Annotated in this window: 67 protein-coding genes and 2 pseudogenes (2 of these 69 running past the window's edge); 20 read left to right on the forward strand and 49 right to left on the reverse strand. The window is 63.0% G+C overall.

The features are described 5' to 3' along the window. Positions 1 to 869, reverse strand: partial view of an aromatic ring-hydroxylating oxygenase subunit alpha gene (locus tag HNW77_RS01240; protein ID WP_241694234.1) — the 5' portion only. It extends 133 nt beyond the left edge of the window; only the first 869 of its 1,002 coding nucleotides appear in the window; the start codon lies at positions 867 to 869; its stop codon lies beyond the left edge, outside the window. A 140-nt stretch (positions 870 to 1,009) separates the two neighbouring features. On the opposite strand from HNW77_RS01240, the gene HNW77_RS01245 reads away from it, so the two are divergent. Continuing rightward, positions 1,010 to 1,942, forward strand: a complete 933-nt coding sequence (locus HNW77_RS01245; RefSeq protein ID WP_172154623.1) for a LysR family transcriptional regulator — start codon at positions 1,010 to 1,012, stop codon at positions 1,940 to 1,942. Between the two features lie 116 nt (positions 1,943 to 2,058). Here the strand turns inward: HNW77_RS01245 and HNW77_RS01250 are convergent, their stop codons facing one another. Together HNW77_RS01250 and HNW77_RS01255 are read right to left on the reverse strand one after the other, a co-directional pair. Beyond that, positions 2,059 to 2,928: a sulfurtransferase gene (locus HNW77_RS01250; RefSeq protein ID WP_172154625.1), complete on the reverse strand. Its 870-nt coding sequence runs from the start codon at positions 2,926 to 2,928 to the stop codon at positions 2,059 to 2,061. A 124-nt stretch (positions 2,929 to 3,052) separates the two neighbouring features. After that, positions 3,053 to 3,841 carry an SDR family NAD(P)-dependent oxidoreductase gene (locus HNW77_RS01255; protein ID WP_172154627.1) on the reverse strand — a complete coding sequence of 263 codons (789 nt, stop codon included), beginning with the start codon at positions 3,839 to 3,841 and terminating at the stop codon, positions 3,053 to 3,055. 368 nt (positions 3,842 to 4,209) lie between these two features. Between HNW77_RS01255 and HNW77_RS01260 the strand changes: the two genes are divergently transcribed. Continuing rightward, the gene (locus HNW77_RS01260; protein WP_172154629.1) at positions 4,210 to 4,371 is read left to right on the forward strand and encodes a hypothetical protein; all 162 of its coding nucleotides are present in this window, start codon (positions 4,210 to 4,212) and stop codon (positions 4,369 to 4,371) included. A gap of 140 nt (positions 4,372 to 4,511) precedes the next feature. Here the strand turns inward: HNW77_RS01260 and HNW77_RS01265 are convergent, their stop codons facing one another. Beyond that, entirely contained in the window at positions 4,512 to 4,796 is a 285-nt protein-coding gene (locus HNW77_RS01265; RefSeq protein WP_172154631.1) for a hypothetical protein, read from the reverse strand. A 138-nt stretch (positions 4,797 to 4,934) separates the two neighbouring features. Further along, positions 4,935 to 5,339 carry a hypothetical protein gene (locus HNW77_RS01270; RefSeq protein WP_172154633.1) on the reverse strand — a complete coding sequence of 135 codons (405 nt, stop codon included), beginning with the start codon at positions 5,337 to 5,339 and terminating at the stop codon, positions 4,935 to 4,937. Positions 5,340 to 5,542: 203 nt separating this feature from the next. On the opposite strand from HNW77_RS01270, the gene HNW77_RS01275 reads away from it, so the two are divergent. Together HNW77_RS01275 and HNW77_RS01280 are read left to right on the forward strand one after the other, a co-directional pair. Beyond that, complete coding sequence (locus HNW77_RS01275) at positions 5,543 to 6,667, forward strand: MFS transporter (RefSeq protein WP_172154635.1); 1,125 nt, start codon at positions 5,543 to 5,545, stop codon at positions 6,665 to 6,667. Positions 6,668 to 6,730: 63 nt separating this feature from the next. Then, positions 6,731 to 7,075, forward strand: coding sequence for a DUF952 domain-containing protein (locus HNW77_RS01280; protein ID WP_172154637.1), 345 nt, complete (start codon positions 6,731 to 6,733; stop codon positions 7,073 to 7,075). A 19-nt stretch (positions 7,076 to 7,094) separates the two neighbouring features. Here the strand turns inward: HNW77_RS01280 and HNW77_RS01285 are convergent. Beyond that, positions 7,095 to 7,878: pseudogene (locus tag HNW77_RS01285) on the reverse strand (MgtC/SapB family protein). A 171-nt stretch (positions 7,879 to 8,049) separates the two neighbouring features. Between HNW77_RS01285 and HNW77_RS01290 the strand changes: the two are divergent. Next, on the forward strand, positions 8,050 to 8,940 hold the full coding sequence (locus HNW77_RS01290) for a DMT family transporter (protein ID WP_196781807.1): 891 nt from the start codon (positions 8,050 to 8,052) through the stop codon (positions 8,938 to 8,940). Between the two features lie 22 nt (positions 8,941 to 8,962). On the opposite strand, the gene HNW77_RS01295 is transcribed toward HNW77_RS01290, so the two are convergent. The 15 genes from HNW77_RS01295 to HNW77_RS01365 all read right to left on the reverse strand — a co-directional run bounded on the left by HNW77_RS01295 (position 8,963) and on the right by HNW77_RS01365 (position 18,078). Continuing rightward, positions 8,963 to 9,109: a hypothetical protein gene (locus HNW77_RS01295; RefSeq protein WP_172154639.1), complete on the reverse strand. Its 147-nt coding sequence runs from the start codon at positions 9,107 to 9,109 to the stop codon at positions 8,963 to 8,965. Positions 9,110 to 9,133: 24 nt separating this feature from the next. Continuing rightward, positions 9,134 to 9,715 carry a hypothetical protein gene (locus HNW77_RS01300; RefSeq protein ID WP_172154641.1) on the reverse strand — a complete coding sequence of 194 codons (582 nt, stop codon included), beginning with the start codon at positions 9,713 to 9,715 and terminating at the stop codon, positions 9,134 to 9,136. Positions 9,716 to 9,848: 133 nt separating this feature from the next. After that, positions 9,849 to 10,190, reverse strand: a complete 342-nt coding sequence (locus HNW77_RS01305; protein ID WP_172154643.1) for a hypothetical protein — start codon at positions 10,188 to 10,190, stop codon at positions 9,849 to 9,851. A gap of 1 nt (position 10,191) precedes the next feature. Then, complete coding sequence (locus HNW77_RS01310) at positions 10,192 to 10,674, reverse strand: hypothetical protein (RefSeq protein WP_172154645.1); 483 nt, start codon at positions 10,672 to 10,674, stop codon at positions 10,192 to 10,194. Then, positions 10,671 to 11,102: a hypothetical protein gene (locus HNW77_RS01315; RefSeq protein WP_172154647.1), complete on the reverse strand. Its 432-nt coding sequence runs from the start codon at positions 11,100 to 11,102 to the stop codon at positions 10,671 to 10,673. Before HNW77_RS01315 ends, HNW77_RS01310 begins: the two co-directional genes overlap by 4 nt. Positions 11,103 to 11,164: 62 nt before the next feature. Further along, positions 11,165 to 11,614 carry a hypothetical protein gene (locus tag HNW77_RS01320; protein ID WP_172154649.1) on the reverse strand — a complete coding sequence of 150 codons (450 nt, stop codon included), beginning with the start codon at positions 11,612 to 11,614 and terminating at the stop codon, positions 11,165 to 11,167. After that, positions 11,614 to 12,657, reverse strand: coding sequence for a hypothetical protein (locus HNW77_RS17595; protein ID WP_241694220.1), 1,044 nt, complete (start codon positions 12,655 to 12,657; stop codon positions 11,614 to 11,616). The genes HNW77_RS01320 and HNW77_RS17595 overlap by 1 nt, the downstream gene beginning before the upstream one ends. Beyond that, positions 12,657 to 13,283, reverse strand: coding sequence for a hypothetical protein (locus HNW77_RS01330; RefSeq protein WP_172154651.1), 627 nt, complete (start codon positions 13,281 to 13,283; stop codon positions 12,657 to 12,659). Before HNW77_RS01330 ends, HNW77_RS17595 begins: the two co-directional genes overlap by 1 nt. Then, positions 13,276 to 14,400, reverse strand: a complete 1,125-nt coding sequence (locus HNW77_RS01335; RefSeq protein ID WP_172154653.1) for a baseplate J/gp47 family protein — start codon at positions 14,398 to 14,400, stop codon at positions 13,276 to 13,278. Before HNW77_RS01335 ends, HNW77_RS01330 begins: the two co-directional genes overlap by 8 nt. A gap of 40 nt (positions 14,401 to 14,440) precedes the next feature. Then, positions 14,441 to 14,803, reverse strand: coding sequence for a phage tail protein (locus HNW77_RS01340; protein WP_172154655.1), 363 nt, complete (start codon positions 14,801 to 14,803; stop codon positions 14,441 to 14,443). Continuing rightward, positions 14,800 to 15,480 carry a phage baseplate assembly protein V gene (locus tag HNW77_RS01345; protein ID WP_172154657.1) on the reverse strand — a complete coding sequence of 227 codons (681 nt, stop codon included), beginning with the start codon at positions 15,478 to 15,480 and terminating at the stop codon, positions 14,800 to 14,802. The genes HNW77_RS01340 and HNW77_RS01345 overlap by 4 nt, the downstream gene beginning before the upstream one ends. Next, on the reverse strand, positions 15,473 to 16,630 hold the full coding sequence (locus HNW77_RS01350; RefSeq protein WP_172154659.1) for a hypothetical protein: 1,158 nt from the start codon (positions 16,628 to 16,630) through the stop codon (positions 15,473 to 15,475). The genes HNW77_RS01345 and HNW77_RS01350 overlap by 8 nt, the downstream gene beginning before the upstream one ends. Further along, positions 16,627 to 16,836, reverse strand: coding sequence for a hypothetical protein (locus HNW77_RS01355; protein ID WP_172154661.1), 210 nt, complete (start codon positions 16,834 to 16,836; stop codon positions 16,627 to 16,629). The genes HNW77_RS01350 and HNW77_RS01355 overlap by 4 nt, the downstream gene beginning before the upstream one ends. Positions 16,837 to 16,854: 18 nt before the next feature. Continuing rightward, entirely contained in the window at positions 16,855 to 17,772 is a 918-nt protein-coding gene (locus HNW77_RS01360) for a hypothetical protein (RefSeq protein ID WP_172154663.1), read from the reverse strand. Between the two features lie 60 nt (positions 17,773 to 17,832). Beyond that, entirely contained in the window at positions 17,833 to 18,078 is a 246-nt protein-coding gene (locus HNW77_RS01365; RefSeq protein ID WP_172154665.1) for a hypothetical protein, read from the reverse strand. A 184-nt stretch (positions 18,079 to 18,262) separates the two neighbouring features. On the opposite strand from HNW77_RS01365, the gene HNW77_RS01370 reads away from it, so the two are divergent. Continuing rightward, a complete protein-coding gene (locus HNW77_RS01370; protein WP_172154667.1) occupies positions 18,263 to 18,430 on the forward strand; it encodes a hypothetical protein in 168 nt (55 codons plus the stop codon). Positions 18,431 to 18,853: 423 nt separating this feature from the next. Here HNW77_RS01370 and HNW77_RS01375 read toward each other — a convergent pair whose 3' ends face one another. From HNW77_RS01375 to HNW77_RS01445, 15 genes are all read right to left on the reverse strand, one after another. Further along, positions 18,854 to 19,015, reverse strand: coding sequence for a hypothetical protein (locus HNW77_RS01375; RefSeq protein WP_172154669.1), 162 nt, complete (start codon positions 19,013 to 19,015; stop codon positions 18,854 to 18,856). An 11-nt stretch (positions 19,016 to 19,026) separates the two neighbouring features. Further along, complete coding sequence (locus HNW77_RS01380) at positions 19,027 to 19,338, reverse strand: hypothetical protein (protein WP_172154671.1); 312 nt, start codon at positions 19,336 to 19,338, stop codon at positions 19,027 to 19,029. A 23-nt stretch (positions 19,339 to 19,361) separates the two neighbouring features. After that, positions 19,362 to 19,793, reverse strand: coding sequence for a hypothetical protein (locus HNW77_RS01385; protein ID WP_172154673.1), 432 nt, complete (start codon positions 19,791 to 19,793; stop codon positions 19,362 to 19,364). 160 nt (positions 19,794 to 19,953) lie between these two features. Further along, complete coding sequence (locus HNW77_RS01390) at positions 19,954 to 21,441, reverse strand: phage tail sheath protein (RefSeq protein ID WP_172154675.1); 1,488 nt, start codon at positions 21,439 to 21,441, stop codon at positions 19,954 to 19,956. A 66-nt stretch (positions 21,442 to 21,507) separates the two neighbouring features. Then, positions 21,508 to 22,380: a hypothetical protein gene (locus tag HNW77_RS01395; RefSeq protein WP_172154677.1), complete on the reverse strand. Its 873-nt coding sequence runs from the start codon at positions 22,378 to 22,380 to the stop codon at positions 21,508 to 21,510. A 34-nt stretch (positions 22,381 to 22,414) separates the two neighbouring features. After that, the gene (locus HNW77_RS01400; RefSeq protein ID WP_172154679.1) at positions 22,415 to 23,065 is read right to left on the reverse strand and encodes a hypothetical protein; all 651 of its coding nucleotides are present in this window, start codon (positions 23,063 to 23,065) and stop codon (positions 22,415 to 22,417) included. Beyond that, positions 23,065 to 23,598, reverse strand: a complete 534-nt coding sequence (locus HNW77_RS01405) for a hypothetical protein (RefSeq protein ID WP_241694221.1) — start codon at positions 23,596 to 23,598, stop codon at positions 23,065 to 23,067. Before HNW77_RS01405 ends, HNW77_RS01400 begins: the two co-directional genes overlap by 1 nt. A gap of 93 nt (positions 23,599 to 23,691) precedes the next feature. Then, positions 23,692 to 25,044: a DUF4043 domain-containing protein gene (locus tag HNW77_RS01410; protein WP_172154683.1), complete on the reverse strand. Its 1,353-nt coding sequence runs from the start codon at positions 25,042 to 25,044 to the stop codon at positions 23,692 to 23,694. A 597-nt stretch (positions 25,045 to 25,641) separates the two neighbouring features. After that, the gene (locus tag HNW77_RS01415) at positions 25,642 to 25,839 is read right to left on the reverse strand and encodes a hypothetical protein (RefSeq protein ID WP_172154685.1); all 198 of its coding nucleotides are present in this window, start codon (positions 25,837 to 25,839) and stop codon (positions 25,642 to 25,644) included. 178 nt (positions 25,840 to 26,017) lie between these two features. Then, positions 26,018 to 26,521: a phage scaffolding protein gene (locus HNW77_RS01420; protein WP_241694222.1), complete on the reverse strand. Its 504-nt coding sequence runs from the start codon at positions 26,519 to 26,521 to the stop codon at positions 26,018 to 26,020. Between the two features lie 24 nt (positions 26,522 to 26,545). After that, positions 26,546 to 27,958, reverse strand: coding sequence for a portal protein (locus HNW77_RS01425; protein ID WP_172154687.1), 1,413 nt, complete (start codon positions 27,956 to 27,958; stop codon positions 26,546 to 26,548). Positions 27,959 to 28,134: 176 nt separating this feature from the next. Beyond that, positions 28,135 to 29,451 (reverse strand): phage terminase large subunit, encoded by a 1,317-nt coding sequence (locus HNW77_RS01430; protein WP_172154689.1) that lies wholly within the window; start codon positions 29,449 to 29,451, stop codon positions 28,135 to 28,137. Beyond that, a complete protein-coding gene (locus HNW77_RS01435; RefSeq protein ID WP_241694223.1) occupies positions 29,435 to 29,833 on the reverse strand; it encodes a terminase small subunit-like protein in 399 nt (132 codons plus the stop codon). Before HNW77_RS01435 ends, HNW77_RS01430 begins: the two co-directional genes overlap by 17 nt. Positions 29,834 to 30,171: 338 nt before the next feature. Then, complete coding sequence (locus tag HNW77_RS01440; protein ID WP_172154693.1) at positions 30,172 to 31,263, reverse strand: hypothetical protein; 1,092 nt, start codon at positions 31,261 to 31,263, stop codon at positions 30,172 to 30,174. Between the two features lie 181 nt (positions 31,264 to 31,444). Beyond that, on the reverse strand, positions 31,445 to 32,524 hold the full coding sequence (locus HNW77_RS01445) for a DMT family transporter (protein WP_172154695.1): 1,080 nt from the start codon (positions 32,522 to 32,524) through the stop codon (positions 31,445 to 31,447). 175 nt (positions 32,525 to 32,699) lie between these two features. Here HNW77_RS01445 and HNW77_RS01450 point away from each other — a divergent pair, with 175 nt between their 5' ends. Next, complete coding sequence (locus tag HNW77_RS01450; RefSeq protein ID WP_172154696.1) at positions 32,700 to 33,440, forward strand: suppressor of fused domain protein; 741 nt, start codon at positions 32,700 to 32,702, stop codon at positions 33,438 to 33,440. A gap of 40 nt (positions 33,441 to 33,480) precedes the next feature. Here HNW77_RS01450 and HNW77_RS01455 read toward each other — a convergent pair whose 3' ends face one another. Further along, a complete protein-coding gene (locus HNW77_RS01455; protein ID WP_172154697.1) occupies positions 33,481 to 34,035 on the reverse strand; it encodes a hypothetical protein in 555 nt (184 codons plus the stop codon). A gap of 649 nt (positions 34,036 to 34,684) precedes the next feature. On the opposite strand from HNW77_RS01455, the gene HNW77_RS01460 reads away from it, so the two are divergent. From HNW77_RS01460 to HNW77_RS01480, 5 genes are all read left to right on the forward strand, one after another. Then, positions 34,685 to 35,653, forward strand: coding sequence for an XRE family transcriptional regulator (locus HNW77_RS01460; protein ID WP_172154698.1), 969 nt, complete (start codon positions 34,685 to 34,687; stop codon positions 35,651 to 35,653). Then, entirely contained in the window at positions 35,631 to 36,116 is a 486-nt protein-coding gene (locus tag HNW77_RS01465; RefSeq protein WP_172154699.1) for an SMI1/KNR4 family protein, read from the forward strand. Before HNW77_RS01460 ends, HNW77_RS01465 begins: the two co-directional genes overlap by 23 nt. 171 nt (positions 36,117 to 36,287) lie before the next feature. Beyond that, complete coding sequence (locus tag HNW77_RS01470; protein WP_172154700.1) at positions 36,288 to 36,890, forward strand: YceI family protein; 603 nt, start codon at positions 36,288 to 36,290, stop codon at positions 36,888 to 36,890. A 26-nt stretch (positions 36,891 to 36,916) separates the two neighbouring features. Next, the gene (locus tag HNW77_RS01475) at positions 36,917 to 37,345 is read left to right on the forward strand and encodes a DOPA 4,5-dioxygenase family protein (protein ID WP_172154701.1); all 429 of its coding nucleotides are present in this window, start codon (positions 36,917 to 36,919) and stop codon (positions 37,343 to 37,345) included. A 334-nt stretch (positions 37,346 to 37,679) separates the two neighbouring features. After that, positions 37,680 to 38,339 carry a sulfotransferase family 2 domain-containing protein gene (locus tag HNW77_RS01480; RefSeq protein ID WP_241694224.1) on the forward strand — a complete coding sequence of 220 codons (660 nt, stop codon included), beginning with the start codon at positions 37,680 to 37,682 and terminating at the stop codon, positions 38,337 to 38,339. An 83-nt stretch (positions 38,340 to 38,422) separates the two neighbouring features. Here HNW77_RS01480 and HNW77_RS01485 read toward each other — a convergent pair whose 3' ends face one another. From HNW77_RS01485 to HNW77_RS01510, 6 genes are all read right to left on the reverse strand, one after another. Beyond that, entirely contained in the window at positions 38,423 to 39,487 is a 1,065-nt protein-coding gene (locus HNW77_RS01485) for an alkene reductase (protein ID WP_172154703.1), read from the reverse strand. A 516-nt stretch (positions 39,488 to 40,003) separates the two neighbouring features. Then, the gene (bamE, locus tag HNW77_RS01490) at positions 40,004 to 40,465 is read right to left on the reverse strand and encodes an outer membrane protein assembly factor BamE domain-containing protein (RefSeq protein ID WP_338033764.1); all 462 of its coding nucleotides are present in this window, start codon (positions 40,463 to 40,465) and stop codon (positions 40,004 to 40,006) included. 187 nt (positions 40,466 to 40,652) lie between these two features. Continuing rightward, positions 40,653 to 41,675 (reverse strand): Lnb N-terminal periplasmic domain-containing protein, encoded by a 1,023-nt coding sequence (locus tag HNW77_RS01495; protein WP_408886747.1) that lies wholly within the window; start codon positions 41,673 to 41,675, stop codon positions 40,653 to 40,655. Then, positions 41,675 to 43,726, reverse strand: a complete 2,052-nt coding sequence (locus HNW77_RS01500; RefSeq protein WP_241694225.1) for an esterase/lipase family protein — start codon at positions 43,724 to 43,726, stop codon at positions 41,675 to 41,677. The genes HNW77_RS01495 and HNW77_RS01500 overlap by 1 nt, the downstream gene beginning before the upstream one ends. Before the next feature lie 204 nt (positions 43,727 to 43,930). Continuing rightward, a complete protein-coding gene (locus HNW77_RS01505; protein WP_172154708.1) occupies positions 43,931 to 44,281 on the reverse strand; it encodes a hypothetical protein in 351 nt (116 codons plus the stop codon). 32 nt (positions 44,282 to 44,313) lie between these two features. Next, positions 44,314 to 45,600 (reverse strand): Hsp70 family protein, encoded by a 1,287-nt coding sequence (locus tag HNW77_RS01510; protein WP_172154710.1) that lies wholly within the window; start codon positions 45,598 to 45,600, stop codon positions 44,314 to 44,316. 81 nt (positions 45,601 to 45,681) lie between these two features. Here HNW77_RS01510 and HNW77_RS01515 point away from each other — a divergent pair, with 81 nt between their 5' ends. From HNW77_RS01515 to HNW77_RS18125, 7 genes are all read left to right on the forward strand, one after another. Beyond that, the gene (locus HNW77_RS01515; protein WP_172154712.1) at positions 45,682 to 46,014 is read left to right on the forward strand and encodes a hypothetical protein; all 333 of its coding nucleotides are present in this window, start codon (positions 45,682 to 45,684) and stop codon (positions 46,012 to 46,014) included. Positions 46,015 to 46,090: 76 nt separating this feature from the next. Further along, entirely contained in the window at positions 46,091 to 46,372 is a 282-nt protein-coding gene (locus HNW77_RS01520; RefSeq protein WP_241694226.1) for a putative hemolysin, read from the forward strand. Further along, entirely contained in the window at positions 46,369 to 46,599 is a 231-nt protein-coding gene (locus HNW77_RS01525) for a hypothetical protein (RefSeq protein ID WP_172154714.1), read from the forward strand. The genes HNW77_RS01520 and HNW77_RS01525 overlap by 4 nt, the downstream gene beginning before the upstream one ends. Before the next feature lie 342 nt (positions 46,600 to 46,941). Then, on the forward strand, positions 46,942 to 47,247 hold the full coding sequence (locus HNW77_RS01530) for a hypothetical protein (RefSeq protein WP_172154715.1): 306 nt from the start codon (positions 46,942 to 46,944) through the stop codon (positions 47,245 to 47,247). A 129-nt stretch (positions 47,248 to 47,376) separates the two neighbouring features. Beyond that, on the forward strand, positions 47,377 to 47,610 hold the full coding sequence (locus HNW77_RS01535; protein ID WP_172154716.1) for a hypothetical protein: 234 nt from the start codon (positions 47,377 to 47,379) through the stop codon (positions 47,608 to 47,610). Between the two features lie 67 nt (positions 47,611 to 47,677). After that, positions 47,678 to 48,085, forward strand: a complete 408-nt coding sequence (locus HNW77_RS01540) for a YidB family protein (RefSeq protein ID WP_172154717.1) — start codon at positions 47,678 to 47,680, stop codon at positions 48,083 to 48,085. A 218-nt stretch (positions 48,086 to 48,303) separates the two neighbouring features. Then, entirely contained in the window at positions 48,304 to 48,489 is a 186-nt protein-coding gene (locus tag HNW77_RS18125; protein ID WP_408886748.1) for a hypothetical protein, read from the forward strand. Between the two features lie 44 nt (positions 48,490 to 48,533). Here the strand turns inward: HNW77_RS18125 and HNW77_RS18130 are convergent. After that, positions 48,534 to 48,659 (reverse strand): annotated as a pseudogene (locus HNW77_RS18130) (IS1595 family transposase); the annotation flags it as partial. 39 nt (positions 48,660 to 48,698) lie between these two features. Further along, positions 48,699 to 48,872, reverse strand: coding sequence for a hypothetical protein (locus HNW77_RS18135; protein WP_172154719.1), 174 nt, complete (start codon positions 48,870 to 48,872; stop codon positions 48,699 to 48,701). Positions 48,873 to 48,982: 110 nt separating this feature from the next. Here HNW77_RS18135 and HNW77_RS01555 point away from each other — a divergent pair, with 110 nt between their 5' ends. Then, a complete protein-coding gene (locus tag HNW77_RS01555) occupies positions 48,983 to 50,089 on the forward strand; it encodes a glycosyltransferase (RefSeq protein WP_172154720.1) in 1,107 nt (368 codons plus the stop codon). Between the two features lie 52 nt (positions 50,090 to 50,141). On the opposite strand, the gene HNW77_RS01560 is transcribed toward HNW77_RS01555, so the two are convergent. From HNW77_RS01560 to dgt, 4 genes are all read right to left on the reverse strand, one after another. Next, on the reverse strand, positions 50,142 to 50,744 hold the full coding sequence (locus tag HNW77_RS01560) for a class I SAM-dependent DNA methyltransferase (RefSeq protein WP_172154721.1): 603 nt from the start codon (positions 50,742 to 50,744) through the stop codon (positions 50,142 to 50,144). Next, positions 50,741 to 51,469 (reverse strand): PIG-L deacetylase family protein, encoded by a 729-nt coding sequence (locus HNW77_RS01565; RefSeq protein WP_172154722.1) that lies wholly within the window; start codon positions 51,467 to 51,469, stop codon positions 50,741 to 50,743. The genes HNW77_RS01560 and HNW77_RS01565 overlap by 4 nt, the downstream gene beginning before the upstream one ends. Next, positions 51,466 to 52,581, reverse strand: coding sequence for an acyl-CoA dehydrogenase family protein (locus HNW77_RS01570; protein ID WP_172154723.1), 1,116 nt, complete (start codon positions 52,579 to 52,581; stop codon positions 51,466 to 51,468). The genes HNW77_RS01565 and HNW77_RS01570 overlap by 4 nt, the downstream gene beginning before the upstream one ends. Before the next feature lie 139 nt (positions 52,582 to 52,720). Next, positions 52,721 to 52,903, reverse strand: the 3' end of a protein-coding gene (dgt, locus tag HNW77_RS01575; protein ID WP_172154725.1) for a dGTP triphosphohydrolase. It continues 1,191 nt past the right edge of the window; the window shows 183 of its 1,374 coding nt (coding positions 1,192-1,374); its start codon lies beyond the right edge, outside the window — the gene reads right to left on this strand; the stop codon is at positions 52,721 to 52,723.

The following is a 52,903-nucleotide window of genomic DNA, read 5'->3' on the forward strand; positions in this document are numbered from 1 at the left end:
AGGGCGCGGTCTTCCTCGAATACGCGCAGGTTGAAGTCATAGACATCCTGCAGCGGCAGGTCCTTGTCGAAGTTGCGGCACATCGGCGCGAACATGCGTGTCTGCCGCGCCGATACGGGCGAGGCCGCGTTCATGATGACCAGCCGCCCGTTATCGGGAAAATGAATTTCCAGCGTGGCCGTAAAGGGCACATGTACCCGAAAATGACGCAGCCATTCAAAGCCGGGGCGCCCCCGATCCGTCCTGCCAATGGGATAGTTGCCTACGGTGCTGCGATATTCGGCCTCGAACCCGTCGGGTGTCAGGCGCGTCCTGTAAGGCGGCACGACCGGATTTTCAGGGTCGGCGAAGGTATCGGTATGCACGAAGGCGAAATGGGCCACGTCAATGAAGCCTTCCACCTGCCGCCCGGCAAAACCGGCGATGTCGATAAAGGGGCAGTTGATCTGCTGGTAGGCCGGGTCATTCCAGTGCGGCATGGGCGCAATGACCGGCGGCGCCTCATCGGGGCGCAGGCAGGTCCAGATCAGGCCGTAACGCTCCACCGCCGGATAGGTGCGCAGGTTCAGCTTGCCGGGAATGGCGTTGTCGGGGTGGGCTGGCACTTTGACGCACCGCCCCTGCTGGCCAAAGCGGAAGCCATGATAGGCACAGGCAACGGTCTGTCCGTCCCCCTTGCCCATGCTCAGCGGCACGCCACGATGCGGGCACAGGTCATCGGCCACCACAATCGTGTCACCCGCGCGGTAGAGCACCAGCGGGGCATCAAGCAGGGTCACGCCCATCGGCTTCGTGCCCAGGTCGCGCACCAGGGCGACGGGGTGCCAGCAACGGGCCAGGATCAGCCAGTCATCGGCATCGAATGTCATGTTGCGGGGCAAGGAGGGGGTAGTGGCGGCAAGGGTCACGGTGTGGTCTCCTGAACGGGCTTTCAGGAAGATCATTTCACACGTGGCATGATCTCATATATATCATAATTGAGACTTTTTCATTCTCAAAATGAGAACGCATGCATCCCTTTTCACGCTTTCTGGTCTATTTCCTGGCGGTTGCGCGCCATAAATCCATCCGCCGCGCAGCGGAGGCGCTGCACATCGCGGGTTCGGCCATCAACCGCCATATCCTGCTGGGTGAAAAGGAATTGCAGACACCGCTGTTCGAGCGCCTGCCCACCGGCATGCGCCTGACAGCGGCGGGCGAACTGCTTTATGCCTGCGCCCGGCGCTGGGTTAAGGATCTTGATGACCTGAGCCGCCAGATTGATGACCTCAAGGGCATCCGTCGTGGTCAGGTTGACCTGCTGGCGCCCGAGGCCCTGTCACGCGCTTTCGTGCCGCAGCTTGTGGCGGGCATGAAGGCCAGCCATCCGGGCGTGGTGCTGAATGTGAACATCCGTGACAATAAACGGATCGGCCAGGCCCTCCTGTCGGGTGAAGGAGATCTGGCCCTTGTGCTCGACCCTGATGACATGCGCGACATCGTGGTGCTGCACCGCATGACGTTCCCGCTTGGCTTCGTCTGCCCGCCCGGCCACCCGCTGGCGCGGGAAAGCACGGTCAGGCTGGCGCAGTGCATGGATTATCCCGTCATCATGCCCGAGCAGCCGCTTGCCATTGCCACCGTGTTCGACAGGCTGCTGCGGGGCGGGCGCGTCAGCCCGCCAGTGGCCGCGCGGGCGAACAATGTGCAGATGATGCTTTCACTCGTGGCGGCGGGGATCGGGATCTGCTTTCTCAGTTCGCTTGATGTCATGGCCGAGGTCCTGCGCGGGGAACTCGCCTTCGTGCCGCTTGCAGGCGCACAGGTGCCCCACCTTACGCTGGCCCTGGTGCATGACCGCACCCGCCAGCTTTCGCGCCTGACGCGACAGGTCGAGGCCATGACCCGGGACATCATGGCCAGCCATGCCCGGCAGGGTGAAACCGATAACATACTGGGATGATGAAAGTTTTTTGTGGATATTTGTTTTAAAGTTCCGAAGAACGCCGCCTTTTTTCAAAAAGGCGGCGCCCAAAAACGCTTATCATTTCTATCAATATTTTGTTTTCAGGCAGTTTCTTAGCCGCCGTTATAAGGTGCGGCGGCTTTTGGCAGTCCGCCTTCAATCGGGAGTTCCGGGTTGCGCGACCATTCGTTCCACGATCCCATGTAGATGCGCAGTCTGCTGAACCCGGCCGAGGCCAGCGCCACATAGGTATTGGCGGCACGCGCGCCCTTGAAGCAGTAAATGATGATGTCATCATCAGGATGCAGGTTGCGTGTGGCGGCCAGCGCGCGGATTTCATCAGGCGTGCGGAAGGCGGCGTGGTTGTCGGTCACCTTCATGAAGTCATACCACTCGATCCATACGGCACCGGGAATACGGCCCTTGCGCGGCGCGAAATCGACCCCGTAGGGCGATGAACTTTCCGCCAGCCATTCCACCCTGTCGCGGTTGTCGAGCAGCTTGATGGTGGAAGAACCCAGTGCGGCCCGGACTTCGGCCTGTGTGGCCATGAGGCTGGCCTCGGGCCGCAGGGGGAAGTCCGTGCGGGCAGGACGGGTGACCTCGGTGGTCAGCGTGCCCCCTTCCCCGCGCCACGCGCTCAGCCCGCCATCAAGAATGCCCACCTTGGGGTAACCCAGGTAGCGCAGGATCCAGTAGCCCCGGCATGACGCGCCATAGCGGGTATGCAGGGCATCTTCATACACGATGGCGGTTCTGGTGCCATCCAGCCCGTAATCGGCAAACAGGGTGGCAAAGGTCTGCTGCAGCTTGTGCAGTCCGTCCTGCGTGGTTTCGGCCAGGTAGGTAAAGATGTCGGGCATGTTGACCGCGCCGGGAATGTGGCCTGCCGCGAAATCCTTCGGGTCGCGCACGTCAATCAGGAGCACGTTGCTGCCAGCGGCACGCACGCCGTCTGGTGAATAAAGAACGGTGGTGGACATAAAATTCCCTGCGGCATGAAGGTGGACAGACCCCGTTCTCCTACCAGCAATCCGCCCCGTCATGGAGGGGGTGCGGCACGCCCCGGCCATGACCGACGCGGGACGCACGGGCGCAGGGCAAGGGTCAGATCGTGCTGAGCACCCCGCCGTCCACCCGCACGGCCGCGCCCGTGGTGGCCGATGCCTGCGGTGAGGACAGGTAAACCACCATGTTCGCCACCTCATCCACGCTGGCGGCGCGGCGGATGATGGAGGACGGACGGTGTTGCATCACGAATTGCGCCGCGACTTCCTCCATCGTCTTGCCGGTCTTTTCCTGCTCGGGCCGGAGCATGTCGGCCAGGCCTTCCGACAGGGTCGGCCCGGGCAGCACGGAATTGACGGTTACGTTGGTGCCCGCCATCCGCTCCGCCAGGCCACGGGCGATGGTGACCTGCGCGGTCTTGCTGAAACCATAATGAATCATCTCGACCGGGATATTGAACGCCGATTCCGATGAGATGAACACCACGCGCCCCCAGTCACGCGCCTGCATGCCCGGCAGGTAGGCCCGTGCAAGCCGCACGCCAGACATGACATTGACCTCGAAAAAACGGGTCCAGTCAGCATCCGGGGTTTCAAAAAAATCTTTCTGCTCGAAAATGCCCAGATTGTTGATCAGGATATCGCATTGCGGGTGGGCTGCTACCAGCGCCGTACACCCTTCCGCCGTGCCCAGATCACCCGTAAAGCCGGTCACGCTGCCCTTGCCCAATGCGCCAAGGGCCTCGACCACCTGTGCCACGGCTGCCGGGCGCCGACCGTTGATGATGACATGCGCCCCGCTTGCAGCCAGGCCCCTGGCAATGGCCAGGCCGATCCCGCCGGTCGATCCCGTTACGATGGCCGTGCGGCCTGTCAGATCAATCTGCATAACCGGTCTTCCTTTCCCTGCAGGCGGGACATGTCCGTGCCCCTGATTTCTCGCTCCCAGAAGACCATGAATGACCCCGGTGGACCAGAGGGATGCACAGGCCAAGGCCGCAAAACCATGTCTGTTGGCCCGGTCTGGGTAATTTCTCTGTAATTGTGATGCATGCAACGCAGCAGACGTGCATCTGGCGTGCGAAAAGAATAGATTCCTAACAATACCACCGACAGGATGATCTGAACCAGGTACGCAAGAAAAAAAGCCGCAGCCCTGCAAAACAGGATTCATACAATCGTCACACTCGTTGTGTTCCTTATTTGTTATGTATCCCTGCCTGCGCTTTGGCGGGCTTTTTCAGAGGTTTCCGGAGCATGAACGCACAGTCCGATTCCACCCCCAAACCCCGCAAAGAGCCGCATGAAGAATGGCGCGAAGCCCTGCTGCGCGCCTGGCGGAGCAGAAAAGGCTATGCCCGCCCGCACGATGCCGTGCATACAGCATCCGATGAAGGTTTTCTGTATGATGATGCCTGAGATGCATGGCAGCATCGCGCAAAATTCAGGTATTGACCTTTAGAGATATAAGTGATGCATTCGGTTACAAATGAAATAGCGCTATGCCCTTTATATCATCGGGCCGTTATTTTATAAGGCAATATCTGATTTGAAAAAAATCAGTTCGTTAGGAAGGAATAGATTACATGAAAAAAGCACTGCTTTTTGCTGCGGCTCTTGGCCTGGCCCTGCCCGTCGCCGCTCATGCGGATGACAACAACGAGCAGCACCACGGCGAGCACCGTGGCCACCACGGCGGCCGTCATGGCGGTCATGAAGGTCACGACCAGAACGGTGGCGAGCATGGTGACCGTGACCACGGTGGCGATGAGCACGGTGGCGAGCATGGCGATCGTGACCATGGTGGTGAGCACGGCGACCACGACCACGAGCATGGCGATCACGGCCAGCAGTAATCTGCTTGTCTGACACCATGTGTCAAAGAAGGGGGTTCCGTATGGAGCCCCTTTTTTTGTGCCCAGCCTTGTTGCGCCCCACCAGCAGGGCGCAGGCAGGCCGTTACGGCTGGCGCTCCGCCCTGCTCAGAACAGAATCAGGTCGATGCCAATTCCCACCGCCATCATGCCCCACAGCCCGACCAGGGTTGCCTTGCGGCGAATGACATGGCGCGACAGGAGCACGATCAGCGGATCACACGCGCTGGCCTGGGTCCGCTCGCCCGCTCTGAGTTCGCGGTAAAGCCCTCCGTTTTCCGTAACGCCCACCATATTGAGCAACCCCTGGCGGAAGTTGCGCAGGTCTTCTTCGGTATAGAGCGTTTCGCGGTTGATGGTGATGGTTTTCGGCCCGCAGCGCAGCAGGCGCATGGCGTGCAGGTGGCGGGGGCGGATGCCCAGGTAATCCGATGCTTCCCCTGCCGGGAGGATGGTCCGGCGCGGAAAATGCAGCACGGCGGGTCCCGTATCGGTATCAGGGAGGGGCATCATGATGCGAACCTTTCCGTCTGTTCATGCGTCGTGGCGGTTGATTGGCCCACGGTGCCCCCTTGGCGCGGCAATGACCAGACCGATTTTGCATCATGCCCGCAATTGTGCGCATCACGCCCCTTTTCGCCCTGCGGATATGGCGTTAAAGCGGCCCGGTTCCGCTGTGCTTGAAAGCACGCGGCGTGCCGGGGGTAAATGGGCTTATGATGCGTATCGTCATGCTCTCGATGGGGGCATTCGTCTGGCTTGTGACCGAGGTGCTGCCCATCGGGCTGCTGACGGACATGGCAGCTGGCCTGCATGTCTCGCCTGGCCGTATCGGGCTGCTGGTCACGGGCTATGCCTGGCTGGTGGCGTTGACGGCCATCCCGCTCACGTTGCTGACATCGGGGCTGGACCGGCGTACGCTCATGGCCGTGCTGCTGGGGCTGGCGGGGGTGATGGATGTAGCCTGCGCCTTTGTCAGTCATTACGCGCTGATGGCGGTGATGCGGGTGGCGCTGGCGCTCGGGCATGGTATTTTCTGGTCGACCATAGCGGGGGTTGCCGTGCGCCTTGCCCCTCACATGCCGGTGGCGCGTGCCACGGCATGGGCTTTTACGGGGGTTGCCGTCGGGTTCGCTGGTGGCATTCCCATGGCCTCGGCCATCGGGCAGTGGCTGGGCTGGCGGGCTGCGTTCGTGGTGTGCGGCATTGCGGCACTGGCCGTGATGGGGGGCGTTCTGGCGTTGCTGCCCGCGCTCCCTTCGCAGCGCAGGCACCTTGATATTCCTGCCCTGCTGCGCCAGCCGGTTCTGCGTTACATCGCGGTGCTGACCACGGTAGTGGTGAGCGCCCATTTCACGGCCTATACCTATATCATTCCACTCCTGTCAGCCATACCCCACGCGCCAGAGCAACTGGTGCCACTGCTGCTGCTGGTCTATGGCGTGGTGGGGATCGGGGGCAACTGGCTGGGCGGTCGCCTGCCGTGGTCGGCGGGGCGCACGATTGGCATGGCCCTGGTTGCCCTGATGTTCAGCCATGTGCTGCTGGTCGGTTCCGGCTGGGTGCCGTGGCTGGCGTGGGTTGATATGGCGGCATGGGGTATTATTGCCGCCCTGATCAATCTTGGCCCGCAAAGCTATGCGATCGCATTGGCCCCCCATCAGCGTGAAGCGGCCTGTTCGTTCTGTGTCACCGGGTTCAATAGCGGCATCGGCGTCGGAGCGTTGTGTGGCGGGGTGGTTCTGTCCGGCGCTGGCCCCTATGCGGTTCTGGCGTGCAGTGCCGGGCTGGCCGGGGTGGCTCTGCTCGTGTTACGCGCGGGCCGGCATTACGGCAGCTAACGTATTTCCCATGGCGGCGTGCTGCCCTATGCTGCGCCCTTCTCCTGACCGGACCACAACACCATGACAGAACATATCGTCTATAAAATCCTGACTGCCCCCGAGCATGAAGATTTTGCCCGCGCGGGCCTGTTCAAAGGGTCGCCTGCCGATGTGGCGGATGGCTTCATCCACTTCTCCACCGGGCCGCAGGTGCATGGCACGCTTGAAAAGCATTTCGCAGGGCAGACCGGTCTCGTGCTGCTTGCCGTTGACCTGAGCCTGCTCGATCCGGCCGCGGTGCGCTGGGAGCCATCACGCGGGGGGCAGCTTTTTCCGCACCTGTATGCCGCCCTGCCGATTGGCGCGGTCGTGGCGACCATGGCCGTAACCCGTGATGCACAGGGGCGCGTGCAACTTCCGGCCTGACCCGCATGGTGCAGGCAGCCTATTCGGGGTCATGATCGCCCTCATCCGTTTCTACGCTGATCATGCCGTCAATATCCGATAATGCAGCAACAAGATGCGAGACAGGCCGCCTGCCGCGCACCCTGATGAACAGCGTGACCGTGCCATGGCCCGGCCTTTCACCCGGCAGTGGCAGTTCCGCATCATGCTGCCGGTCGCGCCAGTCCTGCATGGCCTCGGGGTCCTGCAGGGCTCTATCGGGGGGCTCGAGCTTGACGCGGGTAATGGTGAAACGCAGTCTGGTGCAGCGGATCAGGATCACGCGCAGCAATCCACGCCCGTCGGGATAGGACAGGAACAGCCCGACCGAACGGGCGGTATGATCGCGTGGTATAAGGTGGCTGATGCGTGGAAAGCCAAGCATGATGATGAAATGGCCAATGGTTGTCGCCACCGCCAGCGTAATCAGCCCCCCCCCCGCAGGCCATGCCCAGTGCCGCCGTCAGCCACACTGATGCTGCGGTGGTCAGCCCGCGCACGATGTCACGCCGCATGAAGATGACGCCACCGCCAATAAACCCGATGCCCGATACCACCTGTGCCGCGATGCGTGAGGGGTCAAGTACCACACGTTCCGTATCAAGAATGTTGTTGAACCCGTATTTTGACACGAGCATGAACAGCGCGGACGCGACCCCGACCAGCGTATAAGTGCGCAGCCCGGCGCTTTTCTGCCTGAACTCGCGTTCCATCCCCACCAGTGCTGACAAAATGAAGGCAAGCACGAGTTCACCAAGCTGGAGCCAGCCTTCCCCCGATGACATATTGGCAAAAAGTGACAAGGCCGCCCTCCCCTGCGTCAAACCACGGGCCTGGCTGTTAAACAGCGCGGGGGAAGGTGCGGTTTCCTGCCAGCCCACGGGGCGGGCCCGCTTTATTCCTGGTTATCTGGAGGGAAGGATGCAGATTGAAATAAAACAGCGGACGGTGCACGCATGCCGATCATGAACCTGCCCTCACGGCAGGAACTGGCCCTGATGGCCATAACACTGTTCTGGGGTGGCACGTTCCTGATCGTGCATGTCACGCTACGGCATTGCGGGCCGCTGTTTTTCGTGGGGTTGCGTTTCATGACGGCAGGGCTGATCGGCAGCGTGGTTTTTCATCGCGCCCTGCGGCGGATAAACCTGGCCGAGATGGGCGCGGGCGTGGCGATCGGCATTACGATATGGGCCGGTTACACCCTGCAGACCTACGGACTTCAGACCATCAGCAGCAGCCGTTCCGCTTTTTTGACCGCACTCTACGTGCCGATCGTGCCCCTTTTGCAATGGATCGTGCTGCGCAGGCCGCCACGCCTCATGAACTGGGTGGGGATCGGGCTGGCTTTTGGTGGCCTGATGCTGCTGGCGGGCACGGGGGCCACGCAGGGTGGATTTGGCCGGGGTGAATGGGCCACCGTGCTGTGCGCCGTATCGGTAGCAGCCGAGATCATGCTGATCAGTCGTTGCGCAATGTTGGGCGACAGCAGGCGCATCACCGTGGTGCAGTTGCTGGTGGCCGGGCTTCTTGCCCTGCTGGCCATGCCGGTTGCGGGCGAGCGGCTGCCTGCCTTTTCATGGATCTGGGTTGCCGGAGGCATAGGCCTTGGCGCGGGCAGCATGCTTGTGCAACTGGCCATGAACTGGGCGCAGAAAGCCGTCTCGCCCACGCGGGCCACCATTATCTACGCGGGTGAGCCCGTGTGGGGTGGCATTGTCGGGCGCATGGCCGGTGACCCGCTGCCTGTCACCTCGGTTCTGGGCGCGGGCTGTATCGTGGCTGGCGTGCTGGCAAGTGAAATCAGGCTGCCCGCACGTTCAAAGCCGGGAAGTGATGAAGAATAAAATTGTCGGTTACCGGCTTGTCTCACGCTGTTGGTGGCCCGAGACGTTCGCGCAGCATCCGCTGCCTGTGCCAATGCCGTAAAATGAACAGCCCCCCCGCCAGCAGGCTGATGGCATTGCCTACCACAATGCCGTACAGGAAGGGAATAACTGCTGCGGCATGCTCCATATTGCTTCCTCCGGTCATGGCCGTTCATGCGCCATGCGTTGCCACGAAAACCGTAATCCGCCCGATCGCTTCCCGCGCAGGCAGGGCCGCGCCAACCGTCAGGCGCGGTGTCGCCATGTCCACCATGGCCTTCAGGAGCGAGATCAGCGTCGACGCGGCATTTGCTGCCGTTTTCGCCTCCGAGACCACAGAGTCCGACAGATCGGCCGCCATGCCGGTAATGACCGCGATGACAAGCGTATTGATCTGCTCGATATCGGATACAATACTATCAAACGCCGTGCCGATGCTGGTGCTGTCGTAGTTCACGGATGCGCTTGACCCGGCGGCAGTCTTAAACGCGGTGAGCGCTTCCCTCAGTGCGCCGATCACCGTATTGGCCAGCGCAACATTTGCGGGGCCCATGGCTGCCGCGACACATGCAAGACTGGTGGCGGTACTGGCAAATGATACGATGGCATTCCCGTAATCCGTTACTTCAGCCACGTTCAGGGTGATGGTGGTGACCTTTCCGGAGCGGGTGAGCGTGCAGCCAGCGAGCACGCTGGCCAGCAGCGTTCCAGCCCCCATGTGCAGCACGCACCGGCGGGAGAGCAGAAGATTCATGTGCCTGTTCCTGTAAAAAAACCGCCCTGGCGGCGGCAGCCATACGTGACTTATTTTTGCCGTAATGAAGGGTAGAATAACGAGCGCAGCTTCGGCTCACATCGGCCATCCACCTAGCGCCGGAGCTGCACCTTTATTTTTTCAGTATTTCGGCCCTGCCCTTCCTGTTCAGAACCGGGATGCCGGCTGCGGCCACGGCCTGCTTGGCGGCAGGTTTTTCGGCCAGCGGCACCCGCACACCCGACTGCCCTGGCTTGAAGTGGTTTTCCGCCCAGCCGATGTTCAGCCCGATGGTGGTCATGATCTGGTAGGCCATAACCCACCGGCTGCCCGCATGGGGCGGCGGCACAAGCGCTGATATGGCCGAACACACAAGAACGAACAGCGCCGCATAGAGCGTGTATTGCGCCGGCACGCTATTGAGCAGAAAAAGTATAACAGCCGTAAGGCCGCCCAGTTTTGTGGGAATGTTCATGTCATGCCTCGATGGCCTGCTGGAACAGGGCAACATGTTGCGGGTCTGGCGTCCCTGCTCCGAGCGACGTGTTGTAGATCTGCTTCCACACTCGCGCCTGGGCCCGCGCGTCATCCGCTGCGGGGAGTTGCTCGGGCGCGCGGTAGTATTTCAGCCGGGCCATGGCGCAGGCATATCGCAGGTTTGCGATCAGTTGGTCAGAACCGCCGGATGCATCGCGCGCCAGCATGGCCAGCATCATGGTCTTAAGGCCGGACTGGCGCGGGGCTGACAGAAAGGTGGCCCAGATGTCATCATGGGTGAAGGGTTCCATCTGCCACAGGCCCAGCGCCGGGCCGTTACGCTGGCGCAGGGCATACAGGCCACTTTCGGCCAGTGCCGTGCCTGTCAGCAGATTCACCGCCGCAGCGCCACCCAGACCAATCGAGGCCAGCACAGGAACAACGATTTCTGACTTGAACTGACCCAGGTCCAGACCGCTCATGGTGCATATCCAAACATGTGCCTGCACAATGCCCATGCGGCATCACCAATCTGGCCCCATCCCAGCAGGCCGGTGGCCAGCACGATGAAGGTCATGGTCACCCATGATGTGAGTTTCAGGCCACCCTCGATGCGGGCCAGCCTGCCCGATATCTCGTTGTCACGCGTGGTGGCGGTATCGGTCATGTCGTCCACCCGCTCCATGATTTCATGCCGCGTCCGGGCGGCGTTGTCGGAAACGGCTTTTGTCAGGTCGCGCCGTAATTCCGCGAACTGGACAGACAGGGTGTTCAGCCCGTCGCGCAGGTTGTCGTGGCCGCCCTCGACCCTGGCCAGCCGCTCACGCACGTGGGCCAGATCCTCCACCGTGGCGCAACGCATTGTTGCCATGGCGTTGCCCTGCGTCAGGGGTGCTGTTGTTTCGCTCATTTATTTTCTCATAAAAAAACCGCCTCAGGGGCGGCATGGCAGGCGCAGGTCAGGCAGGCGTTTCAGGTTGCAGCCGCCGTGCTGCTGGCCGTCATCACATCCGTGGGCTGGGCAGGCAGCGCGGTGCTGGTGGTGTCCGTGCCACCGGCAATCGCGTTGATGGCCATCGCATAGGCTTTCATGTCAGCAGTAAAAACCTCACCCATGGCTGTCGCCAGATTGGCCTGCTGCATGATCCACGATTGCGCGCTGGCTGCCTGCGTTTTCAGGGGAACGGGAACGACGGGAGGCGTGTAATCGACCAACTGGCCGTTAACAACCGCCATGCTTTTGGTTCCAACATTGCCGCCCTTAGCTGCCCATTGTTCTGAAGTCATAGGGAAAAGCTGGGATACGGGCGGCAACCCATCAACAGATGAATAAACCCACATATCGTACCACGCGCATGGGGTATCGAGCGTTGCATAGTACCGTGCTGGATACGTGGCCTGTAAAGTTTCCAGAACACTCATCAAATTTCTCCTATCGCTACGACATGAATTACACTTGTGTCATTGGATTGGCCGATAGGTGGATTTATCCTACTAGTTAGATAAGTTGCATCAATTACTATGGACTCGTTCGTGATAGCGGGGGTATAAGGATCTGAAGATAGGTTATTAAAGCAATAACTTACTGCGTATGCGTCCCATGTTGCGTCATACGCCATATTGCCTGTGACCACTACAACGGGGATGGTCCCGGGTTTGAAGGCTACAGGAAAGGTAATAGTCCTACTGGAGCCAGACACAGTAAAAGCCTGAATCTTTTGTGTTGTGTCAGAAAACGGCAGGTCGGCCAGATTTGCCAGAACCGTATCAGTATTACGGTCACCAAAAACCGCCCGGCCATCGGCGTTTTCCACCAGTTCCTCAATGCGGGTCTGGCCCGTTGACGGCACCGATTTGACGAACTGCCCCTGCAATTCAGGGATGGTCAGATAGAACGGCGCACCAGTGGCCTGCGCGATTATGTCCGCCGTAATGGACGTGGCTGCGGCGGGCACCGTGATGCTCCATAGCGGATAGGCCCCATCCGGCACGGTGGCGGCGATGCCCAACTGCGCCAGGTCCTGCCGCACGGTGGGCGCGGCCTTGCCGCTGTTATCGGCCCCGGCATAGGTCACCGCCGGGTCGGCAGCGTTGTAGAAGGGCAGCACGGTGGCATCGGCATCGACCGTGGCGGGCGTGGCGTAGACCGTGTATGTGGCCCCTGCCCCCGGTACGGTAAGCGTGACCGGATCGCGGCTGACATACTGGCGCGCCAGCACGCTGCCATTGGCGGCCAGCGTGCCGTAGGCGGTGCCGTCCACCACGCCAGCGGCGAGCAGCGAGCCTGGCGCGATGGTCACGGCAAGCCCCGTGCCCGGCGTGCAGGCAAAGCCGCCAGCGGCCACGGTATTGTCGCCATAAGCCATGCCCGCAAGGTGGCCGAGGCCCACGAAGGCATTGCGCTGGGCATTGAGCAGGTCGCTGTCGAGCGGGATCTGCGCGGGGTAGACGATCTGTCTGTCCATCAGTCAAGTGTCTCCACGTCCTGCACCCATGCAATCGTGCCTGCGGGCATGACGTTGGCAATGCGGGTCAGGGTCTGGGTTGCGGGCAGGTTGGTGTCGCCGGTCGGCAACTGGGCAAAAAGCTGGAACGGCACGCCGCGTGAGCCGTAGCGCAGGGCGGCCACGCCATAGCCGTAGCCACCGCCAATGGCCGGGCTGGCCAGCGTGCTCAGCCCCTTGCAGTCGGTGGCATTACGCGGCTCGATCACGCGGCCTGCCTGCCCTACTTCATCGGTGATCACGTTCACCACGTCCGGCCGGGTGCCGAGCGAGGGGAACAGGGCTTCCTCGATGCGGGTGCGGAAGGCGTCGTCGCTTTCGCCCGGGTTGCGGGTCAGCGTGGTGCCGAAGAAGTCGGCAGCGAACATGTCGAGAAACGCGCCGGTCATGGTGGCAAGCCGGGTCTGGTCATTGGTGCTGGCCAGCAGGCCCCACACCCAAGCGAATACGCTGCCAAAGCCCTGCAGCAGGGCGTTAAGCACTGGAGCCTGTTCGCTCTCGCCCGTACCAGGCGCTGCGGGGAACCAGCCGGTGGGCAGCAGCGCGCGGATGCGCCGTGCGAAGCCGTTCTGCGTTACATCAGCCAAAGCTCACCGTCCCCGCCCGATAGGCCGTGCCGGTGGTTGCGGGCAGGTCCACCGTGCCGCCTGCCAGCGTCACGTCCGTCACGTTGGTCACGGACGTGCTGGCGGCATAGGCGATCTGGATCAGGCGCGAGTAGCTGGCCGAGGCCCCGATGGCGAGGCTGTTGAGGTAGGTTGCGATATTGGTGCTGATGGTCGCCTGCACGGTAGCGAGGTCGCCGGTGCGGCCCACGGTTACCGTCATGGTCACGGGCGGTCGCACCACGGTGGGCCGCACGACCTGAATGGACACGGCGGCAGGCCGTACGTCATCCACGGCCGCATAGACCGCGTCGATCACGCTGTCGGACACATCGCCCGAGCCATCATCGACAAACACCACCACGTTACCGGGCAAGGCCGCGCCAGACGTGTCCACGTTTTCAAGCACCTGATAGATCAGGTCGGCGGATACATCGGTCACCGCGTTCTCGATGGCCGAGACCGTCGCCTTGGAGCGGCTGTTGATGTAGGAGACAAACCGCGTGCGCAGCGCCGCATCCGTCTCGCCATCGCTGCCATTGGTGAGCGCTGCGGTATTGGTGACCGTATCAATGCCCGATATGGCCGTGCCCAGCAGGCAGATGGCGCCTGCCGCGACGTTGCCGGTCGCCCCCGTCGAGGCGCACTGCACCGGCACCGTGATCGAGGCCGTGCCTGCGGGCCGGACGTAAGCCCCGGCAGTGGTGGACCAGGCAGGATTGCTTTCGTCCTGCACCACGCTGAACACGAGGCTGGACGCCGTGCGCACCGATGCCCCTACCGCGACCGTGGCCGACTGGCTGGCGGGCGAGAACGAGGTGAAAGTGACCGTGCCGGTGGCTGCCGTGCCCGGCAGGCGGGTCAGGCCAAAATCCTGCACGAAACTGTCGGCATCCGTGCCAATGGACGTGGCCAGCCGCGTGCGCGAGAGGATCTGGAGCGCGATAAACTGGAACCACAGCCCCAGCCCCGCCACGGCCTCGAGCATGGCGCGACCGGGCGAGCCGACATTGAGGTCGAGCAGCGAGGGGCATGCACCCTGTGCCGAGGCCACCATGTTGCCCAGCGTGGTCCTGAAAGACTGGAAGGTTAGGGCCAAGACGGACCTCCAATAAAAAAGGCGCCCCGTGAGGCGCCCGTCATGTGCTCAGTGTCAGTTCCTGCACCGTGCCGGTATCGGCATCGGTGTAGGCAATGGCCAGCAGGTAGGCCCCTACCCTTGGGTTGGAGATCGTGACCGTGATGGGCTGCGTCTGGTCCACGCCACCTTCGGCCTGCATCTGCTCGAGCACCAGAGCGCGGATGCTGGCTTCATCCATCACGCTGCCTACCCTTGCGGGCAGTCCAGCCCCGTAATCGGGCTGCCAGATATAGGCGCCTGCATTGGTGCACAGCCTGCGCATCAGCGCCTGCCTTGTCTGGTCCGCGCCCGTGACCACGGCCACGCTGCCGGTGCCCGACAGGTCAAGGTCGCCGCCCATGGTGTGCGACAGCGCGCTCATTGCGGCGCCCCCGTCGAGCCGCTGCCCGGCTGCACGCCGCTGTGGGTGTGGCCCTTTCCGGAAATGCCTGCCGCAAGCACATCCGTCTTGCCGGTGACGGTGCCCTGGGCAGTCATGTCCTTGTCAGTCGTGATCGGGCCGCCGGTCACGGCAAGGCCGTTGGCATCAAACGTCATGCCCACGCTGCCCACCTTCCATGCCTTGCCGGTGGCGGTCAGGGTCTCGGTGGCGTTCCCTGCCCCGCTGTAGATCGTGTTCTTTGTGATGTGCCACCACGGGGCGTTCTGCGTGGCCTCGCCCTGCGTGGCGGCACTATTGGCAGGCGGCGTGGGGCAGCCTGCCACGATCAGCATCTCGCCGGGCTGGGCGGGCTTGCCCGTTGCGGGCGATGTGGGGGGCATGACCACGGCATCAAATACCGGGCAGGCCATGACCATGTGTTCGGCATCACCTTCGACCGGCAGGGTCATGACATGCGTGCCGATATCGGGCAGGCAGGCCATACGCAGGCTGCCTGCCTGGAGCGCGCCACAGGGCACCCAGCCACTCTCCACCCCGGCAGGCTGGAGCATGATCTTGACGGCATGGTTGACCGGGTCCACGGCGCTGACCAGCCCGAAGCCGGGCTGGGCCTGCGCGTGCGCCAGGCCTGCGGCGACCATGCGGGTATCAGTCATCAGTTTCATCTCCTGTCATGCTGCGGCTGCGCAGCGTAACCTGCTGCGAAAAGCCGCCATTCCATGAAAAACGGCTGCTTACGGCATCCACGTCCAGCGTGCCGTCCCATGTCGTGCCGGTATCGGTCAGCCGCATGAAGTCACGGGGCTGGAGCGTGATACACCCCGGCAGGGTGCCGGTAATGGTGCGGGCATGGGCCATGATCTGCCCATATTTGCATTGTGCCATCTGCCGGGCCGTATCCAGTCGCGCACCCGGCAGGCTGAAGCTGTGCAGCGTGCCTGCCTGCGTGGGAGGCGCGGTGGAACCGCCAGCCGCCGACCAGTAGTAATCCACCTTCGTGCGCTGTCGGCTGTCCCATGCCATGACATGCACGATGATACCCCGGCCAATCTGGTAATCACGCGTGAAATTCAGGTCGTAAGCCCCCGCCCTGACGGGTTGCTCCGGCCCGGTATCGGCATAGTCGAGCAGATGGGTATTGGCCTGCGTGGGCGCGGGATAGGGCGCGCAGACAAGTGTGGTGCCCCGGGTGTACAGATCACAGCCCGCCCCGGTGGCCAGCGTGCTGGCCAGGTCGAATGCTGTCTGGAACCGGCTGTGGCTGGCAGCGCTGCTCCGCTTGTGCTCCACCTGCCAGAACTGGCCCGTCATGGCCTGTGGCATGCTGACCTGTGGCGTAAGCCCCGCCGCAATGGCCATGGCCGTGATCACTTCCGCCCCGGTCATGTTCATCCACTCGGCGCAGATGCGCATGTCCAGCAGCCTGGCCAGATAGTCCCGGCACGCGATGGCAACCGTCGTCTGCGCCGGGCTGAGGGCGACATGGTCGATGATGCCCGTGAATACGGTAGTCCATTGCGCGCCGTCATCCGCCGCGTCACGCATCTGCAGCGTTATGCCCAGCTCGGTCAGGGCGCTGCCATCTGCAGGGTTCGGGAGGTCAAACCACAATCCGCTGGCGGGCATGGCCGCACGGTCCAGCGCCAGTGTCATTTCAAGCGTATCGGCCCGGCTGTAGCGGGTGCGGGTCAGGGTGAACTGCTCGATCCCGGTTTCCGTCCGTTCGGTGCCATTGACCAGCAGCCGCGCGCGCGGCGCGCGCCAGATGGCCTGGCCTGCGGTTGTGAGCGAAAGACTGCCGCTCATGCCGAAACCCCCGGCACGCCACTGTCAAGCGCGGTATCGATGGCAGGCAGCACAAGTGTCACGGGTGTCGTGAACGTGGACAGGTCAGGATCGGTCATGCCGTTGAGTTGTGCGATCCGCCACCAGGCGGTGGCATCATTCAACTGCCGGGCCGCGACGTGGTACAGCGTGCCATCTGCCGCCGTGACCTTTATGGTGCGCGCCATGGGCGTGTTACCTCCTGCTCAGTTATTGGCAATCGGGCCATCCTGCACACCGCCCGTTGCCAGTAGCGTGTTGGCATAGGCGCGGTTGACCAGTCCCGCGCTGTTAAGAGTGGCGCTGTGCAACCGTGCGTTCTGGGTCAGGGCGGAGAGGCTGGCGGCATTATCAGGCGCGATCCCTTCCATATTGGCGCCGGTCTGGCTGATGGCACCGGTCAGTCCGGCGCCGGATGCCGCAAGCCCCGACACCACGCTGGCCGCACTATCGGGCACCGAGGCCAGGTTGACCCCTGCGCCAGACAGGCCGCCCACCACGCCCAGATTATCCTCCACCCCGGACAGGACGCCACCGGCCCCCGTCATGTCGGCAATGGGCGTAACCTGGCCGATGATGGTGCCAAGCTGACCGGTCATGTTGCCTGCAATGGTCGAGACATCGGCCAGCGCATCCGCAAGCCCGGACAGGGCGGAGCCCGCATCGGCCCCCACCAGCGCCGAAAGGCCGGACACCACATTGGTGGATGCGGCAACCTGCGGCGGTTGCTCAAGCACAAGCCGATAGGGAATGACCACGCCCTTCTGCGCGTAATCATAGGAATACTGTACGATGCGGACCATAAGCGACAGTCCCGCCCCGCTGAACGGCACCGGCACGCCCGCAATCCGCATCTGCTTGAGCACGCGCGCGCGTTCAATGGCGGTGGGGCCGACAAACGTGCCGGTCAGTTCCAGCCGGTCGGGGTCGTTGCCTACGGCATCGATCACCCTGCCGCCCCCGGGCAGGCGGTGCACGGCCACCTGCTGGGTGCCCCCATCACGGATAAGCCGAGGCACCTCCATGCCGGTCAGTGTCAGGCTGCCGATGGTGACGGGGGCCGAAGCCCAAAGCCGCCCGATCGCACCGATGGCGGTCTCGGTATTCATAAGGGTCAGGGACATGTATTTTTCCACTCAGGACGGATGCCGGGCGCACGGTAAGGAACCGTATGCGTTTGATATTCATACGCCCACGGAGCGACCGGGTAGCTGCACATGCTGTATCCCATCAGGCGCAGTGCCCGTGGCGCGATGTTCAAGCAGGGCGCGGCTGGTTTCTATGCGGGCCATGGCCTGCCCCACCTCATGATGCGCCAGTGTCACGGGAATGGTGACCTGCAGGACTGGCGCGCCGGACATGCCCGGATCTGCACGGCCAGACGTGCGGGCGCGGCCCATGGGCGCCGGGCTGATGAAGGGAGGCCGCATCTGTCTGTGGGGCTGGCTGCGAAACGGCATAACGTTTTTGGGGTCATGAACGCCGACAGGCAGTACTCTGCGCAACCCCTTATGGCGGTTCGGATGATCGTTCAGCAAGCCGGGCCTGTACTTCACGGCCTGCCTGTCTGCCACGGGAGGAATGGACACGACATGACCCCGCGCCGGAACCGCCTTGACGGCAGGCCCGGACCTGCGTGGCGCTGGCATGGCGCGGTGCATGGCCCTGCCCCATGCCCTGGCCGCAGGGATCGCGGCGGCAGCGGCAGGGGCGTTGAATGTGAAGGCCATTGGCAGGCGTATTGGCCCGCGCGCCAGCGGTGACATCACGCGCGGGCCATGAGGCACGAGGGCACGTATTTTTTTATCCTGCCCGCTCGTGGGGGGGGCTGGCACAGGAGCGTTTGTGGCGGCGGACCCTGCGCCGCGCCTGTATCTTCCCTTTTTTACACCATGGCCGGGCCAGACAATGGCACGGCGGCCAATGGGCTGTGGCGACGGCGTTACCCACGCATCACGGGCTTCTCCCTGCCCGGTCGGTACGGCCTGCCCGTGGGTTTTATGCCGGCGTGCAGGCCAGCGAGAACGGGCCGCCATGGCAGGCCGGGTCGCGCCATGCCACATGCGCCCCACCGCCGCAGCCAGTTGCGCGATGGGGCCTGCCGCGTGCCCGCCCCGCCCCGGCAGGCGGGCGACCACTGCTGAAACGCCACCGTGCCCTGCGGCCTGAAGCCGCATGACCGGGCGTGTCGTGGCCTGGGCGGATTCAGCCATCAGGATACTCCCATTGTTGCGTGCTCCAGTCATAGCGACCGCCTGCAAGCTCCCCGAAGGCGACAAGAAAGGCCATGCGCCGCACGCGCGGCATGGACATGGCAACATCCCACGGCACCCCATGCCCGACGAGTGCCGCCACTTCGATCAGCACGGGGTGCCTGCTCAGTTTTTTGCGGCCTGGGCCTCTGCATCGGGGGTGGCCTGCGCGTCCGGGCCAAACAGGGCGGTGCTGAGCGCCTCGATGCCGTCATTGCCGATCTGGTTGGCAAGCTGTTCGAGTTGCACGCGCGTTTGCGGGCGGATGACGGGCACGCCGTCGATCGCCTCGACCGAACAGACCATGAGCGCATATTCCAGCCACGCGGTCGAAGGCGCATCAGGCCCGAACTCAAGCAGGGCCAGCACATCGCCCGGCCCGCGCTCGCGGTAGGTCAGGGTGCGGCCATCAGGGGTCTTTACGGTTTTTTCCGTCATGTCGGCTTAATCCGGTTGGAAGATCAGGAAATGCGGTTGCGGGCGCGGGCCGTAAACGTGATGGTCTGCGTGACCAGTGTTTCAGACTGGTAGCGCCCTGCATCCGACAGCTTGAGGGATGCGCCGATGAATTCGTACGTGCTCAGCGAGCCATCGCATTCGGTCACATACTGGTAGATGCTGCCCAGAATGACCGTACCCGCCGACCAGAACCCGCTCTCGATCGCGGCAAACAGGTCATCCGCCCCCGAACCATCGCGCTGGAAGGAAAACTGCCCGCCCCACCCCCCGGGCACGTCATAGAACAGGGGCATGTCGTTCAGCGGGTTTGATTCCAGCTGGTGGGTACGCTGGGCCGCATTGAAGCCGGTAACCGTGGGCAGGTCGATGCGGCCGCCATTATAGACCAGCACCACCCGGCAGTCGCGGCCGATATTGAAGGGTTTGAGGGACATTCATGGCTCCATGAAAAAAGCCACCCCGAAAGGTGGCTTGTGAAGTAATGCGCAGAAATTCTGGCTGTTTATAAAATAAAAATTCCTGGGTATGGCATTATTCTGAAGTTTTTTGAAAAAAGCTTCACCAAAAACTTTCTTCCGCTTTTTAAGCCAGGGATCAGGCCGCTGCTGTTGCGGTGCTGACCGTAACACTTGCCCCGCCCTGCAGGTTGACCACAAAGAAGCGGTTGATCCCCTGATAGCGCACCTGCACGTCAGCACGCACGTAACCCAGCGCCGTGCGCGACTGGGGGTTATTGCTCGTATCGCACAGCACGGCGTAATCCGTGCTGGCCCCCAGTATGCCGCTGCCCACCATGTTCGACAGCGTGCCCAGCAGCACGGCGCGGATGTCGCCATACAGCGTGGCGCAGATGACAGCGCCAACAAATGCCCCCATGCCCGCGTTGAGCGTCCCGGCAATATAGTTGGTCAGGCGCGTATAGGTGTCATCATCCGTCACGTCATCGGAAGACGTATTGATCCCGCCGCGCACCGCCCAGTAGCTGCCGCCGGGTGCGGGGTTGCAGATCACGTCAATGCCCGCCGTGAATAGTGCCGACAGTTCGGCACCGGAATAGGTCGCGGCCTGCCCGCTGCTGGCCAGGCCCGCTTTCTGGCTGCCAATCACGCCATAGAGTTCCTTGTTCAGGCTCGACTGCTCGGGCGAGAGGCCGCCAAGAATACCGGCGGCAAATGCCTGCGGCGGCACCAGCATGTCGCCATTGGTGTCATCATCCCACCACAGCCAGTCACCAAACATCAGCTTGACGGCATAGCTGTCCAGCCCCGCGGCATTTTTCATGGCAACCGCATTGGCAATCGTATCACCTGCAGGGCCACAGGCAATCATGTACATCCCTTCCCCCAGGCCCAAAGCGGCCTGCGTGGTCCATGACGTATTATCCACCACGCCATGCAGCAGCCCGATCGCACAGCCCTGCCCGCGCAGGGCATACATGCCGGTGCGGCTCGTGCCGTCCGTGCCCAGGAACTGTGCGGTCGTGGGCATGCCGCCATCGCTGCCCCCGGCAAATGTTGCCGAACCCGCTTCAAGCGCTGGCACGGTCGTGGGCACGGTTACGCGCGCGAGGGCCGTGCCATCGGCGGCAATGGCGGCGGCCAGGACCGGCCATGTCGCGCCGCGATAGGTGCGGCTGCCCAGAACCGCGTGGCTGATCGTGAGCGTGTAACTGGTGGTGATGATCGGCTCCTGCGCCAGCGTCGCCACAAGGGCGTTGCCCGCGCTGCCTGTATGGGCGGCGGTCAGTGTCACCCCCGCCAGCGTGCCGGTGGCCGCCACATCGGTGCCATCGCTCACCCGCACGCAGCGAAAGTCGGATGCGCCCTGCACGATGGCGATGTCCACCGCCGTGCCGATATCGTTCGCCTGCGCCTGCTTGGGGCCAAAGGCGCTCAGGCAGTCACCCATGCTGCCGATGATGACGGGTGAGGCCACCGGCCCCCAGACGGCCGTGCCCACCAGGCCAATCCGCCCGGTTGCCACGCCATTGAGCGCCAGGGTCTGCGGCTTGAGGATCTGCACGTACAGATCAGGCACGCTCAGGCTGTTGGTATTGAGCTGCCCGGACTGATAGATGGTCATTTTATGCGTCTTCCCTGTTGCGCGGCATGCCGCGTGAAGAAACGGTTCAAGAATGGGGCGTAATAATCAGGGCGTGACCTGTGCGCCCAGCAGTACATCGCCTGCCACCACGCCTTCTGCGGTTCCGATGCCACCGGCCAGCATGAATGGTACCGGCCGGGTCAGGTCGGTATCGAATGTCACGAGATACTGGGCGGGGCGGGCAAAGATGCCCCGGTTCATGGCGGTATCATCATTGCGCGCCACCCGTGCCTCAATGCGGAAGGTGGAGCCGTTCGCATCCACCAGCCAGTCGGTCAGGGCCAGCGCATCGGCCATGGCCTGCCCCAGCGCATCCCGCGCGGCCGGACTGGCTGACCAGGCGGTAAGCACGAACATCTGCTCCTGCCTGCGCGCCACGCACCGCGCCGTGGCCGTGCCTGCATTGATGGCCTGTGCCGTGACACCAGCGGGCAGCGTGATCGTGCCCTCCTGCGCCACGGCACCCGGCACCATCGCGGCAAGGCCCGCTGCGATACTGGCCGCCGTATCACCCGGTTGCGCGCCATGCAGGCAGCACCCGCTGCCCGTAATGTCCGCAAGCCCCTGCACCCGGAGCCCGACAATGCCGCCGGGCACCGCATCAGGCACAAGGCCAAGCGTTGCCGTGCCACCCGTAATGCTGATGCTGACGGTGACCGCCTGCGTGCTGTCCATCCGCCACGGGCGGCCAAGCGGTTCATCAAGGCGGGTCCAGCTTTCGGGCATGTCGGCAATGCTGATGAAGTCGCAGCCTTCATGCAGGGTATGCAGGGCATTGCCCAGATCCGCCTGTGTCAGGTCGCCACGGCGGATGATGACGGGGCGGCCCGTGCAACTGCTGGCACTGCTCCCGTCCGGGCAGAGCGCCGCGGCAAGGGCTCGTGCAATGGCGGTGGAAATGGTGGCGATATCGGCCATGTCATGGCGCTTCCTGTTATGGCTGTAAAAAACCTCAGACCTGCTGCTGGGCCATCTGGCAGCGCACGCCCCACGGGCTGCTGCGCGCGGCCCCGATGGTGTAGCGCGGGCCACTCCCGTCCTGGACCCACATGGCGGCCTGCAGGCTTACGCCCGGGATGGCGGGCAGGAACATCTCGAACCCGCCCGGGCGGATGGCGCCGGGCTGTGCGGGGCCGGGCACGCCTGCCCCGCTGCCGGGGCGGATCATGGCAGGCCAGTCGGTGGCGAGTGTTGCCTGCGCGCCCGCATCGCCCGATGTGGCATACCCCCCCGGACTGGCCGCATCGGTCTGCACGGCCTCGGTGCCGGTCAGCGTGACCACTGCATTGCACAACACACATAAAGGCGGCCGGAAGGGCTCCACGCGGGCAATAAAATAGATCTCTGCCCCGCAGGTCAGGATATCTCCTGCCTGCAGGTCGGGCAGGTCCGTCAGGGCATAGACAAAAGGCACATCCCACAAGGCTGGCCCGGCAAAGCCAAAGGCCCGGTCATTGCTGAAAGCCGCTCGGCCCTGACCATAAGGGCTGGCACAGGGCTCAAGCGCGCTGACGGGCCGGTACTGCACGGTTGCAGCACCGATAGAGGTTGCTGCGCGCGCAAAGCCGCGCGTGGCCAGACGGTACAGGGTGCTGAAATCCATCAGATGATGATCTCCCCCACGGCGCGCAGGCCCGGCCCCGGCGGCACGCCCATGAAGTTGCATAGCTGCACCCGCCAGCGCGTGTACAGCGTAAAGCGGTCCGTGACTTCCGTGCGGTTGCGTGTCCAGACCGCCGCGCGGTCGGTATCAAGGTTGCTGCCTGCCCCCATCACTGCGCTCTCCAGCATCTGGCATTGCGCTAAAAAGGCACGGGCCTGGGCGCATTCGGCGGGCGAGAGATGACCCAGCCGCCACTCATTGAAGCCATAAACCCGAAAGAACCGCCACGACTGCATGCCGCTATCAGCGTTCCCCATGGCGGGGTAGCCCATATAACGCCGCGCCTGTGCCAGTTCGGTGTCGGTCAGGGCCGTGTCGGGCATGGTGGCTGCCGTGATGGCGCAGGCCAGGGGCTGATCCGGGCAGGGCACGACAGGCTGGCTGGTCGTTGTGGTGGCCCCCGCCGTGCCTGTCCCGGCTGTGCCGGTGTCCGATGTGGTCGTGGTATCCGTGGTGCTGGCTGTTCCCGTCATGTCTGTCATGCCTGCCTTTCGTGCATGGTGTGGCGTGGCTGGCGGTCATGGCCCGCGCGGCCGCCCCATAAGGATGCCGCGCGCGCCAGGGGCTCAGGCGCCCGCGCCGAGGCTCTCGATCACCACGCCGCGCTTGAGGTAGCTGTTGGTGGCGGTGGGAATGACCGATGCATCAGCAGTCAGGTCGGTCGGCAGCGCAAAACCGCCAATCCACGACCAGGACTGCGCGATGATCTGCGCCAGCCGGTCGAGCGCGGGGCGGGTGATCATGCACACGCCCTCCACATCCGTCAGTTCGCCGCCATCGAGCAAAGGCGCGTAATGGGTGCCGATATTGGCGTAATCCCCCTCGATCAGCGCACCCTGCCCGCAGATGATGGCGCGATGGATCGCACCGGCTCCCAGCGATGCCTGCTGCGGCGCCTCGGTGGTGGGGATGAACCGCACGCCCAGCAGATCAAAAATCTGGCCGCTCTGGTAGGTGTCGGAGCCATACTGACCGCGATAGAGCAGCTTGAAGTCTTCATCACGGAACAGGCCCAGAAGCTGGGCATTGTCCAGATAGCAGTGATACACCCCGCCATCGGGCGTGGGCACGTTGTTGTCGCGCAGGGTGGCGAGTGCGCCCAGAATGGACTGGACCGTCAGCAGGTCGCCCGCAGCAAGGGCCGCCGTGGTGGCCCGCGCATTGGGGCGCAGCACCAGCGGTGCCGTGGCCGCCATGACCGGATTGCCCGCCGTGCCATCGGCCACCTTGACCGATTCCGAGACTGTCAGCGTGCCCGAGATGCCATCCGGCGCGGTGGAGGTATTGGTGGCATCCGCAGTCGTACCCACCAGCGTGTAGGACCCGGCCCCGATGGTCACGGTCATGCCCGCAGAGGTCCCCACCGAGACCACCTGCCCTTCAGCGGAAAGGATGTTCTGGAACCCGCGGATGTCATCCACCGCAACCGTGCTGCCAGCAGCCCCCAGCGTCACGCTTACGCGCGTATTGCCGCCAAGGTAGCCCCCCACCCCGTTCTGCGCCCCGCCAAAAAGCGTGTTGCGCGCCAGGCGGTCGAGCGTCTGGCGGGCGTTGATGCCAAGGCGCGAGGCATTGGCAAGGAACTGGTTGGCAATGCCCACGCCTTCGGTCACCTGGTTGAGGTCCATGGTGTTGCCATACTGGTTGATGGTAAGCGTGTACTGCTCGACCGACCATTCGGCGGGCGTCATGCCATTGTCAAAGCTGGTATTGGCGGTGGGGTTGAGCGGCGTGGTGGCGGGCGGCAGCAGGCCTGCGCGGGTATCGGTAATGGTCTGGCCGATGCGGGCGGGGAATTCCATCTGGTCGGCAATGGAACGGAAACCCAGGCGCGACTGCAACGCATCCTGGAACGCGCGCGACAGGAACCCCTGCTGGATGACAGGCTGGAGGGCAGCGGGGAAATTGGCAATGGCCATGAATTTCATTTCCTTGAAAAAACGAAAAAAGCCGCCATGCGCAATGCAGGAGCGGCGGGTAACGGGCCATGGCAGCAAGGTGCCATCTATGGCCGGTCCGGGTGGTTAAGGGGCCGTGGCGCACAGAGCAGCGCGATCATGATGTATTTGAGTGATCATGCGCCCCTTGCCTGTTCCGCAGGCGGCCTGAGCGTGGGCGGAACAGGTAACGGGCGTGTAGAGTATTGAACTATTATTCCAGGTATGTTGTTTTTATAAAATAATGCACAATAATATATGGCTCTCTGAGTATAAAAAGTAAATTTCCAAAGAGTCACGCAGCGCGGAAGGCTGGCCAAGGTTGCCTGAAAAGACCGCCCTTGCCCTGCGGGCAATAATGGCACGCAGGTCGATACAATTGCGCGTGGTAACGTTGCTCTGGTTTATGAAGAAGTTCCTGCAGCAGGCGGGGCCGACACGTGACTGGCGTTGCACGCTACCCGCCCCCGCTCCACAGAATGAATAATTGGCTATTTTGACCGCAATGGGTGGGCAGGATGTACGTTTTGCCTTCCTGCTACGGTCCATCCCTTCAGGCAGGGTGCGGTATTGGCGTATTTATTCCCATGCCACATTCCATTTTTCCAATTCATCATTCACGCCTTCCATATCCTTGCACCAGGCGTCATACCCCTCGGCAGGTGATTTTATTATGTATATGTAATATCCCTTCGTATCCCCTTCATCGAAATCAACCTCTACTTTCCATCCATTATATTCGCCAGACCTGACAATGCCCTTTTTTATCACGCTCATTTTTTGTTTCCTCAAATGCACATGGGTATTGTCTATATTTATTTTTTAATATTGAATGCAATAAATATACATCATAAAAATTCGAAATATGATCTCCCTGGGGGAGATCCTGCATTCATTTTAAACTCTGTTTCCACGGTCAGGCCATAAACCATTCTGCACTCTGTCGGCTCACGTCCTAATTCGCCACCGGCCAGCGCAATCCTGCTGCCATAGCCGCGGCCTTTACGTCGCGCGTTCCCGCCGTGCGGGCATCGAACGGGGCCGGATCACCTGCGCGGGGCGCGGGGCCTGCGGCCGTTGTGCCACGCGCAGCGCCCGATGCCCCCTGTGGCGACCCGAACAGGTAGCCCCGGCTTTCACGCGCGGCGGCCAGGATCGTGTCCAGCCCCTGCGGGGTGCCATCTTCGCCCAGCGTTACGGCGCTCAGGTCAACAAGGCGGACCACATCGGCAGGTTCCACCGCCCCCATGCGGGCGGCAAGGGCACGGGCTTCGGCGCGGATGATGGCGCGGTCCGCGTGGGTACGCGCCGTGCTGACCTGCTCGGTGGCACGCGCAAGGTCGCCCTCAAGTGTTGCGCGGGCACTGAGTGCCGCATCACGTTCGGCACGCAGGGTTTCCATCTCGCGGTGCAGGGTTTCAAGGTCGGGGGTCTGGGGCACGCTTGCACGGGTCATCATGTCTCTCCATCAACGAAAAAAAAATCAGGTCGGGTCGGCTGCGTTCAGCCGCGCCCATTCCGCATGAGGGGCCGGGCCGCCCGCGCGGGTAGCAAAAATGGCGCAGGCACTCTGCCGTGACAGGAAGCCCCCCTGCACGGCAAGCCCCAGCCCCTGCGCCAGTTGTGCCAGCTCGGCTTCCGTATCGGCAAAATAGGGCGGCCATTGCAGTGCAAGCCCCGCTGCATCGAGTCTGGCGTAATCCTGCCCGCCAATATGCACGCCGCCTTCAAGCACATGCGAAAACGCGCACACCATGCGGTACAGCGCCAGCAGCCCATATTCGCCGTAAGAAAGGCGCATGCGGTCCACAAGCCATAAAAGAGGCTGATAGAGCATTTCCATCGCCCGGCCCGATGTGGGGGCCGCAAGGCGATCGGCCTGGGCGCGGTTGCCATGGATCTGCTCCATCACGCTCGCACGCAGTTCACGGTAATGGTCGCGCATCGCACCTGCAGCGTCACCATTGATTTCCAGCAGCTTGGCATCACCATCAAGCGGCAGGGTTAGGGCGGCTGAGGCGCCGCCGGTGCTGGCGGCCGTGCCATCGGCATAAGGGTCCGGCCCCGCGCGGATGACAAGCCGGGGGTCCGCACTGTATTTGAGCCCCCGCCCGGATTGCGAGAGCAGGTAATCACACTCGATGACCGTATCAATGGCCGGGGCAAAGGTGCATGGACCATCCACCGTGCCCGGTGCCGCCAGATTGGCCATCCACACCCACGGCACAAAGCCAAGACCGTGATGGGTGCTGCGCGCGCCATCCAGCCGGGTGGGCAGCCCGGCATCGACACGCTGGGGCACGTAAACGTGGCAGTCCGCCCGGTCCCATACGCGCTGCCACCAGAAAATGGTGGCTACGTCGTCCGCCGCGACGGGCCAGCCCTGCCCGGCCAGCGTGGCGCCCGTTACCTTGAAGCACTCGGTGACCGAGGCAAGCCGCCCTGCGCCATCCCATTGCGGGGTGAGGTAACGGGTGTCATGCACCTGCACGCGCAGGTGGCGCGCTACGGCCTCGACCAGCACGGCAACTGATCCGCTCGCCCCACGCGTGGCGGCATCAAGCATGAGTGCTGGCAGGGCGGTCTCCGCCCCGAACTGCGCCAGAATACCGGGCAGCGCGGGATCGGTGGCTATTGTGGCGGGCCAGTGGCTGGCACCAAACAGGAGGGATACCGCATCATCCACCACCGCACGGCACATATTGGTGCGCACCGACGGGCGGCGCTGGCCAAGCGGTATGTATTCCCCTGCCCCGTTATATTCGGTGCCAAAGGGGTTGGGTATGGCATCATATTGCGTGCCTTCAAGCACGCGCGCGAGCGCTGCAAGCGCGTGTGCGCGTGCGGGCAGGTCCGGGTCACGGGGGTATGTTCGCTTGAGTTCCTGCCAGTCCATGATCTGGTTATCTCCGGCATGGGGTGAGCCTGCGCTGTCATGTTTGCCCGCAGGTGGAGCGGGAACAGTATTCACGCAGTAAAAGGACATATATATATAGAGATTTATGAAAATCATTCCTGAAAGTATTCAGGACTGTTCCGGATGGCACGACGCCCGCTGAGGCAGGCAGGCTTCTAACGCCCGAGGTTGAAGCGCGTGGGTGCCCACCGCGCGGGGGCGGCAGGCGGCGCGGAGAGCATGAGGTCGGTCAGCGCCCAGACCAGCGCATCCGCCCGGTCGGGGGAATGGGCGCCGTGATACCCGCTGGCCGAGAACTGGCAGAGCTGCTCCTCCAGCTCAGGGTATATGCCATGATGGGTCACGCGCCCCTGTTCGTACAACGCTGCCACCGGCTCGGCCCGTGCCGCCTTGCCCCGGCTGGCGGTGACCATGCGCAGGGCGGCATTCGGGTTCAGCCCGCGTAGCGTGGCCTCGACCAGCGCGCCGCCAAAATTGTGTTCGGCCACGATGCGCTCGGCGGCCCAGTCCGCCTGGGCCTGCAGGGCCGCCCGCGCCCAGCCCGCAGGCGTATCGCGGCGCGACAGGTCGGCCAGCACATGGCCACAGCCTGCGCCATCCACCCCGCATACGATGATGCCGATTTCATCAGAGCGGGTATCCTCCGGCCCGGCGCAGCCCGAAGGATCAACCGCCACCACGATGCGCCGCATCTGCGCGCCCACCTGGTGGCGGGTTGCCGGTGTTATGGCAGCGGCACGGCGAAAATCTTCCAGGCGCCACAAGGCGCCATCGACAGCCTGTTGGTATTCCCCCAACACGAAGCGCCTGCGTTCACGCTCCGGCAGGGCCGCAAGCTGCGCCAGATACTCCGCCGAGAGATTGGCCCGGTTGCCCTCGGGGTTGAGTTGCATCGTGGCGTAACACGCAGGCTGAGGCAGGGGCTGGCCTGATGAAGGCTCGATACCGGCTTCAAACACGCGGTAAAGCCAGTGCGCGGTGGTGGGCGGATTGGCATCGATATATTCCTTCAGCGCCAGGGGCGATTTCTGCGCGAGCCGCGTGAGCAGCATGTTGCGCGCGCCATAAGTGACCTGGCTGGCTTCGTTGAGGTAGACGGTGGCAAATTCCAGCCCCAGTATCTTTTCGGTCCGTTCCTCATCATCAAGCCCGCCAAACATGATGATCGAGCCATTGGACAGGGTCACGCTCCAGTCGGTGCGCGAGAGTTGCCATGGCACGGCGGGAAAGCACCGGCGCATGACGGCAGGAAACGTGTCAGCCACGACGGTGGCCCGCAGGGCGTTGAACCTGTGCCGGAATATGCCATGCCGCGTGCCCGCCGCCCGCAGCGCGCGAATGATCACCGCACGCACCAGCACGAATGTCTTGCCCGAACGCGCCCCGCCGCGCAGCAGGATGTGGGTGGCTCTCCCCCCCAGCAGCCGGTTGGCGGCATGCTGGTCGGGTGTAAGGCTAAAGCGCTGCGTCATCTGTGGTGATGGTAATGGAAATGCCGCCCGCTCCCTCGCCCCGTGTGGCGGAGGCCGGTGGGCGCAGGCGCGTTGCAACCCACATGCGGGCCTCCATGCGCAGTTTTATGGCGGGTACATCCTCGCGGCCCGTGGCACGGTCGGCAATGGCGATGATTTCTTCGGCCAGCGTGTCGGCGGCAGCGTCACGTGCGGTATCATAGAGCGCACGAAAAGCCGGATTATCACGCAGCCAGCGCAATATGGTAGCGCGGTGCGGCAGGGCCGGATCAGCACAGATGGCGCGCAGGCTCTGGCCATCCGCCAGCCGCAGGCAGATCTCGTCGGCCAGCCTGCGGCTATAGGTGCTGCGCCGCGTGCCCGTGGCGGCCTGTTCGGGCATGCTGTTTCTCCGTAAATGCATGACGCCCGGCAACCACGTGGATGGTGCCGGGCGCAGGTCTGTCATGATAGGATCTTTATACTGAAAAACCGTGCAGGCAGAAAATACAGTTTTCGAAAAACCTTCTACAACGGTGTATCATGCGCATAACTGCACGTCATATGCATGGTATTGACGATTTTTTCTGATGCATTTCCTGTATTGTGATCCTGCCTGCCCAGGTATCGTGCAGGCGGGATGGATACAGAACTGTCAGGATATGTTTCTTATACCTGAAAATCGTGCAGGCAACAATTTTCCTGTGCGGTGCAATACCGCCTTGGGGGGTGTATCAACGCTTAACCTGCCGGCAAGGACGGCAAAAGCGCGTTAAACGTTACGCGCCCGCCATCATGCTCATGCTGGCAGTATCGAAATCCGGTGAGGGCATGAATGAGTTCCACCGGTATGTCGAAGTAGAAATCGATCATATCCGGCAGGTAGCCACTAGCCGCCTCCTCCTTCTGCATGGCCGTGACAATGGCGGCGAGTTGCTCGGGCGGCGTGCCGGTAATGTGCAGGTCATGCGGGCCACCGGGCTGCGAACGGGCGCGCGATGTACCAAGATGGCGCACAGTCCACACCCGTGATCCGTTGGCGTAGCCGGCGGCCTCCGTCATATAATCCGGTTCATCGACGAACAGGGAAAGCGCTGTGCACCCTGCCGTACAGGCCTCGATCCGGGCCGCGTGATGAAGGGCTGTGGCAGGATCGTTGAACCATACCACCGTCCATCCGCCAGGCAGGCTGGCCGTAGCAGCGGGCGGCGGGGCGTCTCCCTCCGGCATGCCGGTATCGGTCAGATTCATGCGGCGCAGCACGGCCTCCCGGTCGATACCATGGAACAGGAACAGGCCAACCGTGTAGCCAACCGGGCGCGGCGGGCAGCTTTCGCGTATCCACGGGCGCAGGCGGATGGGCGGAAAGATGTCCTGGGCACCTTCCGCCATTTCAAGCGGCGCGAACGTGACCCTGCCGTTGGTTATGGTGTAGGGATAGACGTAGTGCGCCGCCGTGCCATCGCGATGCGTGCACATGAGCACGACAGCCTCGGCCTGCTTGCCGCTGCCGGGCAGCAGCACGGTGCAGTTGGCCGCCACAACCGCCGCGCGCTGGTGGCTGCGGGCCACCCTGTCGCGCAGGGCCTGCTTGAGATGGTCGAGCTGCGCGTTGCCATCCTTTTTGTCCGGCATGGGCACATCATGCAGTTCAATGGCGCCACGATAGGGCTCGCGCGCCATCAACGCACCAAAGGGCGCAAAAACGCCATCGCGCCCCAGCCTGGCTTCTATTTCCGGCATGATGAAATCGACAAGCGCGGTGAAGTCCTGCGGTGGCGTGCTGAGCCAGCAGGGTCGATCCGCGTCATTCCCAACTGCATACTGATTCATTGCGCCGTCCTTGCTGGCTGTAGCGGCGTTCAGGCTACGTTTGGCATGCGAAACCTGTCAATCCAGCATCCATTCATGCACGACACGGGCATGCCGTGGGCATCCGCTGCATCCGTTCAGTGCCGTGCGTCACCCCGCACCCTGTCGGGGCGGCGACCCGCGCAGGGCGCATCCTGCGTGTTCAGGCAGCATGGCTGTGCCCATCCTCGTGGTCATGATCGTGGCGGTGATGCATGTCGGGATAATGGGGGTGGCTGTGCTCAAGTCGCGTATGGACATGGTAATGGGTGTGCGGCTCCCCCGGCGGGTCATCGGGGCCGTGGTCGTGCTGATGGTGCTCGTCATGCACATGGCGATGGGTATGGGCCATTTCCTCATGCACATGCAGGTGGTCGTGGCGCTCGGTCAGGTGCAGCCACAGCCCGATGCCCATGAGCAGGCCCGCCACCAGCAGCCGCGCCATGCCCTGCGCCGGAAACAGCGCGAGTGACACCACCGCCCCCACGAACGGCGCCAGCGCGAAATACGCCCCCGTGCGCGCCGCCCCCAGATGGCGCAGCCCCAGCATGAAGGCCACGAGGCTGACCCCATAGCCCAGAAAGCCAACAGCCGCCGCCCCCGCCACCAGCGCGGGCCCCGGCAGGTGCGCATGTTGCAGCCCAAGTGCCGCAAGCAGGTTGACGCTGCCCGCCACAAGGCCCTTGAGCGTGGCGATCCGCACCGGATCTACACCCGAGAGGCGATTGCTGAGATTGTTGTCGATGCCCCAGCACAGGCATGCGGCAATGATGTAAAGCGCGCCCGGCGCCAGGACCGCATGGCCCTGCCATGACAGCACAGCCGCCCCGAGCACGATGCATACGGCGCCAAACAGCAGCCTGCGATCGACATTTTCCCGAAACACCACCCAGGCAATCAGCAGTGTTGCAATACTCTCGACATTGAGCAGCAGCGAAGCACTCGCCGCATCCGTGCGCGCAAGGCCAAGCATGAGCAGCAGCGGGCCAGCCACGCCACCCGTAGCGATCACGCCCAGCAGCCACGGCAGGTCGCGGCGCGCAAGAGGGGCTTCATCATGCGTGGGCAGGCGCAGGGCCGCCCGTGCGCCGAGGACCAGCGCCAGCCCCAGCCCGGAGCCAAGATAGAGCAGGCCCGCTGCCATCTGGGCCGACATATCGCCAAGCAGCAGCTTGGCAAATGGCGTGCTCGCGCCAAACAGTATGGCGGAAAGCAGGGCAAGGCAGAGGCCGGTGGTCTTCATAACCGTGACATATCATGTCATATTCCCCGCTGTCATGCATGGGAAAGAGATAACAGATGCCTGAGGGCCATATCGGGATTGCTGGCCATCAGATCACTGGCATGCCACGCAACACGAACAGGGCCTTGCCCGCCAGCCAGGCCGCAGCGCCTTCCGCCTGCCCGATGATGCCGCGATGGCGTTTGTGGTCAAACCGGATGCAACCTTCAGGCCAAGCCCTACCGCCCGCGGCATCATTGCAGCACCTTTCAGGGCTGACACCGGCGCGGCACAGGCGCTGGCCGGTCATGGCGGCACGCCTGTACTGCAAATGACCGGCAATACTGATGATGCCTTCGCGGCGCGCGTGCTGGCTCATTATACCCGCTACCTTGGCCCGGTGGCGCAGGACTGGCGCGATCGCACGCCCGGGTGGCCCATGCGGCTCGTCGCGTTTGACGGAACGTCAGCGCAGAATGAGCGCTTTTTTGCCACCTGCGGGCTGGGCAGGCAGGCTGCCCGGATGCCAGACGGGCGCGAACTGCACTGCGAACTCATTTTCGCGGCCCATCAGGACGGCCCGACGGATGACATCGTGCGGATGATGCTGGGCGTGTCGGAACTTGTTGGCCGATCAAAAGATGCCCTGCTGCGTGGCGATGTGATCAGGTTCACGGCCCCCATCCTGCCCGGCACGCTGCTGACCGGACTGTATTGCACGATGCCTGCATTCTGCCCGTCTGATTTCGCCTGCCTTGAACCGGCAGGCAGCGGGGCGCCGATTGTCATGATCTGGCTGATCCCGGTTTATGAATCCGAGAAGGCTTATATCAGGGCGCAGGGGTGGCGCCGGTTCGAGGATGACCTCGACCGTCTTGACCCTGACCTGCTCGACCTGCACCGCCAGCCGATCGGGACAACACAGGGCAGTCCATAAAACACGGCCCAAACCCTATTCCAGCGCCCACGCACCGTTTTTACCGCCACTGTTCATGCAGCACGTCCAGCGCCCTGTGCAGGGTGCGGATGCGCGTGCCGGGGTGCTCGTCCAGACCGCATACGGCGCAGACCACCCGCGCCCGGGCAGGCGTGAGCAGGGCCAGCGCGCGGTCAATGGCGTGCCGGGCGTTTACGCTGGCTTCGGTTTCCTCCAGCTTGCCTGCGCCCTGAGCGGCCTGCGGGCTGTAACGCTGCACCAGCCGCCCCGTGCGCGTGCAGCGCCGCCAGCAGGCCCTGAAGCGCAGCCCGATCGTGTGCTGCTCGGTGCTCAGGGCCGCATTGGCGCGATAAAACAGCCGGTCGAGTTCGCATGTATCCGTCAGGCGGCGCACGGTGTGCGGGCGCGCGCGGGGGGCAAGTTGCACGTGGGCCTGTTCCACCGGGCGCATGAGGGCTGCGGGGCCATCCGCGCCCATATCGGGTTTCAGTCCCGCTGCGATATCACGCGCGCGCAACCGGGCACGGCGCTCGGCCCGCAGCACGGCGGCAGCATGGACAGGCATGGGGGAAAAGGGGATACGCGGCGCGGGCATAGCAGTTCCTGTACGACTTTGTGCAACAAGGTCATATTATCGCCATAATGTGCAGGCGGGCAGTTCCGCCCGCCTGCTGCACCCTGCCTCAGGGCCTGCGGTGGCATTGAGTTGCAGCCCGTATGTTCGTCATGCACCACGATGGCGAAGCCAGTGCCGCGGGCCACCACCCGGCCCTGAAGGATGACAATGCACATCCGCCCATCGCCCGCATCGTGCCGGTGCCTGCGGTTGCGTCATAGCGGATGCCGTGTCCCCGGTCGTGCCGGTCCATTCCTGCTGCGCGGCCTGCGCGCAAACGGGGCAGACCGGCAGGAATGCATCTGTAAACGTTTTTGCGGAAGAGCCTGTACCGGGTGGATATTACCGCATGAACGCCATCTTGCCTGTTACGCACTCTCATGCCATCGTATTTACGGGCGTATCGTGACACGGTGTTATTTAGCCTGCCGTAGGGCATCCTTATCTGTGATGTACCGCTTGTGGGGTTCATGGCTGGCCCCACCGATGCGTCGACATTCAAGAATGCGGACATGCTTGATATTGTAAAAGACAGCCGGTTTAAAAATGGGACATATCCTAAAAATTAAGCAATAATGGGATATATCCCCTCTACCCTTTGTGCCAACGATGTGGGATATTTCCCATTATGGATGATACACGCTCCCCCGCTGCCGCCGAGATCGAACGCCGCATGGAGCGGCTGAACCTCAATAAAAAACGCCTGGCTGACCTGGCCGGACTGAACGAGACTTATGTGCACGACATCCTGCGTGGCAAATCCCGCAATCCCGGGGGCGACCGGCTGGAAAAAGTGGCCGCCGTGCTGGGCTGCACCGCAAGCGATCTACTGCGTGGCGGCGGTGGTGGGGCCAGTGCCGCCGCCGCGCGGCTCAAGGCTTTGCGGGAGCGGGCCGGTTACACCGTGCGGGCGCTGGCGCGCGACATAGGCATGGGGGAGAAGTTTTCCAGCTATGCTTTTTACGAGAACAAGCTGAAAAAAGACTTTATTCCCGTCGAACTGGTGCGCAAACTGGTGCCGCTGCTGACTGATCGTGGCGATCCCCCCATCGCCGCATCCGAAGTCTGGGCCCTGTGCGGCATCGTGCCTGGCGCCACGGACCTGAACGAGAGCATAAGCCGTGCCGAACGCGCCAGCATGCCGGTGCATAATGAGGATGGCGCAGTGACCGTGCATGAATATGATATTTCACCCCAGGCCGGTGGAGGCGCGATTGTGGACCACACGGCCGCGGGCGAAGGCGAGAACCACCCCACACTGGATTCATGGCGCATCCCGCGTGATTTCATCCGCAATTACCTGCCTGATACCGGGGGGCTTGCCATCATCCGTGTAGCGGGCAATTCCATGGAGCCGGAATTCGTGGCGGGTGACCGCGTGCTGGTCGATACGGGCCACCGCATCCCCTCGCCCGACGGCGTGTATGTGTTGTGGAACGGCATGGGCGTGGTGATCAAGCAGTTGATGCTGGTGCCCAATTCCCGCCCGCCGCGCATCCGCATCATCAGCGTCAACCCGACCTATCCGGTTGATGAGGTCGATGCTTCTGACCTCGTGATCAATGGACGTGTGGTTGGCAAATGGGTATGGAAGTAAAAGGATGCCTTTTCATGATCTGGTTGCCTGCATAAAAAATAATGCGTGCAATTCCCTTGAGGTTGGTGATGAAAGCACGGCACCTACCCCTGAAGATATTGCCGGGGTCGAAAGCATATTGGGCCAGGAACTGCCGCCAAGTTACCTGTTCTTTGTCAGGCATTATGGTTTTGCGTCTATTTTTGGCGATGAAATATTTTCCATCTACCCGGAGTTCGATCGCAACATACCCAGCGGTGACATTGCCGAGCGCACCCTGCTCTATCGCCGCCAGAACGCCATAAAGCCTACGGAAATCATTCTGTGCCAAACGGATTTCGCGGAAATATTCGTGCTCGATGCAAGCCGTGTCGATGCACAGGGGGAATACCCGGTTCTGCGCAAGATTGGTGATGAAGCAGTCCTGTACGCCCCCAGCTTTGCTGATTTCATTGTAAAATACAGCCACGATGTCATGGCCTGACAGCTGGCGCCGCCCCTGAACCGCGCCCCTGCCCTACTGGCGCCGCATTCGGGGCGTAGGCAGGTGTTCATGCATCCTGTCATGCCTTTTCCCGCGCCTGGTCATGGCCCCATCCGGGCCGGATGATCCATGTGCGCACAACCTCACGCGGCACCGTGCGTTAAGCCTGCCATGACAGACACTGCTCTCCGCCCTGCCCCGCGCCTGGCGCGCCTGCTTGTCATGGCACTGGCCTGCCTCGGGCTTCCTGCCCTTGCGCGCCCGGTCCATGCCACGCCCCAGCACCTTACGCTCACGCCAGACAATACCGCCGTGCTGCTGCACGCGAGCAGCGTCATCGGCGCGATGGACGGACAGTTCGGCAAGGTTTCCGGCACGCTGGATTATGACCTGTCGCGCCAGACCTGCCATGTGGACCTGACCATGGATGCCACGACCGTGCACATGGACACCATACTCGCGCGCAAGGCCGCGCAATCAGGCGGCATGCTGGGCACGGATCGCTGGCCCACCGCGCGCTACGTAGGTGACTGCCGCCCGCATATCGTCAATGGCGGCGTGGCCTCGCGCATGGTGGGTCACCTGACCCTGCGCGGCCAGACCCACCCCATGATGTTTGACACCCGGATGGACTTTACCGGCAACACGCTCAGCATGCTTGACAGCACCGGCACGTTCGACGGGCGCAAATGGGGCATGTCCACCATGCTGCATACCGTAAGGCAGCCCATGCGCACCGAAACGCGCATCACCCTGCCCAATCCATCCCGCTAACCCGCCGCGCAGAAAGTGCACGCCACATGACCGATGAGACGACCGCCCCCCGCACCCTGGCCGAGATTGCAAGCTATCATGTGCATGTCTATTTTGATGATGCCACGACACGGCAGGCCGCAAGCCAGATGCGCGACCGTATTGCCGAGCGCTTTGCCGTAAGGCTGGGGCGCTGGCATGACGTGGCGGTCGGGCCGCACGTGGCGCCCATGTACCAGATCGCGTTCGAGACGGGATTATTCGCAACCCTCGTGCCCTGGCTCATGCTCAACCATGGCGGGCTGAGCCTTCTCGTGCATCCGAACACGACCAATCCCCGCCGCGACCATCTGCGCGACGGCCTATGGATCGGTCGCCCCCGTGCCCTCCTTGCCGACCGCCTGCCCGAACAGACGGAGGCCCCCGACCGTGCGGGCGAGGTCAATACACGACCTGATGGCAGCATGACGATCTGAGAACGGATAGCCCAACGCTTCTTTGATACAGTTTTCCGGCATACAGTTTGCCGGTGCCGCCTTTTTGCATAAAGGCGGCTTTTTTTTAACGTGTTTTAAAAGAAGCGAGGTTTCTTATGGAAAACAGGCTTCCTGCCGGTGTTTCAGTCCGCTTTTGAAAGGAGAGTCCGGGCGGTATGTTACAAAATCATGCAGGCATTGTTGCAATCGGTCTGATTTGATAATGTACGGTAACATTTTATGCAGGATAATGACTGCATCATTCCTTGAGTTTCCGGCCTGATCGGACCCGTTTTATATGCAAACGCTGTTGCAGCCTGTGCTTCGTGTCAAAATGTCCAGCGATGTGCATGAACGCCTGGGTGAACTCCATATTCCCTACCCCCCAGGCCCCAAACGGCAACGGCGCGCGGCAATGGTGCGCGAGCGTGGCCTCCTGTTCATTCACGTGCCCAAAAATGCCGGGACATCCATAACCCGTGCCCTGTACGGCATGGATGTGGGGCACGAAACAATCCGGTATTTCCAGCGCCGCCTGCCTGATCTGGTGCGCTTTCCCTCCTTTGCCATCCTGCGCGATCCGGTCCAGCGTTTTCTCTCGGCGTATCGCTACGCGCGCGCGGGCGGCAGCAGGGCGCGGCAGGTGGCACAAGGATTCCGGGCATCGTACATGGCGCTGCGTGACCTTGATGATGCGCTTGATCTGGTGGCACAGGCACGCACCCCCTACCATGTCGACCATATTTTCCGGCCACAGACATGGTACCTGACCGGACGCGATGGCGCCATTGGGGTCAACCGGCTGTTCATGCTTGATGAAATGGCGCGTGTCGCACGCTTTATCGCGCCATTTGGCAGCGGGCCGATTGCCCATGTCAATGCAACAGCCGCGCATGAAAAAGGCGAATTGCCCAGCCCCGGGCAGATCAGGCGCATCAGGCAGATTTACCATGCCGATTATGACCTGATCGCCCGCACGCGCCAGGACCAGTAAGGCAGAGCGCACGCCGCCCGCCCCTAGCTGGCAGGATCGCGCACGGCCCCCGCCCTGATGGGCGGGGGCCGATCAGATCAGGTTCAGTCGCCTGCCGCCCCAAGCGTGGGGTAGTCGATATAGCCTTCCGGGCCATGAGTGTAGAAGGTGGACGGGTCCGGCGGGGTCAACTCCGCACCCATGCGCAGGCGTTCCGGCAGGTCGGGGTTGGCAATAAACGCCTGACCGAAGGCGATGGCATCCGCCCGGCCCGCCTCAATGGCCTTTTCCGCGCTGGCAGGGGTGAATTTTTCGTTGGCGATATAGACGCCGCCAAACTGCTGCCTGAGTTGCGGACCCAGGCTGTCCGGCCCCTCCGCCTCACGCGCGCAGATGAATGCAATGCCACGCCTGCCAAGTTCACGCGCGACATAGCCAAAGGTGGCGGCGGGGTTGGAATCCCCCATGTCATGCAGGTCACAGCGGGGCGCAAGATGCATGCCCACCCGGTCTGCGCCCCACACATCAATCGCCGCATCGGTCACCTCAAGCATGAGCCGTGCGCGGTTCTCGATCGGGCCGCCATACTGGTCGGTGCGGTGGTTGGTGGAATCCTGCAGGAACTGGTCGAGCAGGTAGCCATTGGCGCCATGGATTTCCACGCCATCAAAACCGGCTGTCTTGGCCAGTTCAGCCCCACGGCGGAAGGCTGCGACAATGCCCGGAATTTCATCGGTGCGGAGCGCGCGCGGGGTCACATAATCACGCTTGGGGCGCAGCAGGCTGACATGGCCTTTTGCCGCAATCGCGCTCGGCGCGACCGGGGCCTCGCCATTGAGAAAATACGGGTCCGAAATCCGGCCAACATGCCATAGCTGCATGAAAATGCGCCCGCCCACGGCATGCACGGCAGCGGTGACCTTTTTCCATCCCTCCGCCTGCGCTTCCGACCAGATGCCCGGCACGTCTTCATACCCTATGCCCTGTGGGGTGACCGGGGTTGCCTCTGACAGGATCAGCCCCGCAAGCGCGCGCTGGGCATAATAATCGGCCATCAGGTCATTGGGAATGTGGTCAGGTCCCGCGCGCAGGCGCGTCAATGGCGCCATGACGATGCGGTTGGGCAGCGTAAGGGCGCCGACCTTAAGCGGTGTGAACAGGGTTGGCATATCACGTCTCCACGGTTCAGTGGCCGCGATAATGGGCGTATCGTATCTCTGCCGCAAGGGCAGGCATGCCATGCCGGCAGGACCTTGCTTTCTCGATACGCCGCGCGCCATTCCTGAAGAGTTTTACATGGCAACCGGCATGACAGGTGCAGCGAATGCGCAGGCGGGTAGCCCAGTGTTCCGGTGCCTATCCAGACCCGGGTTACACACTTGTCGTCAGGGGCGAGGTCGGGAGGTCATGCACTGCATGCATGTCGCCACGATCTGTAGCTTCCTGCATCATGCGGCATATCCCTATGGAACTGATTATTATCGTATTTGATAAATTTACATCTCTATAACATGGAAATACTTTATAAAAATATTATATATACCTTACATTGAATAATCATAAAAAAGTAAGCCTGCAATGGCAGCATAAAAAATGGCGTGCCCTCTTCCCTGAAGAAAAGACACGCCAGTGGTGACGACTCAAATTTTCTTTATGTGCGGCTGAACTGGACCGGATGTGTAATATTACAGCCCGTCATGCGCCTGCACCTTGGAAGATGTCAGGCTGTGATGCCACACGACATCATTGTTAAAAATGATTGTCAGGTTCTTTTCACGCCCATGTGTCCCGTTAGAGAAAGAACCGTAATAAGGTACGAAGTTCGTGCCATTCTGACGGCTGTATTCATAGCTGTACTGCCATTCTTCATGCCCGCTATCGGTAAAGTGCACGTTCATCGGGTCGCCGAACATGGTGCGGACCTGCTGCTTTGTGGTCACGTTATCCTGAATCTTCTGGTCAACCGTCTCGGCGGTTTCCTTCCGGATCGAGGTATTGCCCGAAGACTGACAACCAGCAACGAGAAGAGCGGCAGCGAGGCACGCTGCAAGGGAAACCTTGTTCATTAACCATTTCCTAACAAGTAATGGAAAAGCATCAAACCAATCGGCAGTCGCGATATCCGGCGTTTGGAATATAATCTTCATGGACAAAAATCTAGGGTGAAAGCTGGAATTTCTGAATTTTATGTCAGAAAAAATAATTTAAATACCATATTAAATATGTATTAATTATACATTCTTTATAATATGTATTGTTTTTATGGTAAATAATAGGTCATTAATCATAGATTTACCACACCACGCCCTTTCTATGCCTATGCCGCAGGCAGGATCATGGCAGGCCCGGCCCTTCTGGCGGAGGGAGTGCGGCACGGATGGCGGTGGAATAATCCGGCCCGATCATCGCACCCGCCGGGCGCTGTATGCGGCTTGCAGCGTGCAGGGCGGTAAAATCGGGGTAGTGCTTCGCGTCATAGGGGCCAAGCAGGTTCATGTCATAGGCCATGCTGGCGGTGTGGCCGCTCAGTATGACGCGCCAGTCAAGACGGTAGCGCAGTTTTGCGCCCGCGCGCGCCAGGATGCCCGTGGTGCAGTTATCACCCAGCGTGTTGTACCATAGCGGGTGGCGAATGATGTCATGGATCGCATCAACATAACTCAGGAACAGCCGCGCGCGCACGGCGGGCGAAAGGTCAAGCCGGTACAGATAGACCCGCTCGCGGCGCACATCCGTGCGCACGCCAATCAGGTCGCGCTCATCAGCGGTCACATAGAACAGTTCATAATGATGGAAGAACCCCGCAATGGTGGAATATGCAAATCGTGCCTGCCTGCGGGTTTCGATGGATATGGCAAGATGCTGCCCGTCACTGAAGCCAAAACTCAGGAATACATGGGCAATATTTTCCCCAGCCCAATAGGATGTAACAAGATCCACCCGGTCGAGTCTGCTCAGGTCATAGGTCGCGTCATACCACGCAGGCAGGTAATCGGTGACCGAACGGTAGCGGAAATTGCGCACGTTACGCACATGCACCATATTGCCCTCGCGCCACGTATCGGCGGGTATGGCGTATTCCTCTGCCCAGACCCGGTCATTGCGCGGCGGGTCGGTTACGTACCACCCTGCCAGCGCCGCCACCGTCGCCCCCCGCACCACATGCCGCAACGCAGGCGGCCGCAGCCATGCGCTACCCATCATGATGGCGGGAAAGACCGTGCACAGGCCCAGCCGTAACGCATCGGGCCGGATGGTTGAATAATACAGTGCGGCCGTACCCAGCACCATGGCGGCGGCTACGGCAATGTCATGCCCTTTCCCGCGCCAGCCTGTGCCGTGTGGCCGGGGGGCCATCATGGGCCGTCTGTCCGTGGCGGGGCCTGCCGCAAGGCTGGCGGAGCCTGTGCCAGCTGTTCAAGAAGAATGCGCTGTACCTCGGCTATGGTAAAGGGATTGGACTGCGTGGAATGTTCCGAATGGCGCACGACCAGTTCTGATTCCACATCAGGGATATGCGCGCTGGCATAGGAGACCACGCCATCATCGGCATGGGCCAGATCCCGCCCTGCGCCGCATACGGGAATGATGGAGTGCACATGTACGTCGGGCATGATGGGAATGGTGGGCAGCGTGCGCATGAACGCGCTGTGCGGCGACATGGCATACACGCTGCCAAGGCGCGGAATGCGATTATTGACATGCGTGCTGTCACCCGATCCGGTCACGATCTCACGCGCGGTTTCGGTTACCCGCAGTGGCAGGCTGGCCATGCCGCCCACGAACTGGGCAATCGACTTGCCTGCAAGGTAGCTGCCATGCTGCGGGGTGGAGATGAACACCACCCGGTCGACCTCGGGCATGGGGGTGGGAAACATGGTCTGGCGGATCAGCGCCAGGGTATCGGCATTGAGGTGAAAGCTGGAAAGTGGCCGGCCAGCCGTGCCATCCCACAGCCTGTCACCGGGGTTGATGACCAGCATGCGCGCCAGAAGGCCGCCCTGGCTGTGGCCAATCAGCGTAATGTGCCCCAGTGCGGGGTCGGCCTGTACGCCGCCCAGGCTGTTTACGGCCTCGGTAATGGCATGGCGCAACTGCCACGCCGAATACGGGATGGGATTGGCCGTTGCGTAGGAGAAGAACCAGAAATCAAAATGGTTGCGGATGCGCCTGTCCTCCAGCAGGTCATTGACCATGCTGGCCCAGCGGTACGGGCTGGAGGCCGTGCCGTGTATGAACACCACCGGCATGCTGCCATGATGGTGCGGGTTCATGGCGATCAGGCGCGGGCGGGTACCGTCATAGGTCGTGCCATCAAAGAACCCCCGATATTCCTTGGTGCCCAGCGCGGTATCAACCAGGCTCAGGGCGCGGGCGGTGGTCTGGTCATAGGCGGCGGGCACGCGGGCATGGGCGATGGGGGTGTCGGGGCTTTCATCCATGATGCGCAGCACCAGCCGCCCGCTGGGGTGGCTGCCGAGCACCTGCGCGCGCGGGTTATCGATTTCCAGCACCAGGCTTGCGGGCAGGCGCAGTTTTTCCGCTATGACGAAGCTGCCATCGGACGTGCCTTCAGGGGGCGCCTGATCCTGGGGCGTGGCGCGGTTGCGCGTTGCGTCATCCTGTGCGGGTGCTGCAATATCCGCCACGGCGGATGGCGCGTGATCACCTGCATGCTGGAGTGTCTGCTCCCCGCTGGCCGGGCGGGCGGGCGCATCGGGCGCGGCGCGGGCCAGCACGGTCAGCGCCTCGCCAAGGCCGGGGGTATGATAGACGTTATTGATGCCTCCCACGCCAAGGGTCGCGGTGGGGCGGATGTTTTCCAGCACGCGGCCGTGCCAGCGCAACTGGGCGGGATCAGCACTCAACTCGAGCGTGCCAGACGGCAGCGCGCGGCTCTGGCTGGCAATATTGACCGGAGCGGGAAAGGCTGCCGCGAGGCCAAGATTGTACAGGTCGCAGGCCTGCCGGAAACGTGCGTCATACGGGCTGGGGCCATTCGCCTGTCCCGGCTGCAAATACGCATAGGCATAGAGGCTTGCGGCCAGAAAATCCTGTGCATGATGGTGGCGCAGGCCCTGCCTGTAACTCAGTTCCGCCAGCGCGAACAGCACATCGGCTTCATCATCACGCCCTGCGGCCTGTGCGCGCAGGGTGGCAATGGCGCGATCGGGCTGGTTGCGCCACAGTGGCAGCAGGCCGTGGCGACGCAGCACGATCAGCGCATTATCACTGGCCTCACGCCCCGCCAGCGCCGTGCGCGTGGCGGCACGGTAGCTGTGCACCAGCGAGACCTGCCGCACGCTTACCGGCCCGGCACACCCTGCAAGCAGGGCTGCGGCCAGCAGGCTGGCGCAACGCAGGCGGCGGTTGATACGGATGGGGGCAGCAGGCAGCGTGCCGGGCATGATCGATTTCATGCCCGCAGGTTAAGCATCCCTTTGGCCCGCATGGAACAGACAATCGGCACGCATGGCCTGCGCGCCGCCTCTTTCGGCCCGGCATAAACGACGGGGGCAATCCTGCAGGAGATGCCGTCGGCCTGCGCGTATGATCGGGGCAGGATCCGTCTCCTGCCACCGGGTATCAGGAATCGCTGGAATCAAGGGGTGTCAGGGCCCTCGGTCCAAACCCCTTGAAGGATTCCTGACATAGCCTGAACCACAAGGCTGCACACTGACCCGGTATTGCGTGCCCAACTCCGACTGCAGCCGCGCAGCCAGTTCAGTCCCCTGCCGGTCAAAGGCATCACGGGTATCTGGCGTTTCAAATCCGGTATTGGGGCCGCCGGGGTCGTTCCAGTCCAGAATGGCATCGAATTCACACCGCCAGGCATCAAGGTCCTTCTTCAGGCCATCAGAGATCGGCAGGGTAGCGGGGTCAAAATCGCCCTCTCCCGCGCGCGGTCCGGCATGCCATAACGGGTAGCATGCATAATCCGCCATGACCTTGATGTGCTTCATGCCTGCCCCGTGCCGCTGGTGTCAGGGTGCCATCACCCGTTCATCAGCGCCAGCCCTTCCGCCACGGATACGAACTCACCCCCCATATCCACCCTGTCTGCGCCAAAGCGGCGGGTGAACAGCGCGCGCACGGCGGGCACGAAGGATGTGCCGCCGGTCAGGAACACGCGGTCAATGGCGCCTGCGGGCAGGCTGGCGCGTTCCAGCGCGGTTTGCACCGCTTCATCAAACCGCGCGAGGTCGGGCGCGATCCAGCCCTCGAATTCCGCACGGGTTATGGTGCGGTGAATGCGCACATCGCCAAATTCATAATCCAGCGTGGTGCCCTGCGCGCTGGACAGGTCCCGCTTGGCCTGGCCTACGGCGCGATACAGCGCCTGGCCCTGCTGGGCCTCGATGATGTCGATCAGCGCCTGTATCTTCTGGGGTTCGGCGGCGGTGCGGGCCACGTCGGCCATGTCGCGCAGTGTCTGGGGCGTGCGCATCAGCGCCAGCCGGTGCCACCGCCCAAGGGCCGCATACCACTCGGCCGGCACCGGCAGCGGCTGGCCGCCCATTACGCGGTAGGTGGTATTGCGACCGAGTTCGGGCGCGATCACGTTATCAATGATGCGGTAGTCAAGCTGGTCGCCTGCAATGCCCACGCCCGCATAGCCCAGCGGGGTCGCTCCCTGCCCGCTGGCAGGATCAAACCGCAGGATGGAAAAATCGCTCGTGCCGCCGCCAAAGTCACCCACCAGAACGGTGGCGGGCGCTGTCAGGCGCTGGGCAAAGTGCCAGCCTGCCGCTTCGGGCTCGAGGGCTACGTCAACATGATGGAAGCCCGCCTGCGCAAAGCCTGCCCGCAGGCGGTCCTCGCCAAAGGCATCATCGGCGCGGACACCGGCAAAATGCACCGGCCGCCCCACGGTGGCGCTGACCTGAGCAGGATCGATATCGAGCGTGCGCATCAGGCATGACAGAAAACGCGCCACCAGTGATTCCAGCGTCATCACCTGGCCCAGCAGCCGCGTCTGCCGGAAGGATGACTGCGCCAGGTACGACTTCATGGACATGATAAGGCGGCTTTCCGCCGGGTCTTCAAGGTAGGCATCGACCGCCGCAGCCCCTATGGCCTCCTGGAGCGACGCGCCACGGGGCTGCATCTCGTCATGCCACAGGCAGAGCAGCGTGCGGCATGTCTCGGCAGGCGGATGATGGGGAAAATGGAAGCGCGCGGGCTGCGGCTGGCCCTTGGCGTCCAGCACCACCACAACGGTATTGGTCGTGCCGAAATCTATGCCAAGCCGCACGCCATGGGGGGGCTTTATGGAAGACATGCGGCCTCCCATACGCGCCGGCAGGGGCCGTGTCCATCGGGTCATTCACATTTTGCGAGGGGTGGCGTAGGGGTAGGCGCCATGACCCAGCCGTTTACCTGCGCCAATGCCCGCTACCGCACCGATACCCGCCACGGCCACCCCCACGGCACGGGGCAGGCCCGGGGCAGCGTGCTGGCGGCACCACTGGTCACACAGGCCGATACGGGTGATACGCTGTGGCTGGAATATGTCATCGGGCCGGAAGGCACGCGGTTCTGGCTCATGTGGTATGATGCCCATGGCCTGCCGCGCCTGACCAACAGCGCGGTCATGGACCATGCCAACCTGGCCATCATGCTGCGTGCACTGGGTCATAGCGCGGCACTCGGCGCGGTGCAGGCCGCCCTGCCCCCGGCCCGGCATGTGCCCTGACCGGTTTGGCCGATGGGCGCTGGCCTGTTATCAAGACCCCACCCCACCTTATTTGCTGCACGTGGCACGAAACGAGATGATGAAGTCCAGCCCCATCGCGGGCCATACCACCCTGATACGGCTTGCAGCCCTTGGCGCGGTGGTTGTGCTGGGTGCCTGCGCAGCCCCTTCTGGCCGGGCGCAGGCTGCACGGATCGGCATGCCCAACCCGGCTTCCGCCTATTGCGTGCATCTGGGCGGCAGGCTTGAACTGCGCTCCTCCCCACAGGGCACGACGGGGTGGTGTCATCTGCCTGATGGCACCATAATCGAGGAATGGGCCCTGTTCCGCCGCAACCATTCCGCCGGGCCACGATGAAGTCGCACCGCCCTGCCCGCCTTGCCCTGCTGGCCCTGCTCGGGCTTGCAGGCTGTGGCGATGCGCTGATGGCGCGCAACCTGCCCCCGGCCCAGGATTGCAGGCAGCGCGGCGGAACATGGCGCGTAACGCCTGATGGCCATACCGGGCTGTGCACCCTGCCACCGGGCGCAGGCGTGGCAGGCGCGCGCATCGTGCCCCGCCACCCGCGTGCCGCCATGCGATAGGAGAGCGCCCGAAAAGATGAACGTTACTTAAAGATGAACGTTACTTTCTTCAAAGCAAGGCGACGGCAGAAAGCTGTCCTCCTTTATCAATAATCTGCTTTCAGACACGCTTTAAAATACCCCGGCCCGACTGCCACGGCATCGCCTGGCCAGCAGGGCGCATCATCACCACCGGGGGCATGCCGCATGCAACTGTCGCGCAGGTCGACCGTTGGGGGTAGGCAGGCTGTTTCACAAGGTCCCCTGCCGGTCGGTTGCTGCCTGTGGTGGCCCTGACCCGTCCTTTACCCAGCATGGTGTTTTCTGAAACAGCCTCCTGTGAAGCAACAAGGAGGAGAACCCGTGCCCGTAGCCGCAACCACTGTCACGCCCCGCATCCTGTCCCTGGGGGTCATGGCCCGTTCATGCGCCCTTGTGGCGGGCATGGGGCTTGTCCTGCCCCTCGTGGCCTGTAGCGGGCGCATCGGGGAGGATGCCTGCATTTCCTGCTCGGCAGAGAAATCGGCAGAAAAAACGGATGCGCCCCGGCATGATCCGGCAGCCCCCTCGGGCAATGCCGTGGGCGAAGGCGCGGGCGGCCCCACCGGTTCGCCCCAGCAGGCGGGACAGGACCAGAGCCCCGGCGCCGCCAGCGCGCCGGGCATGTAAAGCGTGGCAGGGGCTGCGCGCGCAGTCACGGCAACGTGTTTTTTACGCCTGCCGGGCGGCCTGAACCCGCCGTCGCCCGGCGCGTTTGACCCTTGCCACCCTACTGAAAAAAACAAAGGAGGATACAGGATGCGGTTCACCGTTTTCCCCGCCCTCCCCATCGCATTAGGGTTGGGGATCGGGCTGGCAGCAGATGCATATGCCGATGACCCGGCAACACCGCAGCAGGTCGCGGCCTGCAAGGCCGATGCCCTGCGGCTGTGCCCGCTGGACATACCGGATACAAGACAGGTCGAAGCCTGCATGCACCGCAAGGTCACCCGTCTGTCGCCTGCATGCCGGGACACCGTGCAGGGTAGATAATACCGTCCCGTGACCGGGGCACGCCACAACCAGGCCGTGCCCCGCTACCGTTTTTTCGGAGGCTCACATGACGATTTCGCGTAATGTAACCGACATGACCACCCGCATCGGTGATTTCCTGACAGGCGCGCAGGGCGACCGTTCCGGTGCGCTGTCGGTGCTGAACGACATTCTCGGCCCCCTGCCCGCGCCAGACGAACCCAGCATGCTCGAACACCGCGCGGAGGAAGCAGGCATGCTGCCGCTGATCCGCTCATGGCAGGAGCACGACAAGGCCCCGCATGCCGATGAAAGCACGATCCAGGCCCTGTTCCGCCCCACGGAACTCGAGCGTTTCTCCACCCAGACGGGCCTTTCCCAACAGGCTGCGATGAAGATCCTGCGCGAGATGCTGCCCTCGGCCATCCGTCACCGCGCGCTGAACGCGCGCGCGGGGTGGCAGCCTGCAAACACGGCGGACCCCAACCTGCACTGACACGCAGCACTCAGGATCACGCCTTTTTCAACCTGCCACGCCGGGGCACATCACCCCGGCGTGGCAGGTTTTTTTTCAGTTCAGCCAGGATCTTCAGGCATAAAGAAGTTTTTGGTGAAGCTTTTTTCAAGAAGCTTCAAAAGGGGGCACCCAGAAACTTTTAGGGGCTGGCATAAGTCAGCATTGCTTGGGACGATTCACGCGGGCAGTTGGGCCCATTGAGCAAGGATTTTCAGGAGTTTTGCAGGCGAGCGGATGTTGACGCGCCACTCGCACGCGGCGCGGAAGAGGTGGAAGTCCTTGCGTGGTATTCCATTGTATCGCCGCAGATGCCGCTTCGCCTGGTTCCAGAAATTCTCGATGCCGTTGATGTGGTTTCTGCCCAGGGCAAGATGCGTTCGTGATGGAATTCCGAGACATCCAGTTTGTTGCAAGCGTGCCAGGAATCGCTGTAGACGATTGAATTAGGCTGCATTTTCTTTCCAATGATCGACATCAGCGCCTGGTGTCCGGCATTGGGGATCATGACGGCGTGGACACGGTCATGTCGTTTCAGCAGGCCAAAGACAGCCACTTTCCCGGCAGCGCCCCGGCCCCGTTTTTCTTTGCGATGTCAATCGAAATAGCTCTCATCGACTGCGATTTCACCTGAGACCGGCGCCCCATGAGCAATCTGTCCTGCGATGATCTCTCGCAATTTGCAGTCATACACTGTCGCTGTATTGCGATTGACGCCGACAAGTGCGGCAGCCATTACCAAAAAGAGCCGCCCACGGGGCAGGTGCATGAACGGCCATGCCTGACCGTCATCGTTTCCGGGCATCATGACATGCTGGTGCCCATGAAACCGGGCCGACCGATCGGGCGTTTCACTTTCTCCCTGCCCGCAGGTGACCCATGCAGCCTTACCGCCCCCTTGTCGCGGCCATTCCCGTGCGGAACGAGGCTGAGCGCATCGGCCCCTGCCTGCGCGCCCTCGCCCGCCAGCACGCGGCACGCCTGACGCATGTTGTGCTGCTGCTCAACAACTGCACCGATGCGACATTGCCCGCCACGCAGGCCCTAAGCGGCCGTCTGCCTTTTGCCCTTCATGTCGTTGAACGCACCTATCCGCCCCCGATCGCTCATGCTGGCACCGCACGCCGCGCGGCCATGGCGCGCGCGGCTGAACTTGCTGGGCCGGAGGGCATCGTGCTCACCACTGATGCAGATGCCGTGGTGGCGGCTGACTGGCTTGCCAATACGCTTGCCGCTTTTGCCACAGGGGCCGATGCCGTATGTGGCCGCGCGCTGATCGACCCGGTGGAAGCCGCGCGCCTGCCCGCCTGCCTGCATGAAGATGACCGGGCGGAAACCGCCTATGCCACCCTGCTCGACCGGATCCATGACCTTGCCGATCCTGATCCGCATGACCCATGGCCACGGCATGCCGAGCATTCCGGGGCCAGTATTGCGGTGCGGGTTGGCCTGTACCACCGCGCAGGCGGCATTCCCGCCATGCCCCTGGGCGAGGACCGGGGGTTTCTGGCGGCCCTGCGCCGCGTGGATGCCGCCATCCGCCATGCGCCTGATGTGTGGGTGAGCGTATCCGGCCGGATCGCGGGGCGCGCGCGGGGCGGCATGGCCGATACCATGGCCCGCCGCCTGGTCCGGCAGGATGAAATGCTCGATGAAAGCCTTGAACCTGCCATGACCTGCCTGCATCGCGCCCAGGCCCGCGCGGCGCTGCGTGCCCTGTGGCGCCAGCCCGTGCGCCCCATGTCCTGGCTGGCACGGGCCGAAAGACTTGCTGGCCAGTTAATGCTGCCCGCCGCCACGCTTGTCGCGTCCTGCGCAGAACCGTTCTTTGGCCTGGCGTGGGATCGGGTCGAGGCTGCAAGCCCCCTCCTGCGCCGCCATCCTGTCAGGCGCGCGAGCCTTGCGGTCGAACACCAGCGCGCCGCCCGGATTGTGCTGCGCCTGCTGCATGCGCGGGCGCCAGCCCTGTCCGCGCTTGGTGGGTGACGCAGGCATAAGCCAGCGTTCTTTGAAGCATGCCGAAAAAGGCTTTGCTTGGTTATCCGCCATTGCAACATGCGCCCAGCATGTCCAGCCGGTAACGGGCATGATGTCGGGCATGTGTCACCCGCAGCCCGGCGGCATGGCAGGTTGCCGTGAAGAGGCGGGCGGCCTCGTTTCCATCGCACGGGGTATCGGTCGGGCCGGTCCAGTTGACCAGCACGATGGGGGCGTCCGCCTGCCGCACACGCAGGCAATGGGTGGCGAGCCGCGCAATATCGGCCCGCGAGAGAAAATACAGCAGTTCCGAAATCATGATCAGGTCACACGACGCTGCTGGCAGGTCAGGAAAGGCATCGGGCAACTGCCCCCGATAAAACGCTACCCCGTCCAGTCCCGCGCAGCGGCGGCGTGCCTGCGCAAGGGCAGTCTCGGCCACATCCACGGCCAGCAGATGATCGCATTGCCGCGCCAGCCGGGCGGTCATGATGCCGATGGAGCACCCGAGTTCCAGCGCGTGACGGAACCGCCTGCCCGCCAGCAGCGCAAGGGTGTGGCGGTATTTGTCGCGTTCATAGGGCCGGCTTGCCACGCCCCATGGATCGGGACTGGCAGCATGGATGCGCTCGAACACGGTGCGCGGCCAGCTTGCCCTGCTCATGGCGCGAGAAAAACCTCAAAATCCGTGACCAGCGCCGCCAGCAGGCTGGCAGGCAGGCTAAAGCCGGTGGGGTCATCGGTTATCAGGCCGCCATACTGGCTTTCATGCGCACTGACGGCGCGGGCCTTGAGCGCACGATAAGGGGTGATGTCAAGGCGCATTCCCACAGGTGGCCCGTGATCAAGATCCGTCTCCGCCGCCACAAGCCACCCCCACACCGGATAGGTCAGCAGGGGCAGGGCATGACAGCGGTGCAGGGCCAGGCCCATTTTCCAAACGGCTTCATGATCGCAATGCGGATCAAGCCGCGAGGGCGCGAAAACCGTGGTACAGCCGTGCCGCACGGCCAGGCTGGCCAGTTCCTGCACGATACGGTCGAAAACCGGCCCCTCATGCGCGGTAGCGGCGTCGGGCTGGTTGAGAAAGACCACACGCTCCGGCCCCAGCCCCAGGCAGGCTACAGCATGCAGAACCTCCTGCCGCCGCTGTTGCCGCAGGCGCGTGGCAGGCCACTGGCGCGAGTGGGGGTGCGAGGCCGCGCCATCCGTCACGATAACGACAACAGGCGGCCGCCCGGCCTGGCAGCACGCGGCAATCAGGCCGCCACAGCCCAGGCTTTCATCATCGGCATGCGGGGCCAGGATCAGGGCCGTGCCGGGCACAATATCAGGCAGCGGGGCCAGTGGCAGGTTGCGCCACGCCGCGTGCAGGCTGCCCGCTTTCATGGCAGAGCCGCCGCCGCAGGCGGCAGGTCGCGCTGCATGAACCATGCAGCCGCCTCGCATAATGTTTCATCAGGGGCGGGCTGGCGCAGGTAGGTGGCCAGATCGCGGGTCAGCCGTTCTGCCACGTTGGTCTTGATGAAGGCCGAAAGCCCCAGCCCGCGCTGGACCAGTTCAATCACGTCCAGCCCTGCCCGCTCTACGGCAATGCGCGCCAGATTGACGGTGGCGACAATATCGCCCGCGTCGTAGCGATCCTGTGCGGTGGCAACCAGCGCGGCCTTGCGTGTCCAGCCCAGGGCGGTCTGGGCGGCAATCAGCGCATGGCCGATCCGCGCCAGCTGGGCCGGGGCCTGCGCCCGCCCCCGTGCGGCAAGCTGTTCGCGCAGCACGGTGGTGAGCCTTTCAATCCCGCCAAGGGCTACGGCCATGGGCCGCCATGCTCCGGCTGAAAATTCAGGCTGGCGCAGATAGTCGCCCGCCTGCCCGATCAGGCTGTCCGGAGATACGCAAAGCCCCTCGAAATCGCACTGCCCCGTGCCTGCGCCCCGCATGCCGCTCAGCCCGCCGATGGAAGGATGGATGACACACCCCTGCCCCACCGCCACAAGCAGCATGCCCGTCGTGCCCGCCTGCGTGCGGGCCGTCACCAGTGCCCGCGTGACATGACCCACGCCAGAAGCAAAGGCTTTCTGCCCATGCAGGATCAGGCCCTGCGCGGTCTGGTCCATATGCACGGGGCGCGCGCCATCGGTCACCCATACGCCAAGGAGCGCGCCCGCGCGCACATCGGCCGCAAGGGCGGCGTACTGGGCCGGCGTGCCGTAGCGGCTGACAAGGCGCAGGGCGTTGACATGCCCTTCCACCACACGGCCAAGCGCCAGGCTGCCCTGCCCCACCAGTTGCAACAGGCGCAGCAGGCCCGCCGCGGCCGCCTCCGGCGCGGCATCGGGCCAGCAGCCGCCAAGCGCCAATGGCAGCGCTGCGGACAGGACGCCAAGTTGCCGCAGCCGCGCCAGTCCGTGCGTGGGAAAAACCGCCTGCGCATCATTCGCGCTGGCTTCCGCCTCGAGTTCGGCACGGCAGGCCATCAGGGCCTCGAAGGGAAAACTCATGCAGGCAGGCTCCGTATTTCCGAAAAAGCAGGAAAACGCAGCAACCCGTCAGCACCGTTTCCCTGCCTGAACAAACAGCACCGGCACGCGATTGGTTCCCCTCACATCACGCAGGCCATGCCCTGCACCGCCAGTCCGGTTATCGCCGCCCCACGATATCCGCCACTTTCACGGCATAGCGGTCCGTCATGCCCGATACGAAATCGGTCAGCGCATGCAGCGCGTCATAGGCGTTGGTGACATGGGCGACCGGCAGCCGCAATGCGCGCACCACCTGCGCGTGATAGGCGCTCAGCCGGGTGCTGTCCCATTCCACGGCCCG

This window comes from Komagataeibacter melomenusus (assembly GCF_013155395.1).
GTDB lineage: Bacteria > Pseudomonadota > Alphaproteobacteria > Acetobacterales > Acetobacteraceae > Komagataeibacter > Komagataeibacter melomenusus.

Excerpts from the sequence above, each read along its gene's own strand:
- HNW77_RS01245 (WP_172154623.1), top strand. The coding sequence starts at position 1,010 with ATGCATCCCTTTTCACGCTTTCTGGTCTATTTCCTGGCGGTTGCGCGC.
- HNW77_RS01250 (WP_172154625.1), bottom strand. The coding sequence starts at position 2,928 with ATGTCCACCACCGTTCTTTATTCACCAGACGGCGTGCGTGCCGCTGGC.
- HNW77_RS01255 (WP_172154627.1), bottom strand. The coding sequence starts at position 3,841 with ATGCAGATTGATCTGACAGGCCGCACGGCCATCGTAACGGGATCGACC.
- HNW77_RS01260 (WP_172154629.1), top strand. The coding sequence starts at position 4,210 with ATGAACGCACAGTCCGATTCCACCCCCAAACCCCGCAAAGAGCCGCAT.
- HNW77_RS01270 (WP_172154633.1), bottom strand. The coding sequence starts at position 5,339 with ATGATGCCCCTCCCTGATACCGATACGGGACCCGCCGTGCTGCATTTT.
- HNW77_RS01275 (WP_172154635.1), top strand. The coding sequence starts at position 5,543 with ATGATGCGTATCGTCATGCTCTCGATGGGGGCATTCGTCTGGCTTGTG.
- HNW77_RS01280 (WP_172154637.1), top strand. The coding sequence starts at position 6,731 with ATGACAGAACATATCGTCTATAAAATCCTGACTGCCCCCGAGCATGAA.
- HNW77_RS01290 (WP_196781807.1), top strand. The coding sequence starts at position 8,050 with ATGCCGATCATGAACCTGCCCTCACGGCAGGAACTGGCCCTGATGGCC.
- HNW77_RS01295 (WP_172154639.1), bottom strand. The coding sequence starts at position 9,109 with ATGGAGCATGCCGCAGCAGTTATTCCCTTCCTGTACGGCATTGTGGTA.
- HNW77_RS01300 (WP_172154641.1), bottom strand. The coding sequence starts at position 9,715 with ATGAATCTTCTGCTCTCCCGCCGGTGCGTGCTGCACATGGGGGCTGGA.
- HNW77_RS01305 (WP_172154643.1), bottom strand. The coding sequence starts at position 10,190 with ATGAACATTCCCACAAAACTGGGCGGCCTTACGGCTGTTATACTTTTT.
- HNW77_RS01310 (WP_172154645.1), bottom strand. The coding sequence starts at position 10,674 with ATGAGCGGTCTGGACCTGGGTCAGTTCAAGTCAGAAATCGTTGTTCCT.
- HNW77_RS01315 (WP_172154647.1), bottom strand. The coding sequence starts at position 11,102 with ATGAGCGAAACAACAGCACCCCTGACGCAGGGCAACGCCATGGCAACA.
- HNW77_RS01320 (WP_172154649.1), bottom strand. The coding sequence starts at position 11,614 with ATGAGTGTTCTGGAAACTTTACAGGCCACGTATCCAGCACGGTACTAT.
- HNW77_RS17595 (WP_241694220.1), bottom strand. The coding sequence starts at position 12,657 with ATGGACAGACAGATCGTCTACCCCGCGCAGATCCCGCTCGACAGCGAC.
- HNW77_RS01340 (WP_172154655.1), bottom strand. The coding sequence starts at position 14,803 with ATGAGCGCGCTGTCGCACACCATGGGCGGCGACCTTGACCTGTCGGGC.
- HNW77_RS01345 (WP_172154657.1), bottom strand. The coding sequence starts at position 15,480 with ATGACTGATACCCGCATGGTCGCCGCAGGCCTGGCGCACGCGCAGGCC.
- HNW77_RS01350 (WP_172154659.1), bottom strand. The coding sequence starts at position 16,630 with ATGAGCGGCAGTCTTTCGCTCACAACCGCAGGCCAGGCCATCTGGCGC.
- HNW77_RS01355 (WP_172154661.1), bottom strand. The coding sequence starts at position 16,836 with ATGGCGCGCACCATAAAGGTCACGGCGGCAGATGGCACGCTGTACCAC.
- HNW77_RS01360 (WP_172154663.1), bottom strand. The coding sequence starts at position 17,772 with ATGTCCCTGACCCTTATGAATACCGAGACCGCCATCGGTGCGATCGGG.
- HNW77_RS01365 (WP_172154665.1), bottom strand. The coding sequence starts at position 18,078 with ATGCGGCCTCCCTTCATCAGCCCGGCGCCCATGGGCCGCGCCCGCACG.
- HNW77_RS01380 (WP_172154671.1), bottom strand. The coding sequence starts at position 19,338 with ATGACGGAAAAAACCGTAAAGACCCCTGATGGCCGCACCCTGACCTAC.
- HNW77_RS01385 (WP_172154673.1), bottom strand. The coding sequence starts at position 19,793 with ATGTCCCTCAAACCCTTCAATATCGGCCGCGACTGCCGGGTGGTGCTG.
- HNW77_RS01390 (WP_172154675.1), bottom strand. The coding sequence starts at position 21,441 with ATGACCATCTATCAGTCCGGGCAGCTCAATACCAACAGCCTGAGCGTG.
- HNW77_RS01395 (WP_172154677.1), bottom strand. The coding sequence starts at position 22,380 with ATGGCCGATATCGCCACCATTTCCACCGCCATTGCACGAGCCCTTGCC.
- HNW77_RS01400 (WP_172154679.1), bottom strand. The coding sequence starts at position 23,065 with ATGGATTTCAGCACCCTGTACCGTCTGGCCACGCGCGGCTTTGCGCGC.
- HNW77_RS01405 (WP_241694221.1), bottom strand. The coding sequence starts at position 23,598 with ATGACGGGAACAGCCAGCACCACGGATACCACGACCACATCGGACACC.
- HNW77_RS01410 (WP_172154683.1), bottom strand. The coding sequence starts at position 25,044 with ATGGCCATTGCCAATTTCCCCGCTGCCCTCCAGCCTGTCATCCAGCAG.
- HNW77_RS01415 (WP_172154685.1), bottom strand. The coding sequence starts at position 25,839 with ATGAGCGTGATAAAAAAGGGCATTGTCAGGTCTGGCGAATATAATGGA.
- HNW77_RS01420 (WP_241694222.1), bottom strand. The coding sequence starts at position 26,521 with ATGATGACCCGTGCAAGCGTGCCCCAGACCCCCGACCTTGAAACCCTG.
- HNW77_RS01425 (WP_172154687.1), bottom strand. The coding sequence starts at position 27,958 with ATGGACTGGCAGGAACTCAAGCGAACATACCCCCGTGACCCGGACCTG.
- HNW77_RS01430 (WP_172154689.1), bottom strand. The coding sequence starts at position 29,451 with ATGACGCAGCGCTTTAGCCTTACACCCGACCAGCATGCCGCCAACCGG.
- HNW77_RS01435 (WP_241694223.1), bottom strand. The coding sequence starts at position 29,833 with ATGCCCGAACAGGCCGCCACGGGCACGCGGCGCAGCACCTATAGCCGC.
- HNW77_RS01440 (WP_172154693.1), bottom strand. The coding sequence starts at position 31,263 with ATGAATCAGTATGCAGTTGGGAATGACGCGGATCGACCCTGCTGGCTC.
- HNW77_RS01445 (WP_172154695.1), bottom strand. The coding sequence starts at position 32,524 with ATGAAGACCACCGGCCTCTGCCTTGCCCTGCTTTCCGCCATACTGTTT.
- HNW77_RS01450 (WP_172154696.1), top strand. The coding sequence starts at position 32,700 with ATGGCGTTTGTGGTCAAACCGGATGCAACCTTCAGGCCAAGCCCTACC.
- HNW77_RS01455 (WP_172154697.1), bottom strand. The coding sequence starts at position 34,035 with ATGCCCGCGCCGCGTATCCCCTTTTCCCCCATGCCTGTCCATGCTGCC.
- HNW77_RS01460 (WP_172154698.1), top strand. The coding sequence starts at position 34,685 with ATGGATGATACACGCTCCCCCGCTGCCGCCGAGATCGAACGCCGCATG.
- HNW77_RS01470 (WP_172154700.1), top strand. The coding sequence starts at position 36,288 with ATGACAGACACTGCTCTCCGCCCTGCCCCGCGCCTGGCGCGCCTGCTT.
- HNW77_RS01475 (WP_172154701.1), top strand. The coding sequence starts at position 36,917 with ATGACCGATGAGACGACCGCCCCCCGCACCCTGGCCGAGATTGCAAGC.
- HNW77_RS01480 (WP_241694224.1), top strand. The coding sequence starts at position 37,680 with ATGTCCAGCGATGTGCATGAACGCCTGGGTGAACTCCATATTCCCTAC.
- HNW77_RS01485 (WP_172154703.1), bottom strand. The coding sequence starts at position 39,487 with ATGCCAACCCTGTTCACACCGCTTAAGGTCGGCGCCCTTACGCTGCCC.
- bamE (WP_338033764.1), bottom strand. The coding sequence starts at position 40,465 with ATGAAGATTATATTCCAAACGCCGGATATCGCGACTGCCGATTGGTTT.
- HNW77_RS01495 (WP_408886747.1), bottom strand. The coding sequence starts at position 41,675 with ATGGCCCCCCGGCCACACGGCACAGGCTGGCGCGGGAAAGGGCATGAC.
- HNW77_RS01500 (WP_241694225.1), bottom strand. The coding sequence starts at position 43,726 with ATGCCCGGCACGCTGCCTGCTGCCCCCATCCGTATCAACCGCCGCCTG.
- HNW77_RS01505 (WP_172154708.1), bottom strand. The coding sequence starts at position 44,281 with ATGAAGCACATCAAGGTCATGGCGGATTATGCATGCTACCCGTTATGG.
- HNW77_RS01510 (WP_172154710.1), bottom strand. The coding sequence starts at position 45,600 with ATGTCTTCCATAAAGCCCCCCCATGGCGTGCGGCTTGGCATAGATTTC.
- HNW77_RS01515 (WP_172154712.1), top strand. The coding sequence starts at position 45,682 with ATGACCCAGCCGTTTACCTGCGCCAATGCCCGCTACCGCACCGATACC.
- HNW77_RS01520 (WP_241694226.1), top strand. The coding sequence starts at position 46,091 with ATGATGAAGTCCAGCCCCATCGCGGGCCATACCACCCTGATACGGCTT.
- HNW77_RS01525 (WP_172154714.1), top strand. The coding sequence starts at position 46,369 with ATGAAGTCGCACCGCCCTGCCCGCCTTGCCCTGCTGGCCCTGCTCGGG.
- HNW77_RS01535 (WP_172154716.1), top strand. The coding sequence starts at position 47,377 with ATGCGGTTCACCGTTTTCCCCGCCCTCCCCATCGCATTAGGGTTGGGG.
- HNW77_RS01540 (WP_172154717.1), top strand. The coding sequence starts at position 47,678 with ATGACGATTTCGCGTAATGTAACCGACATGACCACCCGCATCGGTGAT.
- HNW77_RS18135 (WP_172154719.1), bottom strand. The coding sequence starts at position 48,872 with ATGCACCTGCCCCGTGGGCGGCTCTTTTTGGTAATGGCTGCCGCACTT.
- HNW77_RS01555 (WP_172154720.1), top strand. The coding sequence starts at position 48,983 with ATGCAGCCTTACCGCCCCCTTGTCGCGGCCATTCCCGTGCGGAACGAG.
- HNW77_RS01560 (WP_172154721.1), bottom strand. The coding sequence starts at position 50,744 with ATGAGCAGGGCAAGCTGGCCGCGCACCGTGTTCGAGCGCATCCATGCT.
- HNW77_RS01565 (WP_172154722.1), bottom strand. The coding sequence starts at position 51,469 with ATGAAAGCGGGCAGCCTGCACGCGGCGTGGCGCAACCTGCCACTGGCC.
- HNW77_RS01570 (WP_172154723.1), bottom strand. The coding sequence starts at position 52,581 with ATGAGTTTTCCCTTCGAGGCCCTGATGGCCTGCCGTGCCGAACTCGAG.